Annotated in this window: 59 protein-coding genes (1 of these 59 only partly in view); 26 read left to right on the top strand and 33 right to left on the bottom strand. The window is 40.7% G+C overall.

Annotation, left to right across the window (positions count from 1 at the left end; genetic code table 11):
* Positions 1-889: the 5' portion of a cell division protein ZipA gene (gene zipA, locus C9J42_RS00585; protein ID WP_107301580.1), read on the bottom strand. 455 nt of this gene lie to the left of the window's left edge; only the first 889 of its 1,344 coding nucleotides appear in the window; its start codon is at positions 887-889; its stop codon lies off the left edge, out of view.
* A gap of 355 nt (positions 890-1,244) precedes the next feature.
* Between zipA and cysZ the strand changes: the two genes are divergently transcribed.
* The 5 genes from cysZ (at position 1,245) to crr (ending at position 6,170) form a co-directional block, all read left to right on the top strand.
* Positions 1,245-2,006 (top strand): sulfate transporter CysZ, encoded by a 762-nt coding sequence (gene cysZ / locus C9J42_RS00580; protein WP_107205465.1) that lies wholly within the window; start codon positions 1,245-1,247, stop codon positions 2,004-2,006.
* 270 nt (positions 2,007-2,276) lie between these two features.
* Positions 2,277-3,245, top strand: coding sequence for a cysteine synthase A (gene cysK, locus C9J42_RS00575; protein ID WP_107294158.1), 969 nt, complete (start codon positions 2,277-2,279; stop codon positions 3,243-3,245).
* 308 nt (positions 3,246-3,553) lie between these two features.
* Positions 3,554-3,841, top strand: a complete 288-nt coding sequence (locus tag C9J42_RS00570; protein WP_008986407.1) for an HPr family phosphocarrier protein — start codon at positions 3,554-3,556, stop codon at positions 3,839-3,841.
* Between the two features lie 54 nt (positions 3,842-3,895).
* The gene (ptsI, locus tag C9J42_RS00565) at positions 3,896-5,620 is read left to right on the top strand and encodes a phosphoenolpyruvate-protein phosphotransferase PtsI (protein ID WP_107205463.1); all 1,725 of its coding nucleotides are present in this window, start codon (positions 3,896-3,898) and stop codon (positions 5,618-5,620) included.
* Between the two features lie 40 nt (positions 5,621-5,660).
* Positions 5,661-6,170 carry a PTS glucose transporter subunit IIA gene (gene crr / locus C9J42_RS00560; protein ID WP_005370195.1) on the top strand — a complete coding sequence of 170 codons (510 nt, stop codon included), beginning with the start codon at positions 5,661-5,663 and terminating at the stop codon, positions 6,168-6,170.
* 122 nt (positions 6,171-6,292) lie between these two features.
* Here the strand turns inward: crr and C9J42_RS00555 are convergent, their stop codons facing one another.
* The 3 genes from C9J42_RS00555 to C9J42_RS00545 form a co-directional block, all read right to left on the bottom strand.
* Complete coding sequence (locus tag C9J42_RS00555) at positions 6,293-7,189, bottom strand: Dyp-type peroxidase (RefSeq protein ID WP_107205462.1); 897 nt, start codon at positions 7,187-7,189, stop codon at positions 6,293-6,295.
* A gap of 210 nt (positions 7,190-7,399) precedes the next feature.
* The gene (locus tag C9J42_RS00550; protein ID WP_107205461.1) at positions 7,400-7,813 is read right to left on the bottom strand and encodes a hypothetical protein; all 414 of its coding nucleotides are present in this window, start codon (positions 7,811-7,813) and stop codon (positions 7,400-7,402) included.
* Positions 7,814-7,832: 19 nt separating this feature from the next.
* Positions 7,833-8,279 carry a DUF2919 domain-containing protein gene (locus C9J42_RS00545; protein WP_107205460.1) on the bottom strand — a complete coding sequence of 149 codons (447 nt, stop codon included), beginning with the start codon at positions 8,277-8,279 and terminating at the stop codon, positions 7,833-7,835.
* 425 nt (positions 8,280-8,704) lie between these two features.
* On the opposite strand from C9J42_RS00545, the gene C9J42_RS00540 reads away from it, so the two are divergent.
* The 3 genes from C9J42_RS00540 to C9J42_RS00530 all read left to right on the top strand — a co-directional run bounded on the left by C9J42_RS00540 (position 8,705) and on the right by C9J42_RS00530 (position 9,806).
* The gene (locus C9J42_RS00540; RefSeq protein ID WP_107205459.1) at positions 8,705-9,052 is read left to right on the top strand and encodes a DUF2956 domain-containing protein; all 348 of its coding nucleotides are present in this window, start codon (positions 8,705-8,707) and stop codon (positions 9,050-9,052) included.
* Between the two features lie 14 nt (positions 9,053-9,066).
* Complete coding sequence (locus C9J42_RS00535) at positions 9,067-9,504, top strand: DUF1499 domain-containing protein (RefSeq protein WP_107205458.1); 438 nt, start codon at positions 9,067-9,069, stop codon at positions 9,502-9,504.
* Between the two features lie 68 nt (positions 9,505-9,572).
* The gene (locus tag C9J42_RS00530; RefSeq protein ID WP_107301579.1) at positions 9,573-9,806 is read left to right on the top strand and encodes a hypothetical protein; all 234 of its coding nucleotides are present in this window, start codon (positions 9,573-9,575) and stop codon (positions 9,804-9,806) included.
* Positions 9,807-9,851: 45 nt separating this feature from the next.
* Here C9J42_RS00530 and C9J42_RS00525 read toward each other — a convergent pair whose 3' ends face one another.
* The 6 genes from C9J42_RS00525 to napF all read right to left on the bottom strand — a co-directional run bounded on the left by C9J42_RS00525 (position 9,852) and on the right by napF (position 14,454).
* Positions 9,852-9,992 (bottom strand): TIGR02808 family protein, encoded by a 141-nt coding sequence (locus C9J42_RS00525; protein WP_107205456.1) that lies wholly within the window; start codon positions 9,990-9,992, stop codon positions 9,852-9,854.
* Positions 9,993-10,007: 15 nt separating this feature from the next.
* The gene (locus C9J42_RS00520) at positions 10,008-10,583 is read right to left on the bottom strand and encodes a NapC/NirT family cytochrome c (RefSeq protein ID WP_107205455.1); all 576 of its coding nucleotides are present in this window, start codon (positions 10,581-10,583) and stop codon (positions 10,008-10,010) included.
* A 19-nt stretch (positions 10,584-10,602) separates the two neighbouring features.
* Positions 10,603-11,112: a nitrate reductase cytochrome c-type subunit gene (locus tag C9J42_RS00515; RefSeq protein WP_107259310.1), complete on the bottom strand. Its 510-nt coding sequence runs from the start codon at positions 11,110-11,112 to the stop codon at positions 10,603-10,605.
* A 67-nt stretch (positions 11,113-11,179) separates the two neighbouring features.
* Positions 11,180-13,666 carry a periplasmic nitrate reductase subunit alpha gene (napA, locus tag C9J42_RS00510; protein WP_107287236.1) on the bottom strand — a complete coding sequence of 829 codons (2,487 nt, stop codon included), beginning with the start codon at positions 13,664-13,666 and terminating at the stop codon, positions 11,180-11,182.
* Positions 13,663-13,935 (bottom strand): chaperone NapD, encoded by a 273-nt coding sequence (locus C9J42_RS00505; protein ID WP_005370174.1) that lies wholly within the window; start codon positions 13,933-13,935, stop codon positions 13,663-13,665. Before C9J42_RS00505 ends, napA begins: the two co-directional genes overlap by 4 nt.
* A 21-nt stretch (positions 13,936-13,956) precedes the next feature.
* Entirely contained in the window at positions 13,957-14,454 is a 498-nt protein-coding gene (gene napF / locus C9J42_RS00500) for a ferredoxin-type protein NapF (RefSeq protein ID WP_199187032.1), read from the bottom strand.
* A 287-nt stretch (positions 14,455-14,741) separates the two neighbouring features.
* Here napF and narQ point away from each other — a divergent pair, with 287 nt between their 5' ends.
* Positions 14,742-16,427: a nitrate/nitrite two-component system sensor histidine kinase NarQ gene (narQ, locus tag C9J42_RS00495; protein WP_107259295.1), complete on the top strand. Its 1,686-nt coding sequence runs from the start codon at positions 14,742-14,744 to the stop codon at positions 16,425-16,427.
* Positions 16,428-16,431: 4 nt separating this feature from the next.
* Positions 16,432-17,058: a response regulator gene (locus C9J42_RS00490; protein ID WP_107205450.1), complete on the top strand. Its 627-nt coding sequence runs from the start codon at positions 16,432-16,434 to the stop codon at positions 17,056-17,058.
* A gap of 48 nt (positions 17,059-17,106) precedes the next feature.
* On the opposite strand, the gene C9J42_RS00485 is transcribed toward C9J42_RS00490, so the two are convergent.
* Positions 17,107-17,385, bottom strand: a complete 279-nt coding sequence (locus C9J42_RS00485; protein ID WP_107205449.1) for a helix-turn-helix domain-containing protein — start codon at positions 17,383-17,385, stop codon at positions 17,107-17,109.
* Positions 17,386-17,625: 240 nt separating this feature from the next.
* On the opposite strand from C9J42_RS00485, the gene C9J42_RS00480 reads away from it, so the two are divergent.
* The 3 genes from C9J42_RS00480 to C9J42_RS00470 all read left to right on the top strand — a co-directional run bounded on the left by C9J42_RS00480 (position 17,626) and on the right by C9J42_RS00470 (position 19,477).
* Positions 17,626-17,979 (top strand): ArsC family reductase, encoded by a 354-nt coding sequence (locus tag C9J42_RS00480; protein ID WP_005370164.1) that lies wholly within the window; start codon positions 17,626-17,628, stop codon positions 17,977-17,979.
* A gap of 13 nt (positions 17,980-17,992) precedes the next feature.
* Positions 17,993-19,123: a succinyl-diaminopimelate desuccinylase gene (gene dapE / locus C9J42_RS00475; protein ID WP_107205448.1), complete on the top strand. Its 1,131-nt coding sequence runs from the start codon at positions 17,993-17,995 to the stop codon at positions 19,121-19,123.
* A gap of 159 nt (positions 19,124-19,282) precedes the next feature.
* Positions 19,283-19,477 (top strand): DUF2897 family protein, encoded by a 195-nt coding sequence (locus C9J42_RS00470; protein ID WP_107205447.1) that lies wholly within the window; start codon positions 19,283-19,285, stop codon positions 19,475-19,477.
* A gap of 82 nt (positions 19,478-19,559) precedes the next feature.
* On the opposite strand, the gene C9J42_RS00465 is transcribed toward C9J42_RS00470, so the two are convergent.
* From C9J42_RS00465 to C9J42_RS00440, 6 genes are all read right to left on the bottom strand, one after another.
* Positions 19,560-20,801: a glutamate-5-semialdehyde dehydrogenase gene (locus C9J42_RS00465; RefSeq protein ID WP_107205446.1), complete on the bottom strand. Its 1,242-nt coding sequence runs from the start codon at positions 20,799-20,801 to the stop codon at positions 19,560-19,562.
* 82 nt (positions 20,802-20,883) lie between these two features.
* Positions 20,884-22,038, bottom strand: coding sequence for a glutamate 5-kinase (gene proB, locus C9J42_RS00460; protein ID WP_107205445.1), 1,155 nt, complete (start codon positions 22,036-22,038; stop codon positions 20,884-20,886).
* A 255-nt stretch (positions 22,039-22,293) separates the two neighbouring features.
* On the bottom strand, positions 22,294-22,698 hold the full coding sequence (crl, locus tag C9J42_RS00455; RefSeq protein WP_107259293.1) for a sigma factor-binding protein Crl: 405 nt from the start codon (positions 22,696-22,698) through the stop codon (positions 22,294-22,296).
* Between the two features lie 273 nt (positions 22,699-22,971).
* A complete protein-coding gene (gene frsA, locus C9J42_RS00450) occupies positions 22,972-24,231 on the bottom strand; it encodes an esterase FrsA (protein WP_107205443.1) in 1,260 nt (419 codons plus the stop codon).
* Positions 24,232-24,388: 157 nt separating this feature from the next.
* Positions 24,389-24,847, bottom strand: coding sequence for a xanthine phosphoribosyltransferase (gene gpt, locus C9J42_RS00445; RefSeq protein WP_107205442.1), 459 nt, complete (start codon positions 24,845-24,847; stop codon positions 24,389-24,391).
* A gap of 69 nt (positions 24,848-24,916) precedes the next feature.
* Entirely contained in the window at positions 24,917-26,206 is a 1,290-nt protein-coding gene (locus C9J42_RS00440; protein WP_107205441.1) for an NCS2 family permease, read from the bottom strand.
* Positions 26,207-27,299: 1,093 nt separating this feature from the next.
* Between C9J42_RS00440 and C9J42_RS00435 the strand changes: the two genes are divergently transcribed.
* Entirely contained in the window at positions 27,300-28,760 is a 1,461-nt protein-coding gene (locus tag C9J42_RS00435) for an aminoacyl-histidine dipeptidase (protein WP_107205440.1), read from the top strand.
* 104 nt (positions 28,761-28,864) lie between these two features.
* Here the strand turns inward: C9J42_RS00435 and dinB are convergent, their stop codons facing one another.
* Positions 28,865-29,944 (bottom strand): DNA polymerase IV, encoded by a 1,080-nt coding sequence (gene dinB / locus C9J42_RS00430; protein ID WP_255418596.1) that lies wholly within the window; start codon positions 29,942-29,944, stop codon positions 28,865-28,867.
* Between the two features lie 234 nt (positions 29,945-30,178).
* Between dinB and C9J42_RS00425 the strand changes: the two genes are divergently transcribed.
* On the top strand, positions 30,179-31,399 hold the full coding sequence (locus C9J42_RS00425) for a response regulator (protein ID WP_107205438.1): 1,221 nt from the start codon (positions 30,179-30,181) through the stop codon (positions 31,397-31,399).
* A gap of 61 nt (positions 31,400-31,460) precedes the next feature.
* Here C9J42_RS00425 and nqrM read toward each other — a convergent pair whose 3' ends face one another.
* From nqrM to bolA, 9 genes are all read right to left on the bottom strand, one after another.
* The gene (gene nqrM, locus C9J42_RS00420; RefSeq protein WP_105060759.1) at positions 31,461-31,682 is read right to left on the bottom strand and encodes a (Na+)-NQR maturation NqrM; all 222 of its coding nucleotides are present in this window, start codon (positions 31,680-31,682) and stop codon (positions 31,461-31,463) included.
* Positions 31,683-31,693: 11 nt separating this feature from the next.
* On the bottom strand, positions 31,694-32,719 hold the full coding sequence (locus tag C9J42_RS00415) for an FAD:protein FMN transferase (protein WP_199187029.1): 1,026 nt from the start codon (positions 32,717-32,719) through the stop codon (positions 31,694-31,696).
* 152 nt (positions 32,720-32,871) lie between these two features.
* Positions 32,872-34,098, bottom strand: coding sequence for an NADH:ubiquinone reductase (Na(+)-transporting) subunit F (gene nqrF / locus C9J42_RS00410; RefSeq protein ID WP_107205436.1), 1,227 nt, complete (start codon positions 34,096-34,098; stop codon positions 32,872-32,874).
* A 22-nt stretch (positions 34,099-34,120) separates the two neighbouring features.
* Positions 34,121-34,717 carry an NADH:ubiquinone reductase (Na(+)-transporting) subunit E gene (gene nqrE, locus C9J42_RS00405; protein WP_005370126.1) on the bottom strand — a complete coding sequence of 199 codons (597 nt, stop codon included), beginning with the start codon at positions 34,715-34,717 and terminating at the stop codon, positions 34,121-34,123.
* A 7-nt stretch (positions 34,718-34,724) separates the two neighbouring features.
* On the bottom strand, positions 34,725-35,357 hold the full coding sequence (locus tag C9J42_RS00400; protein WP_107205435.1) for an NADH:ubiquinone reductase (Na(+)-transporting) subunit D: 633 nt from the start codon (positions 35,355-35,357) through the stop codon (positions 34,725-34,727).
* Positions 35,350-36,141: a Na(+)-translocating NADH-quinone reductase subunit C gene (locus tag C9J42_RS00395; RefSeq protein WP_107245664.1), complete on the bottom strand. Its 792-nt coding sequence runs from the start codon at positions 36,139-36,141 to the stop codon at positions 35,350-35,352. Before C9J42_RS00395 ends, C9J42_RS00400 begins: the two co-directional genes overlap by 8 nt.
* Positions 36,131-37,375: an NADH:ubiquinone reductase (Na(+)-transporting) subunit B gene (locus C9J42_RS00390; protein WP_107205433.1), complete on the bottom strand. Its 1,245-nt coding sequence runs from the start codon at positions 37,373-37,375 to the stop codon at positions 36,131-36,133. The genes C9J42_RS00395 and C9J42_RS00390 overlap by 11 nt, the downstream gene beginning before the upstream one ends.
* Before the next feature lie 3 nt (positions 37,376-37,378).
* Positions 37,379-38,719: a Na(+)-translocating NADH-quinone reductase subunit A gene (locus C9J42_RS00385; RefSeq protein ID WP_107205919.1), complete on the bottom strand. Its 1,341-nt coding sequence runs from the start codon at positions 38,717-38,719 to the stop codon at positions 37,379-37,381.
* 572 nt (positions 38,720-39,291) lie between these two features.
* Complete coding sequence (bolA, locus tag C9J42_RS00380; RefSeq protein WP_107205432.1) at positions 39,292-39,603, bottom strand: transcriptional regulator BolA; 312 nt, start codon at positions 39,601-39,603, stop codon at positions 39,292-39,294.
* Positions 39,604-39,751: 148 nt separating this feature from the next.
* On the opposite strand from bolA, the gene C9J42_RS00375 reads away from it, so the two are divergent.
* From C9J42_RS00375 to C9J42_RS00340, 8 genes are all read left to right on the top strand, one after another.
* Positions 39,752-40,876 (top strand): methyltransferase, encoded by a 1,125-nt coding sequence (locus tag C9J42_RS00375; protein ID WP_107287234.1) that lies wholly within the window; start codon positions 39,752-39,754, stop codon positions 40,874-40,876.
* 98 nt (positions 40,877-40,974) lie between these two features.
* Positions 40,975-41,544 carry a YajG family lipoprotein gene (locus C9J42_RS00370; protein WP_107245666.1) on the top strand — a complete coding sequence of 190 codons (570 nt, stop codon included), beginning with the start codon at positions 40,975-40,977 and terminating at the stop codon, positions 41,542-41,544.
* Positions 41,544-42,095: a peptidylprolyl isomerase gene (locus C9J42_RS00365; RefSeq protein WP_107205429.1), complete on the top strand. Its 552-nt coding sequence runs from the start codon at positions 41,544-41,546 to the stop codon at positions 42,093-42,095. The genes C9J42_RS00370 and C9J42_RS00365 overlap by 1 nt, the downstream gene beginning before the upstream one ends.
* A 43-nt stretch (positions 42,096-42,138) precedes the next feature.
* The gene (locus C9J42_RS00360) at positions 42,139-42,507 is read left to right on the top strand and encodes a hypothetical protein (RefSeq protein WP_107205428.1); all 369 of its coding nucleotides are present in this window, start codon (positions 42,139-42,141) and stop codon (positions 42,505-42,507) included.
* A gap of 184 nt (positions 42,508-42,691) precedes the next feature.
* Positions 42,692-44,086, top strand: coding sequence for an MFS transporter (locus C9J42_RS00355; RefSeq protein ID WP_107245668.1), 1,395 nt, complete (start codon positions 42,692-42,694; stop codon positions 44,084-44,086).
* 321 nt (positions 44,087-44,407) lie between these two features.
* Positions 44,408-45,160, top strand: coding sequence for an outer membrane protein OmpK (locus tag C9J42_RS00350; protein ID WP_107205426.1), 753 nt, complete (start codon positions 44,408-44,410; stop codon positions 45,158-45,160).
* 116 nt (positions 45,161-45,276) lie between these two features.
* A complete protein-coding gene (gene panE / locus C9J42_RS00345; protein WP_233217679.1) occupies positions 45,277-46,173 on the top strand; it encodes a 2-dehydropantoate 2-reductase in 897 nt (298 codons plus the stop codon).
* Positions 46,166-46,783: a DJ-1 family glyoxalase III gene (locus tag C9J42_RS00340; protein ID WP_107205424.1), complete on the top strand. Its 618-nt coding sequence runs from the start codon at positions 46,166-46,168 to the stop codon at positions 46,781-46,783. Before panE ends, C9J42_RS00340 begins: the two co-directional genes overlap by 8 nt.
* 88 nt (positions 46,784-46,871) lie before the next feature.
* Here the strand turns inward: C9J42_RS00340 and thiI are convergent, their stop codons facing one another.
* The 3 genes from thiI to pomA form a co-directional block, all read right to left on the bottom strand.
* Positions 46,872-48,323, bottom strand: a complete 1,452-nt coding sequence (thiI, locus tag C9J42_RS00335; RefSeq protein ID WP_107205423.1) for a tRNA uracil 4-sulfurtransferase ThiI — start codon at positions 48,321-48,323, stop codon at positions 46,872-46,874.
* 364 nt (positions 48,324-48,687) lie between these two features.
* Complete coding sequence (locus tag C9J42_RS00330) at positions 48,688-49,611, bottom strand: flagellar motor protein MotB (RefSeq protein ID WP_107205422.1); 924 nt, start codon at positions 49,609-49,611, stop codon at positions 48,688-48,690.
* An 11-nt stretch (positions 49,612-49,622) separates the two neighbouring features.
* On the bottom strand, positions 49,623-50,384 hold the full coding sequence (gene pomA / locus C9J42_RS00325) for a flagellar motor protein PomA (protein WP_107205421.1): 762 nt from the start codon (positions 50,382-50,384) through the stop codon (positions 49,623-49,625).
* 347 nt (positions 50,385-50,731) lie between these two features.
* On the opposite strand from pomA, the gene xseB reads away from it, so the two are divergent.
* From xseB to dxs, 3 genes are read left to right on the top strand one after another with little or no spacing between them, the layout of a single operon-like run.
* Positions 50,732-50,977 (top strand): exodeoxyribonuclease VII small subunit, encoded by a 246-nt coding sequence (gene xseB, locus C9J42_RS00320; RefSeq protein ID WP_005370105.1) that lies wholly within the window; start codon positions 50,732-50,734, stop codon positions 50,975-50,977.
* Positions 50,967-51,869 carry a (2E,6E)-farnesyl diphosphate synthase gene (ispA, locus tag C9J42_RS00315; RefSeq protein ID WP_107245671.1) on the top strand — a complete coding sequence of 301 codons (903 nt, stop codon included), beginning with the start codon at positions 50,967-50,969 and terminating at the stop codon, positions 51,867-51,869. Before xseB ends, ispA begins: the two co-directional genes overlap by 11 nt.
* Positions 51,870-51,893: 24 nt before the next feature.
* The gene (dxs, locus tag C9J42_RS00310) at positions 51,894-53,759 is read left to right on the top strand and encodes a 1-deoxy-D-xylulose-5-phosphate synthase (RefSeq protein WP_107287233.1); all 1,866 of its coding nucleotides are present in this window, start codon (positions 51,894-51,896) and stop codon (positions 53,757-53,759) included.
* Between the two features lie 93 nt (positions 53,760-53,852).
* On the opposite strand, the gene C9J42_RS00305 is transcribed toward dxs, so the two are convergent.
* The 3 genes from C9J42_RS00305 to thiL form a co-directional block, all read right to left on the bottom strand.
* Positions 53,853-55,940: a hypothetical protein gene (locus C9J42_RS00305; RefSeq protein WP_107287232.1), complete on the bottom strand. Its 2,088-nt coding sequence runs from the start codon at positions 55,938-55,940 to the stop codon at positions 53,853-53,855.
* 187 nt (positions 55,941-56,127) lie between these two features.
* Complete coding sequence (gene pgpA / locus C9J42_RS00300; protein ID WP_107205417.1) at positions 56,128-56,616, bottom strand: phosphatidylglycerophosphatase A; 489 nt, start codon at positions 56,614-56,616, stop codon at positions 56,128-56,130.
* A gap of 9 nt (positions 56,617-56,625) precedes the next feature.
* Positions 56,626-57,609 (bottom strand): thiamine-phosphate kinase, encoded by a 984-nt coding sequence (gene thiL, locus C9J42_RS00295; RefSeq protein WP_107205416.1) that lies wholly within the window; start codon positions 57,607-57,609, stop codon positions 56,626-56,628.
* Positions 57,610-57,671: the final 62 nt, after the last annotated feature.

Genomic DNA, 57,671 nt, shown 5'->3' with positions numbered 1-57,671 from the left:
GCTCTGGCATGAAAGATACACTTGGCTCTTGCTTGGCTTGAATCGAAGGCTCGGCAACTTGCACAACGTTTTCTTCAACGACTGGCGTTGCTACTTCAACTTGTGCAGGCTCTTCAGCAGGAACAAATTGTGCTTGAGGCTCAACAGCAGATTTTTCAATCGGTTGTTCAATAATTTCAGGCTCAACCACAGGAATGTCGACGACCACCTGTTGTGCTTGCTGAAACACTGGCTCGGCCGCTACAGGTTGCTGAACAGTTTCTTGCACTGGAGTATACGTAGGCTGCTGTGGTTGCTGAATGATTTCAGGCTGTACTGGCGCTTGCGTTTCTACAACAGGAGCTGTAGTCGCTGAGTTAATAGTTGCCGCAACCTGAGGCTGTATAACAGGTTCAACAGGAGCGCTATTCGGTTGAGCAGCCGATTGTTGAACATTTACAGGTTGTACAGATTGCACAGATGTTTGTGGTGATACTTGCTGAGGTTGCTCAACTGTCGTAGCTTGTGGTTGAACGGTTGTCACTTTTGTAGGTACATCGTCATTATCTGTTGCTGACATTCTAGGGAGATCATCATCACCGTCATCAACCGTAACATTGCCTAATAATGGATCTTGCTGTGGACGCTCACCAAAACTAAAACCAGGCTCTTTGCGTTTTGTTGGCTTTGTCTTTTCAACCACTTCCTGTGGCTTACTTACAACACGTGCTTCACTGACACTCTCTTCAACGTCACCTTGAAGATCAAATGCCGTTTCATCGATTTTACCTACTGGCTTTTCACCAAACTTGGCCGGTTTTTCTTTTCGACTTGTCCATAGACCATGAAAAAGAAGCGCTGTAATCGCAAGCGCACCAACAATAATAAGAACTAGACGCAATTCCTGCATACGAATACTCTGAAATTAACTCGTTATCCCTAGACGGGGTTAATAATAGTAAAAAATCAACTAGGCAGACAAAATCTCTAGCTAGAATTTCTTGCCGATGACTTACTGTACCAAAACTCAAATGATAATGAGAAGTTGAATATCGCTATTCAGGCAAGATAGTCTTTACAACGTGAGTTTTGTACACTTTATACACCATTTTTCATTATGAATGATGAGATTTAATGGTTTGTCAAAACTGTGACAACCATATTTTCATTTGATTCCATCCTACATAGCCCGTTAACATACTCTATATAATCTCTCTATCATCCCTCATCAAAATAAATGTGAGAGATCCGATTAAGGAAATCGAATGTCGCAACAGCATGCCATAAAATCAACAACCAGCGGTGCTGGATACTTTTTTACAGGGTTACAACTGGTTACCCAACCAGGAACGCGTCGTTTTGTAATCATCCCATTGCTCATCAATATTCTTTTATTAGGTGGCGCATTTGCCACCTTACTTACTCAGTTGAATGGCTGGATTGATGGTTGGTTAAGTTACCTGCCTAGCTGGCTTGAGTGGCTATCTTATGTGTTATGGCCGTTACTTGCTATTGCTGCATTAGTGACGTTTTCTTATTTCTTCAGTACCATTGCCAACTGGATTGCTGCACCATTTAATGGGCTATTAGCTGAATATATAGAAGCTAAACTCACAGGTAATAATCCACCTGATGATAGTTTTAAAGCGTTAATAAAAGATCTACCTCGAACCATGGGCAGAGAGTGGACTAAATTAAAGTATTACTTACCCAAAGCAATTGGCTTATTGATCCTAATGTGGATCCCTGCCATCGGCCAAACGCTTGGTCCTATTTTATGGTTTTTATTTAGCGCTTGGATGATGACGATTCAATATGTTGATTATCCGTTTGATAACCACAAAGTGCCATTTATTGATATGCGAGATGCCCTCAAAGAACATCGTGGCCAAGCGTTAAGTTTTGGTGCCATCGTAATGTTTTTCACTATGACCCCAATTATTAACTTACTTGTCATGCCTGTGGCTGTTTGTGGTGCGACAGCAATGTGGGTTGATCATTACCGCGAGCAATTTAAACGCTATTAAGATCAACGATAAATATCTACCAAAGAGCACTTATTCTAGTGCTCTTTTCTTTTCTATTACCCTTGCTGCAAACACCATTGTTTATCGTTATTTGAGTAAAACATATTTGTAAATTAGTCACTTGACGCTTTTCATCCCACTATATATCTTTAGTTCAATATAATTCACACATTGATAACAATAAGATATAACCATTAATTACTTTTCAAATCACTTATCCAGTATATTCTTAATTTATATTACTTTTAACGTGTCACGAAGGAACGAAGCATGAGCAAGATTTATGAAGATAACTCACTAACTATTGGTAATACTCCGCTAGTGCGCCTTAACCGTGTAAGTAACGGTAAAGTGTTAGCTAAAGTAGAAGCTCGTAACCCAAGCTTTAGTGTTAAATGCCGTATTGGCGCTAACATGATTTGGGATGCTGAGAAAAAAGGTCTTTTAAAAGAAGGCGTTGAACTTGTAGAGCCAACTAGTGGTAATACTGGTGTTGCACTTGCTTTTGTTGCTGCTGCACGTGGTTACAAACTCACATTAACCATGCCTGAGAGCATGAGTCTTGAGCGTCGTAAACTATTAAAAGCGTTAGGTGCAAATCTTGTACTAACTGAAGCGCCTAAAGGCATGAAGGGCGCGATTGATAAAGCTGAAGAAATTGTAAATTCAGATCCAACTAAATACCTACTGCTACAGCAATTTAATAACCCAGCAAACCCAGAGATCCATGAAAAAACCACAGGTCCTGAAATTTGGGATGCAACAGATGGTGAAATCGATGTATTTGTCTCAGGTGTGGGTACAGGCGGTACACTTACAGGTGTTAGCCGTTTTATTAAACAGCAAAAAGGTAAAGCCATTACTACAATTGCAGTTGAGCCACTAGAGTCACCTGTTATAACCCAAACATTAAATGGCGACACTGTTCAACCAGCGCCGCACAAAATCCAAGGTATTGGTGCTGGTTTTATTCCTGGTAACTTAGATTTATCATTAATTGATGAAGTTCAAAAAGTAAGCTCAGATGACGCAATTGAAATGGCGCGTCGCCTAATGGATGAAGAAGGTATTCTTGCTGGTATTTCATCAGGAGCAGCGGTTGTTGCTGCAAATAACATTGCATCTCGCCCAGAATTTGCAGATAAAAATATTGTTGTAATACTGCCTAGTTCAGGTGAGCGTTACCTATCAACAGCACTATTTGCAGGCATTTTCACAGAAAAAGAAACACAACAGTGATCACACTTTATAATTTTTAATAGGTATATCACTATGAAAAAAGCCCCTCTGCGGGCTTTTTTGTTGCATTTTGGACTTAGCTTTAATATAAAACTCGCACGTTTTATTTTTCGCTCCGAAATAAAGGGGTGAAAATGCGCTTTAATTACTAACAAGTAAGTTTCTGATAAAACTTTGACTTGGATTAAAGCTAAGACAATATGATATTAGGTAGTTTATACTGCAGCAGCACAAGCAAATTATCTGTATTATGCTTGTCATAAATAATTTAATTATTAAATAAAATACTATATCTATCGGGGTGAATTATGTATCAGAAGCAAGTTGAAATCACAGCACCAAATGGTTTACACACTCGTCCAGCGGCTCAGTTCGTTAAAGAAGCTAAATCATTCGATGCAGATGTGACTGTAACTGCTAATGGCAAAAGCGCTAGTGCGAAAAGCCTATTCAAGCTTCAAACTCTTGGCCTAATTAAAGGCGCACAAATCACTATCTCTGGTGAAGGTGCTCAAGCTCAAGAAGCTGTTGATGCTCTAATTCAGCTAAAAGAAGATCACGACGGTTCTCCAGTTGCAATGTTCCGCGAAATCTAAGCTACGTTTATATACAAACGAGTTTTCAGTTTTTAGTTAATTTAAGGTAAGGCTATGATTTCAGGTATCTTGGCATCTCCAGGTATTGCTTTTGCTAAAGCACTACTGCTGCAAGAAGAAGAGGTTGTTCTAAATAAAACACCGATCTCTGCAGACCAAATCGATAACGAAATTCAACGTTTCTTCGACGCACGAAAGAAATCGTCTGAGCAGCTAGAAGTAATCAAAGAAAAAGCACGTGTCACCTTTGGTGAAGAGAAAGAAGCGATCTTTGAAGGTCACATCATGTTGCTTGAAGATGAGGAGCTTGAAGAAGAAATCATAGCCCTTATTAAAGATAAAATGTCTGCTGACTTTGCAATCTACTCTGTTATCGAAGAACAAGCACAAACACTTGAATCTTTAGATGATGAGTACTTAAAAGAACGTGCAAGTGATATCCGCGATATCGGTAGCCGTTTTGTTAAGAATGCATTAGGCATTAACGTAATCAACCTAAGTGCTATCAACGAAGAAGTTATCCTTGTTGCTAACGATCTTACACCGTCTGAAACAGCACAGATTAACCTTGATTATGTTCGTGGTTTTATCACTGATATCGGTGGTCGCACCTCACACACTTCAATCATGGCACGCTCGCTTGAGATCCCAGCGATTGTTGGTACAAACGATATCACATCAAAAGTTAAATCTGGCGATATGCTAGTACTTGATGCAATCAATAATCAGGTTGTAATCAATCCAACAGATGATGAATTAAACAAATTTAAAGCTATCAGCGACGCACATAAAGCAGAGCAAGAAGAACTAGCTAAGCTAAAAGATCTTCCAGCAATCACGCTTGATGGTAAGCAAGTAGAAGTTTGCGGTAACGTTGGTACAGTAAAAGACTGTGACGGCGTAAACCGTAATGGTGGTGAAGGTGTAGGTCTATACCGTACTGAATTCTTGTTCATGGATCGCGATTCTCTACCGACAGAAGAAGAGCAATACCAAGCGTACAAAGAAGTTGCAGAAGCAATGCACGGTGAGCCAGTGATTATCCGTACTATGGATATCGGTGGTGATAAAGATCTTCCATACCTAGATCTACCAAAAGAAATGAATCCATTCTTGGGTTGGCGTGCAATCCGTATCAGCCTTGACCGTCGTGAAATTTTACGTGATCAGTTCCGTGCTATTCTTCGTGCATCTGCACACGGTAAAATCCGTATCATGTTCCCGATGATTATTTCGGTTGAAGAAGTACGTACACTTAAAGCTGCAATTGAAGAGTTTAAAGTTGAATTAACAGCTGAAGGTTTAGCTTTTGATACTGACATCGAGATCGGTGTGATGGTTGAAACGCCAGCAGCTGCAGCAATTGCACACCATTTAGCGAAAGAAGTTTCTTTCTTTAGTATTGGTACCAACGACTTAACCCAGTATACTCTAGCAGTTGACCGTGGTAATGAGCTAATCTCTCACCTTTACAACCCACTATCGCCTGCTGTACTTACAGTGATCAAGCAAGTTATTGATGCTTCTCACGTTGAAGGTAAGTGGACAGGTATGTGTGGTGAGCTTGCCGGCGACGAACGTGCTACCCTACTTCTTTTAGGTATGGGTCTTGACGAATTCAGTATGAGTGCGATTTCTATCCCTCGCATCAAGAAAGTTATCCGTAACGCTAACTTTGCTGATGTAAAAGCAATGGCAGAGTATGCATTAACTCTACCAACGGCTGCTGAAATCGAAGAGCACGTAGAAAAATTCATCGCAGAAAAGACCATCTGCTAATATAGCTGCAGATAATATAACAACGCTTAGGAGCATCGATATGGGTCTGTTTGACAAATTGAAGAAACTGGTTTCTGACGACAGCAGTGAAGCTGGTGCAATTGAAATCATCGCACCACTTTCTGGCGAAATCGTTAACATCGAAGATGTGCCAGATGTCGTATTTGCTGAGAAAATTGTTGGTGATGGTATCGCTATCAAACCAGCTGGCAACAAAATGGTTGCACCAGTAAACGGTACTATTGGTAAGATCTTTGAAACGAACCACGCTTTCTCTATTGAGTCTGACGATGGCATCGAACTTTTCGTTCACTTCGGTATTGATACTGTTGAACTTAAAGGCGAAGGTTTTACTCGCATCGCTGAAGAAGGCCAAACTGTTAAAGTTGGCGACACTATCATCGAATTCGATCTTGCACTATTAGAAGAGAAAGCGAAGTCAACTCTGACTCCAGTTGTTATCTCTAACATGGACGAGATCAAAGAGCTAACTAAGCTTTCTGGCGCAGTAAACGTTGGTGAAACACCAGTACTACGCGTTAAGAAATAAGTTAAGTTCTATAACTGATAAAAAAGCGCTACTTCGGTAGCGCTTTTTGTTTATCTGAGCTTTAAAAAAGCATGCTAAAAACAGAGTTCATCGCATGCTTGTATCTATCGATTTTATAGTGATTAAAGGCTCTTTAGCATCGCCATCGATGGTGCAAAGAAGTATGCGCCAGTTACCGGTTTTGAGAAACGTAACATTTGGTCTGTTTTACCATCAGTTTCACCAAACATGCTTTCAAGCTGCGCATCAAAGTGATGCTGACGCTGACAGTAAGCAATGAATAGTAAGCCATGATCTGATGTTACAGAGCCATATGGCAAGCTGTGGCGCAGAATCTTTAAGCCTTTACCATCTTCCTTAATATCAACGCGGCCAACGTGTGACGCAGCTGGCACATCTTCGAGTTCAATAGAATCTGGTTTCGTTCTACCAATCACTTTTTCTTGTGCTTTTACGTTTAGACGATGCCATGCTGGTAGGTTATGAACATAACGCTGTACCATTACATAGCTACCACCCGCAAACTCACCTTCAGCAATAACACCCACATTAGCACGATCTTCTGCTGTTTGTGGATTCTCTGTGCCGTCAATGAAATCTGTCATGTCACGGTGGTCAAGGTATTGGAAACCATAGGTTTCATCTAACACTTCTACGTCTTGAGACAATTTTTCTAAGAAAACGCGAAACGCATAAAAGTTAAGATCATGGCGATTAGAATGGATATGCAGTAAGACATCACCCCCTGTTGCTGGCGCAATAGTCTCACCTTCACCTAACTGACGAAACTCTGTTAATTCAGCTGGGCTTTGTTGACCTAAAGACTCCCAAAATGCCTTACCGAAGGCAACACTTGCATGTAACTTTGCGTCTTGCTGCTCAGTATTGAGATCCGCAAGTAACTGATGAATTGACTGGCATTGAGCAATAACATTTTGCTTATTACCTACAACATTCATCACCACATAAAGGGCAAAGGCGCCACGATCTGGAACGATTGCTGGTTGGGCAATACTCATAGGTGTCTTCTCCTAACAGGATGTTTAGTCAAAAATGAAAAGTAATTATAACGATATAAAGACGTAAATCACTTGATCTTAATACATTAGTAGAAAGTTTTACTCTTATCCCAACGATATAGGACATTTTGATACCGACTTAATACTAAAACGCCTTCTAAAAAGAAGGCGTTATTAAGAAGAAAAAGATCAACTATCGATGTTAATACATTATGCCGTCATTATTTCAATTTGAAGTTTAACGCGCTCTTCTAAGTCGGTATTTTCACTTTCAAATAATACTGGCATATTAAGCCCAGTAGACAAAGTTTTGGCTAAAATAGTACGCCAACCACCATCATCTAATCGCTCTTGGATCTGAAAAGCAATTTTCACTTCATCTGGAGAAACATCAAGTAGTTGAGCACGACCAATCACTTCACGGCACAAGTTATGTTTACTTTGACTTAAGCCATTAAAAAATATCGTTTCTTCACCAGGCACTAATGATAATGAGGTATTCACTGTATGCTTCGAATGACAGTAACTGCTCAATTCAAAGCTAACATCAAGTAACCAATCAGCCATCGCTAACGGGCTCAGTAACGTGCTTAACAGCAATTGTCCTCGACTAAAATCATTCATTACAGCTCCCCTTTACAGGCTAGTCTGCAAATATATCTTTAACTCGAGAGCTTCTTAGAAGGTACAACCCAAGCCATGCTGTTAACAGTAATGTGGTTGCCCGTATCCAGCTAAACTCACCATGACTGATAACCAAATGATATATTTGCATTAAAAAATCAAAACTATATGCAGCAAGTAACACTCTTTTCCCTTGCCGCCACAGAAAATGTATTAATTTATTATTTTTATTTCGTTGACCTGATAACCACATCAATAATATTGCGGGACTACCTATTGCCATACCTATATATAAAACATCTCTTATTGGATAAATAAGCTCAAGTAATTCACCGCCTTGAGTACGGCTAACCCCCGCCATAACAAACACTAACCAAGCTTTGGCGTTAAATAGCAAGACGAACCACAACACGGTATTAATTTTTAATTGTCCATGCTGATCATAAGCATCTATCGGATATAACAAGCCATTTCCCTCAAATAGGTATCCAATGAAATTCAGATCAGAGCTTAATAAACTTCTCTATGGTTCACAAACGACTCTAATCTATTCATTTAGATTTTGAACAACAAGGATAAAGTTTTGTGCTGAACCGCACTTTTCCATTTTTTATATTGCCGTTATCGTCACACTTTTTGATCTAAAAAAAACAAAAACACTGTTTTTTAAACATAGATCACAGACAGTAAAAGGTATATACAAATACCTAAAAAACATAAAGTTACACATTAAAAACACCGTTAACAAACCTTTTACCCATTTCTGAAAATTTCCTACACAATCAGTAAGATAGTCCATTACCTTTTCCGTCTATTTTATTGCTATGACATCAACTCTGTTATTTATGGGATATAATCAACGCTTAAATGTTATTTTCAGGGATCTATACCATGGCGAGTAGAAAACAACCGGCCTCTTCACCAGAAACACAAGCTGAAGCTATACGTATAGCAAAGGCCACACAGAAGGTAGGGCAAACAAAAGAGCAAACTCGACTGATTGCACAAGGCATTCAAAAAGGTATAGAGCAATATAAAAAGCAGCAAAAAGCTAAAGCTCGTGAGCAAGACAAACTGAAAAAAAAGGTTTCACGTAATAAGGCCTCTAATGATGCTAACAACGCCTCAGAAGTCATAACTAATACAACTGTTATCCACCATCAGAGTAAACTCGCTTGGGGGCTTTTAATTGCCTCATGGTTAGGGTTTATCACTTACCTACTTCTTCCGCGATTATAAAAAGGATTTACATCGTGTTACTTCGCTTTACGCTATTGCTGTTACTCTTCCTCACTGGCTGTAGCGATACAAAGACAACCTCATGGACGCGTTCAATAAATCAGCTTTGTGAAAATAAGCCCAATTGTGTCTCAACGATTGAAAAGCGTGAACAGTTTAGCGTTAAGCCTTTTCTTTTAACGGCGAAAGGTGAGCATAGCTGGGAAGAAATAAAACGGGTAGCGCTTCAGTTACCAGGTGCAAAAATAGCAGAGCAATCAGATCACTATCTTCATATTGAAGCCACCAGCAAGATTTTTCGGTTCATTGATGACTTTGAAGTCGAAAAAAAAGCACAGCAGTTACAAGTACGCTCTGCATCACGAGTTGGTTATTCTGATTTTGGTGTGAATAGGAAGCGAGTTGAAACATTCCGTAGCCAATTAATAAAGCACGAACTGATTAAACAATAAAAAAAATTTGATAATAATTCTCATTTGCATGTATATTTGTAATATTATTCGAAACAGGATTAATTATCATGGATAAGACAACGTTTAAGCTCTTCACGCTATTAGGACTAAGCGTTATTCTTGGTTTACATTTTATTGAAGTCAGTACAAACGAAAGTCAGTCATTCTCTATCGCTTATTTTATGTTTGAATGGCTGCCACTTTACCTTGCTTGGGGGTGTTGTTTGCGATTGGGTATCGCCAGTGGCAGCGTAATCCCCTCGCGAAAAAACAACAAAAGCCGCCCTTCTGTAACGCACTAGCGCATTAAAAGGACGGCTTATTATTTCTTTATCTCGAATATTGGCTTATTCGCTAATTTTTTTATCTTTACCTAGCGAAAGTAGCCAAATACAAATAGCTGCGACTACAGCAAACCCAGATAGAACAATCACCGGCATGGCTGCGTAACCGAGTATATGCCAAATCACTGACTCTAATGTGCTCATCTTATCTCCTTAGGTTTATTGCCAACCTTCAATGTTTTTCATATCAGGCAGTTTATGTGCAATACCCTTGTGGCAATCAACGCACGTTTTATCTCCTGATGCTAATGCCGTCGAATGCAGTTTTGCACTACGAGGCGCTTGCTCTGAGAAATCCATATAATTGAATTCATGACAATTACGGCACTCTTGTGAGTTATTGTCCTTCATTCGCTTCCATTCCCGTTCTGCTAAATGCCCACGGCGATCAGCAAATTTTTCAGGAGTATCAATCGTTCCCATTAAATGGGCCACAATTTCTTTTGATGCCTGTACTTTACGCACGATCTTATCTGTCCAATTGTGAGGAACGTGACAATCCGAACAAATAGCACGGACACCAGAACGATTAGAAAAGTGGATCGTTTCTTGAATTTCTTCAACGATTGGTGCGTGACAACCAGCACAGAACTCTTCAGTGTTAGTCTTTTCCATCGCGGTATTAAATGCCCCCCAGAATAATAAGCCGCCAATAAACCCCATAAAGAGAACGAGACCTACTGCTACTTTGCTGGGTGTTTTTAAGCGTAACCAAAACGTTTTTAATAACTTCATATATCATCCCTTACTTTGGTTACTGCAATGCACTAACACGTTTGAAGTCATTCTCTACTAATGGCTTAGCATCCGCTTGTGGTACGTGACACTGCTGGCAGAAGTAACGACTTGGTGATACATCAGATAGCACCTGTCCTTCTTGCGGTGACACATAGTGCGTTACACTGATTTTGGTTGCGCCCATCTCTTTGGCATTTTTCCAGCTATGACAAGCAAGGCATTTGTTTGCGTTTAGCGACACTTCGTAATGACGGATCGTGTGTGGGATCAACGGTGGCTGATACACATAATCGTTATCAATTACACCTTGATCTTTCGGATAATGCTTCATTGGATCAGCAGGGCGTGTATCTTCTAATTCAGCAGAGCCACGTAATGATTCAAGGCCACCAATACCGCCCGGATTTAATATTTCTGTTTTCGCTACGGCTTCTGATACCGGTTTAGCTGGTGTTGATTCTTCGCTTTGCACAACCCCAGCCATTAATGCACTCACCGCTAATACAACCAATAAGATTCTTTTCATGATGTTCTCCGCCAACAGGCTAATTCTGAAATGAGGCGAGTGATTGATTCACTCGCCATAGGCAGGCTTATACCTTGCTGATTTTAACTGGACATTTTTTGAAGTCTGTTTGCTTCGATAGTGGATCGGTAGCATCAAGGATCAACTTGTTCACCAAAATTCGAGCATCAAAAAATGGCACAAAAACCAAACCTTGTGGCGGGCGATTACGGCCTCGTGTTTCTACTCGACAGCGTACTTCACCTCGGCGATTAGAGATTTCAACTTCATCACCACGACGTAAGCCACGTGTTTTAGCATCTTCTGGGTGGATATAACACAGCGCATCTGGCACTGCTTTATATAATTCAGGAACACGTCGAGTCATGGTACCTGTATGCCAATGTTCTAATACTCGACCTGTACAAAGCCACATATCAAATTCAGCATCAGGTACTTCAGGTGGCGCTTCAAAAGGCGCTGAAATAATCCATGCTTTACCATCAGGCTTACCATAAAAGTCCCAACCAGAACCTTTTTTTGCATAAGGATCTGAGCCTTCTTTAAAGCGCCATTGCGTTTCCTTGCCATCAACAACAGGCCAACGTAAACCGCGCACTTGGTGGTAAGTATCATACGGTGCTAAATCATGACCATGATCACGACCAAATGCCGCATATTCTTCAAACAAGCCTTTTTGAACATAGAAGCCTTGCGCTTTTGCATCATCATTTAACGGTTGGGTTTCCGTTAATGGGAATTTATCAACCTGTCCATTGCGGAATAAAATGTCATACATGGTTTTACCACGGTATGCTGGCATTTTATTAACCAACTCATTTCCCCACACTTCTTCAATAGTAAAGCGCTTCGAGAATTCCATGATCTGCCATAAGTCAGACTTAGCTTCACCTGGTGCTTCAACTTGTTGATACCAAGCCTGTGTACGGCGCTCTGCATTACCATATGCCCCTTCTTTTTCTACCCACATTGCGGTTGGTAAAATAAGATCGGATGCTTGTGCGGTAACGGTTGGGTATGGGTCGGAGCAAACAATGAAGTTTTCTGGGTTACGGTAACCCGGTAATCGCTCTTCATTAATATTAGGGCCAGCTTGCATGTTGTTATTACACATCACCCAATACGCATTTAACTTACCGTCTTTTAACATGCGATCTTGAACAACAGCATGATAACCAGGTTTAGGTGGAATAGTGCCTTCCGGTAACTTCCAGATTTTTTCAGCAATGGCTCGGTGTTTAGGATTCGCAACCACCATATCAGCAGGCAAACGGTGAGAGAACGTCCCCACTTCACGTGCTGTACCACAAGCAGATGGCTGACCCGTTAATGAAAATGGACTGTTTCCTGGGGTTGAAATTTTACCGGTTAATAAGTGCAGGTTATAAACCAAACTGTTCATCCACACACCACGGGTATGTTGGTTCATTCCCATGGTCCATAGTGACATCACCTTGGTTTTAGGATCAGCATAAAACTTCGCAAGCTCTATTAACTTTTCAGGTTTAACTCCTGACATTTCTGATGTTTTTTCAAGCGTATACTCAGCAACAGAAGCTTTGTATTCCTCAAAATTCATTGGGAAAATATCACCTGAATTCGGGTGAGCAGCTTGCTGTTGTAGTGGGTTATCGTCACGCAGACCATAACCAATATCTGTTTCAGCACGTTTAAAGTGGGTATGTTTGTTAACAAAGTCCCAATTAACCGCATCGTTTTCAATGATGTAATTAGCTATAAAGTTGGCGATGGCTAAATCGGTTTGAGGCTTAAAAATCATACCGTTATCAGCGAGTTCAAAAGAACGGTGATAATATGTAGACAGTACATTGACTTTAACATGAGGGTTACTTAAACGACGATCAGTAATGCGAGTCCATAGAATAGGGTGCATTTCTGCCATATTTGAGCCCCATAAGACGAATGCATCAGCATGTTCAAAATCATCGTAACAACCCATCGGCTCATCAATACCAAAGGTACGCATAAACGCACCAACAGCAGATGCCATACAGTGGCGTGCATTCGGATCGATATTGTTAGAACGGAAACCGGCTTTCATCATTTTTGATGCCGCATAACCTTCCATCACCGTCCATTGACCTGAACCAAACATACCTATGCCTGATGGACCATGTTTCTTTAAGGCTAATTTCCACTTTTCAGCCATGATATCGAAAGCTTGATCCCAAGAGATTGGAGTGAATTCGCCTTCTTTATCATATTTTCCATCTTTCATACGAAGCATTGGCGTTTGTAGACGATCTTTTCCGTACATGATCTTTGAAAGGAAATAACCTTTAATACAGTTAAGACCTTTATTTACTGGTGCTTTAGGATCACCTTGAGTAGCAACAACTCGACCATTTTGGGTACCCACCAAAACAGAACAACCTGTACCACAAAAACGACACGGCGCTTTATCCCATTTAATTTTTGTTTCATCAGAACTAACAATTAAATTAGTTGCTGACGCGGGTAAGGTAATACCTGCAACAGCCGCAGCTGAAGCGGCAGCATTTGCTTTAACAAATGCGCGTCTTGTCATTTTCATGAGTTGCCCTCTGGTTGCGTCTCAAAGTGCTCTATTTGGTGATACACCAAAAAAGTAATTAACACATTTTCTAAATTATTGATTTTATCTATGGTATCGGTCACGTAGCCTTGGTTTTCTGTCTCAAGTACTACAATGATTTTCCCTTCTTCACTGTCGCCCGGTATTTCGGTATTTGGCATTGCTAAGATCTGCTCTTTTATTTCTTGCAAGTGCTCAGGTTTTACATGAACCACGAGACTTGATATATGTACTTCTTGTAAAGACATACAGACCCTCTTTGATATGTACTATTGTGCGTTGTTCTCTACACAATCGATTGTTATTGCTGATACAGGACACCCAGATAAACAGGCACCACATCCAGTACAGTCTTTCTCTGTAATCGTTGGCATCGCGACTTTTCCAACCTGTAATTGAAATTTGATCGCTTGAGGTTCACACATATCACCACAGCTTCTGCATTCAATATTTTTAGATGCCATACAACTTTCATTAATCGTTGCAATGATGTCCCATGGCGATTCTAATTGCGGAAGGAACAACGGTTCAGGACACGCCTCTGCGCACTGATAACAAAAAGTGCATTCACCTTCACCTTGGCTGAAATCCACTTGAGGAAAGCCGCCATCACCTTTCACTATGATGTTTGTCTCACAATGTTCGATACAACGTTCACAACGCGAACAAAGATCGGTAAAAGTATCTGCATGATTTAGCCAAGGTAAGCGTGGAATGTTTGATGGTGTTTTGCGTGTGAATAATGAACGTCTTAAACGATCAACCATCATTACCTCTATCGTTGTACTATTTGTGTTACATGGCTGATAAAATACTCAGCAAATAACTCAAATAGCATGCATTAATAAGCTATTCATCTTTTTATACATTAATTCTAAATAATGAAATAATTGCTTAAATACCCCCTAAGGGGTAATTGGTAGGAGTTTTTGCTCTAGATCAATAAATCTAGCTGATAAAGCTCACATTAATAGCTTAATTTTCTGCATCAAAAATTAAGCTATTAATAATTTCTGGGTAAGTAACAGTAAGGATTGCTGTGAATAGGCAAAAAATGACACATTCTGTAACAACGACGATAGCGCGTTCTTTAGTGTTAATTTTGATCATTTCGATAATAACGACTGCACTTGCATTAATGACATTGGTTTCGAGTCAAAATGATGCTGAAGCTATAAATATTGCAGGTTCTTTACGCATGCAAAGCTATCGATTAGCTTTTGATGTTGAAACAGAGTCGCCTCTTTTATCTACACATATTGAACAATTTGAACACTCGCTTTATTCAGCGCCAATGAAAGAACTCTCTTACTGGTTTACCTCTTCAGAGCTCCAACAACACTACGATCACATCGTTCTGCGCTGGGCAGAGTTGCACCCGATCCTTGAAAAAGATAACAACACGGTATTTATTCAACATGTCGCCCCATTCGTCCATCGTATTAATACTTTTGTTTCTGAACTGCAAAAATCATCAGAACTTAAAATCCAACGACTCGCTATTATTGGCGCCATAGGCCTTAGTCTGATTTCTCTTATCATCTTCTACACTATTCGTTATACACGCCAACAAGTTGTCGCACCTTTAAATGATCTTGTTGATGCTTGTAAGCAAGTAAAGCGTAAAGATTTTCGATTGGATTTATTAAATAATAGCAATAATGAACTAGGTATTCTTGCCCATACCTTTAGTAGAATGTCATCAGATCTTGAACAGCTTTATCAAGGCTTAGAGCGCAGTGTCAATGAAAAAACCCACCGCTTACGTCATGCAAACGAATCACTCCAAGTGCTTTATAATTGCTCACAACAACTTTCTGTTAGCCATTTAACCCGAGAACAATTTACCAACATGCTTGAAACCATGATTGCTATAGATGGCTTAATTGGTACAAAACTGATCATTGCAGAGCCAAATGGCAGCACATCAGAAATTCAAGTGGGTCAACAAGCAGGTCAACATTGGCAATATAACGAATTGTATATCGATGGTGAATTAATGGGACAACTTTGGTGGCAGTACACTTTACCTTGTCCTGATAAGGCATTAATTAATAATATCTCTCAGATCCTTGCTCGCGCTATCTATTACAACCGCGCTCAAAAACAAGCGGAATATTTATTGATAATGGAAGAGCGCGCGACCATTGCCCGTGAACTCCATGATTCATTGGCACAATCGCTCTCCTATTTGAAAATTCAATTAGCCTTATTAAAAAGAAAACTCAATCAAAGCGATCAAAATGAAAGTACCCATCAAACTGTCCATGATATTGAAGAAGAGTTAAGTAACGCTTATACCCAACTGCGCGAATTACTCAGTACATTTCGGTTGATGATTAAAGATGCCAATTTTGGTGAAGCCTTAAATCAAATGTTAGAACCATTAGAAGAGCAAACCGATGCACTCTTAATTATAGATAATCAAATATCATCAATGGCGTTAGATGCCCATAACCAGGTTCACCTGTTACAAATTATTCGAGAAGCAGTATTAAATGCGATTAAACATGCAGACGCCGATGAGATTATCGTAAACTGCCAACAAACCGATCAACATATTGATGTCACGATCATCGATGACGGTAGAGGATTCGACCTTAACGAGAGTAAACGTGATCATTACGGTTTAAGTATTATGCAAGAGCGCGCATCACGGCTACAAGGTGAATTAAAAATACAATCGGGAATCAATCAAGGCTGCACTATCTGCCTTCTATTTCCATTACAAAAAGGATAACACGATGACATGCTGGAAAGTTATGATTGTAGATGATCACCCTCTCATGCGTCGAGGGATAAGCCAACTATTGAGTATTGAATCAGACTTCCAATTAGTAGGTGAAGCCAGCAATGGTAATGATGCTATCGCACTCGCCCATGAAAAATCACCAGATTTGATCTTACTCGATTTAAATATGAAGGGATTGTCCGGTCTTGATACGCTAATAGCGATGCGTGATGAAGGAATACTTGCCTGTATTGTTATATTAACTGTCTCTGATAGTCGAAGCGATATTAAAACAGTACTCAATGCTGGCGCTGACGGTTATTTACTCAAAGATACTGAGCCTGATGAATTAATCGAACAACTAAAATCAGCGTTATGTGGTGGTAAAGCCTATAGTGATATCGTAAAAGAGTGCCTTGATTCACCACATACCCCTACGAATATTTTGTCTCAATTAACAGACCGTGAGACGCAAATATTACAAGAAGTGGCAAAAGGTCAACGTAATCGCCAAATAGCCGAACAGCTTTTTATCTCAGAAGCGACGGTTAAAGTTCATATGAAAAGTTTACTCAAAAAGCTACAAGTAAAATCCCGTACAGCCGCCACTATTTTATACCTTGAAGCCCAAGGCCAGTAATATCCTATTAAAAACGCATAACACGTGACGTCTTATGCGTTTTAATTTTTAGGATAACGCCGCTAATAAGTAGGGTTCTTTTTCTTTGATCCATTCCAAATCAAATGGTCCCCAATCACTCAGCGTATAGTAACCATCATTATGACGGCGACCATCTTGAATGAAAGCAAGCTCAATACCGATGCTAGGTAGCGCTTTTAATACATCTTGAATAGTGCGACGCGGCCAGCCTGTTTGCTCAACCAAACGAGGGACATTAGGTCTCTCTGTATTTTCTACTAACAATGCTAAATAAAGTCGACGGGCAAAAACCGGATTCAGTTCCATTGAGGCCTCCATAAAATATTCCACATATTATTAAGCAGTGGAAAATATTTATGTTGAGTTTGATCAAGCCCGCTTTATCTTTACTTCTATTAAATAGAAAAATAAAAAAGCATTATTGTTTTTGTTAACAATACCGTTCTCAATCTCTTACAATCAGCTCACAAACAACAACACTTGCGGTCATTGTGTAATCTCGTTATAAAAGACTATCCATTAAAATATAATCAAGTCAGATCTTTTATGAGTACTACAGCCTACGGCATCAAAAACTGCGACACTATCAAGAAAATGAAAAAGTGGTTAGAAGCAGAAAATATCGAATACACTTTCCATGATTACCGTGTTGATGGCTTAGATCGCGCTCAACTCGAAACGTTTGAAACAGCACTTGGTTGGGAAGCCATGCTTAATAAGCGTGGAACGACTTACCGTCAACTGACTGATGAGCAAAAAAATAGCTTAAACCGCGACAATGCCTTAGCCCTAATGTTAGAGCAACCAGCAATGATCAAACGTCCGCTATTAGTACACAATGATGCGTACTACTTAGGTTTTAAACCTGCTCAATACCAAGAAATTTTCCATCAACAATAACAAGGATACAAGGATGTCTGATAGCCCAGTTATTGCGCTTGCTAAAGATTTAATGAGTCGCCCATCTGTTACTCCTGAAGATGCAGGCTGCCAAGATGTAATGATCGCTCGTCTTGAGCAATTAGGCTTTATTATCGAAACCATGGTATTTGAAGATACCACCAACCTTTGGGCTCGCCGTGGTACCCAAGCTCCACTGTTTGTTTTCGCTGGTCACACCGATGTGGTACCGTCAGGTCCAGTAGAGCAATGGCACACGCCACCGTTTGAACCAACGATTATCGATGGCTACCTTCACGGCCGTGGCGCCGCTGATATGAAAGGCTCTCTAGCATGTATGATTGTTGCCATTGAGCGTTTCATCGCAGAAAACCCAGATCACAAAGGCTCAATTGCCCTGCTCATCACCTCTGATGAAGAAGGGCCGTTTATCAATGGTACAACCCGTGTAGTTGATACCCTTGAAGCCCGTAATGAAAAAATCGATATGTGTATTGTCGGTGAGCCTTCAAGTACTCACCACGTTGGAGACGTTGTTAAAAACGGACGTCGTGGCTCAATTACCGGTGATTTAACCGTAAAAGGTATTCAGGGGCACGTTGCCTATCCACACCTTGCCAATAATCCCATTCACAAAGCATTACCAGCCCTCGCTGAGCTTGCTGCCACCACATGGGATAACGGCAATGCATATTTCCCACCGACCAGTTTCCAGATCCCAAATGTTGCCGCAGGCACGGGCGCATCGAATGTGATCCCTGGAGAATTTGAAGTGCAATTTAACTTCCGCTTTAGTACTGAATTAACGGATGAAGAAATAAAGCGTCGTGTACATTCAGTATTAGATGCCCATGGTTTAGATTACGACTTAAAATGGACATTAAGCGGTCATCCATTCCTTACCGATAAAGGTACGCTAGTCGAAGCGGTTGTTGCAGCGATTGAAGAAGTAAACCACCAGCAACCTGAACTTCTTACTACCGGTGGTACATCAGATGGTCGATTTATCGCTCGTACCGGTGCGCAAGTGGTTGAGTTAGGCCCTGTAAATGCCACTATTCACAAAGTGAATGAGTGTGTAAAAGTCGCAGATCTTGAAAAGCTAACCGACATGTACCAAAAAGTATTAGAAAAAGCACTGTAATAACAAACGCATTCAATACTCAAAGCAGCTAACGTATTGCACCTAAGAAGTGAAATATGTGGCTGCTTTTTTATTGCCATTAATGACTAATATATAAGCTAAATGATCGATAAAAGTGTTATCCTGAAAATACTCTATCACTAAATTAGTGAGGCTAATATGGAATGGCTTTTTAACCCTTGGGTGATCTCTTTTATTATTGTTGCCGTCATCGCTAGCAACATTGCAGCGCTAAAATATACCGCTTATATGAAGATTGAGATGCAGAAAAAACACAAACTGTTTGACGACAAACACCCTCTCAGTAAGCAAGAAAATCCTGTATCTCAAGATAAAAAAGACGACAAAGAATAAGAAAAAATCAAAAATTACTGGCATAAAAAAAGCTGCCAATTAGTGATTACTAGCAGGCAGCTTTTTACATTTTATTTAACGATTAGGCACGGCTTAAGTAATCAGCAACACCCACCCACTTATAACTCGTCAGCTCTTCTAAACCCATTGGGCCACGAGCATGCAGTTTCTGGGTTGATACCGCAACTTCCGCACCTAAACCAAATTGCGCACCGTCAGTAAAACGTGTAGACGCATTCACATAAACAGCCGCCGAGCCTGCCGCATTAACAAAACGTTCTGCCGACTGCAGGTTATTAGTTAAGATTGAATCGGAATGGCTCGCATTGTGCTTACGCATATGGAAAATGGCTTCATCCACATCGTTTACCACCTTAATACCTAAGGTGTAGCTTAACCATTCAGTATCAAAGTCACCTTCTGCTATCTTGCGCAGAGAAGACGCTTTACCTTCAAGTAGATTATAGGCTGCTTCATCAGCAACCAGTGCTACCTTGGCTTTGTTCATACGCTCAACTAAACGTGATAAGAAGGCTTCTGCTACTTTCTCATTTACAAGTAAGGTATCTAACGCATTACAGGCCGATGGACGCTGTACTTTGGCATTTTCAACCACATCTAAAGAACGAGTAAGATCGGCACTTTCATCAACATAAATATGGCTAATACCAAAACCGCCGATAATCACAGGAATAGTGCTGTTTTCTTTACACATTTTATGTAAACCCGCACCACCACGAGGAATGATCATATCTACGTATTGATCAAGCTTAAGCAGTTGTGAAACAAGTTCGCGATCGGGTTGCTCTATGTACTGTACAGAAGCGGCTGGTAGTCCTGCTTTTTCCAATGCCACTTGAATCACTTTTACCAGTGCCATATTGGAGTGGAATGTCTCGCGACCACCACGAAGGATGCTAGCGTTACCTGTTTTTAGGCATAATGCCGCAATATCAATCGTAACATTCGGACGCGCTTCATAGATCACACCAACAACCCCTAATGGAACGCGACGACGGCTTAAACGCATACCATTTTCAAGTACGCGGCTATCAAGCTCTGCACCAACAGGATCATTAAGATTAATCACATTACGCACATCATTTGCAATACCCGCTAATCGTGATTCATTTAGTAATAAGCGATCGACTAATGCATCAGACATACCTGATTCAAGTGCGGCATCAATATCTTGTTTGTTCGCTGCTAAGATAATGTCTTTATTACTTTCTAATTCATCAGCAATAATCGCTAAAGCATTATTTTTAACTGCAGTTGCCGTTGTTGCTAACTCGAAAGCAGCCTGTTGTGCCGCTTGTCCCATTAATTCAAGATTCACAATAATTCCTCTATTAATCCTTGTCGTGATGCCAATACTTCTCTGTATTTATACATACATGTCGTTTTTAAATAACTACCATATCATCACGATGGATAGCCACGTGACCATGTTCGTAACCCAACACAAGGTGGATTTCTTGGCTATGCTTTCCTGCAATTTTTGCCATATCTACACTCGAGTAGCGGCAAATACCACGTGCTAATAGGTTATTTTGTTTATCAAAGATACGCACCACTTCACCGCGTTCAAAATCACCTTTTACCATGGTGATCCCTTTCGCAAGTAAACTACTCCCACGTTGTTGCACAGCAATGACAGCGCCATCATCAATAACAATGTCACCGGCTGGAGGAGGCCCAGCTAAAATCCAACGCTTACGGCTTTCTAATGGGGATTCCAGCGGTAAGAAACGCGTACCAACAGATTTACCTTCCGCTAAATCAATAATGACATCAGGACGACGACCAGCAGCGATGATCACTTCAATACCAGCTCGACGAGCTACATCTGCTGCCTGTAGTTTTGTTGCCATGCCGCCTGTACCTAAACCACCGACAGTGCCACCCGCTAATTTACGCAGTGTTTCATCAATAGTATGTACTTCACGGATAAGCTCTGCATCAGGATTACTACGAGGATCGGCGGTAAATAGACCTGGTTGATCTGTCATTAATAACAGTTTATCTGCGCCACCTAAAATACCGACAAGTGCGGATAAGTTATCGTTATCACCCACTTTAATTTCTGTTGTCGCTACCGCATCATTTTCATTCACAACAGGAACAATACCGTTATCCAGCAAGGCAACTAACATATCACGCGCATTTAAATAACGTTCCCGATCGTTTAAATCTGCACGCGTTAATAGCATTTGACCGATATTGATCCCATAGATACCAAATAAGATTTCCCACTCTTGAATTAAGCGACCTTGACCAACCGCTGCCAGTAATTGCTTACTTGCCATTGTTTTGGGCAGTTCGGGGTAACCTAAATGCTCACGTCCTGCTGCAATTGCACCAGATGTGACAATAATAATTTTATGTCCTTGACGACGAAGCATCGCACATTGACGGACAAGCTCAACCATATGGGCGCGATCTAACTTCAGCGTACCGCCAGTAAGAACACTGGTGCCCAACTTAACAACAATTGTTTGTGATGCAGCAGATGCTGCAAGGTCTTGCTCTCGAGCATTAGTATTTTTGGTATCTGCCATGGGGATCAAACAAAATAGAAAGAAATAATATGTACTTTGTTTTATCAATACTGCTAATAAAGCACAAGAGAAAAACAATGACTAAATACATATAAGTGCGCAAATATTTAGTTAAACAACTGAAACGCTTACAAATCACACAAAATTATATTTAAGCCGCTAAATTCGGTTATCTTAGGCAACAAGATGTAAAAAAAAGATACAAAAAAACCCATCACTTCATTGGATGGGTTTTATAAATTGAGAGCAAATTATTTATGCTAGCTCAGTAAGCGGTGTTTGTGTGAGTTCTGAAGATGGAGATAAGGTTAATTGGCATTCATCAACAATAAATGGCGTCAACTTACGGTGAAAATCTAATAATGTTTTCATCACCGCATCTTTATGCTTTGCGGGTAACTTTCCATTACTCCACTCACCATTTAAATCAAAACGGCCAAAATCATAGCAATATTCATAACCATTATCGGTTACTGTTAAAATTAACCACCAGCCCCAAAATTCACGTTGTTCGGGCTCTTTATCAGCATTAACACAACTGGATAAACAATCAAAAAAGAACTGACCTTCTTTTGATTTTTTCTCACGTAAGTAAGGACCCAGCGCAGTTAATTTTGTTATTAAACGCCCATGAGGCGGAAAAAGAGTTGTCGAAGTCATTGCAAATCCATCCATAGTCAACTGCAGTGATGAGTATGCTAATACTCAAAATAATATACGTTTACTAACGTTTTTTAATCACGTTGTTTATGTGCAACATGATAGCTATCAGTATTTATATATTATGGTTGAATATGGATAAAATGCCAGTGAAGATACGAAATTTTATTAACAATATCATAGTGGTATAAAATAAAGTTCGATATCCTCACTGCATACCGTCAAGGCTTTGTCTCCACCTTAACCATTAGAGCCAAATAATTGTCTACTTTATTACCTTAACTGCTCATTTAACCATTCAACGACAGTCGTTAATGAACGGTGGTAGCCATCATGAATAGGCTTTTCTGGTAACGTTATCGCTTTACCACCATAACTGGACAGCGCAATTAACTGATTATCACTTTCAGGGCATACAGGATCATTTTTTAAACTTATTCCCAGCATTGGCATATCAATACGTCGGCGCCCCAAAATCCCTTGGTGCTTTAACGACCATGCCGGAAGATGAGAAATGATGCTCGTTTCTGATTGACCATTTTTACCCATTCGAGATGCTAACACATCAAGATACATCCGAGGGATCTGCTCAATCATCTTAGGTTGGGTCAACACGCTATGAATCGCGCCGCCCAAGCTAATACAGGTTTTTAAACGTGTTGGCTCCATAAAACCTAAACGAATAGCTGCATTACCGCCCATTCGTAACCCTAGCATTGCAACTTTATGGTGATCGACCCAAGGGACATCACGTATCTGCTGTAATAACGCTTGATGAAGTCGACTGGTATCTTCCGTTAAGTTCCAACGATCACAGTGACCGACAGATGGCATATCCAGTGTGACCATCGCATAACCTGCCGGCCCTAAATAATCTTCATATAAGCGCCATAAATCGCATTGCAATGTATCTAATCCACCGCTAACGATCACTGTCGGTAATAGTTTATCGGTACGAGGCAAATGAATGAAGGCTTCAAAGGTTTTACCTTCATACTTGACACTAATCGTTCGCATATCATGCGGGCGTAATTCTATCGCTTCACGATAACTTTGATTGGCTTGCAATTCTGCTTGATCAGCCAATTGATCGCCTTTGATATACGGATACGCGGCAATACTGTAATGCGTGCTGGCTTTTAATAACAACTCAGAAGCTTTAAGTTTCTCACCTTCATTTAATAGAAGACGTGCTTGCTTTTGATAGCTTGCGCCCAATTGCGCCCATTCATATGTCCAGTTACCTGGCTTATAGCCAATCACCGTATCCAGTAAATGTTCACTCGTACGTGGAGATTTAGCACCCGCAATACGAGCAAGTACCGCTTCAAGCTCTATCGGATCGACGCCCTGCCAAATCCATTGTGGGCGACGTAAAACACGGTACCAGCTAGCCTTACTCTCACCATCCAGCGCATTGTTCACTCGCCCACTACGCACATGAGCAATTTTAACCAAATTCGATGTCTCTTTAGAGGTTGGTCTTGGGGCAAATAACTTTTCGGACAAATTTTCAGGGGATGGCTCAGACACGGCACTCTCCACGTGGTCTTGATGATGTGTAGTGATGATATACCCAAAATCACTTACGTATGTCGATTTAAAACAAAAAAAGACGCCTTATCGGCGTCTTATTAATCAATCTTAGTTTACAGCAGCAAAGCTATAAACCTTGATAAAGGGAGAATGCTTATCGCTTAGCGATTGGATCGACAAACGTTACTGCCATATCCCACGGTTGTTCAATCCACGTTTCTTGTGGGATATCAACAACGTAATCATCAACTAAATGTTGACCTGCAGGTTTTGCGCATACTGTTACAAATTTACCACGTGGGTACAGTTCACGAATTTTTTCAGCAGTACCGCCCGTGTCGACTAAATCATCAACAATAATAAAGCCTTCACCATCACCTTCTGCTTTCTTGATCACACGCATATCACGTTGGTGATCATGATCGTAGCTTGAGATACATACGGTATCTACATGACGGATACCCAGTTCACGCGCCAAAATAGCAGCAGGAACAAGACCGCCACGGCTAACAGCAATAATACCTGTCCACTGCTCAGCAGGTAGCAACTTTTCAGCTAGCTGACGAGTGTAAGTTTGCATGTTATCCCAAGTGATGATGAATTTATTACTCATAGATAAAGAACCTCTGGATCAACGATGTTAAATCGCCCTAAATAGATAAAGCTTTATGAAATCTAAAACTTAAAGAAAAATTATTTTTGCAAGGAACAATGCTGAAATAACCCAAACACTGATATTTACATCACGCCCCTTACCACTCATTGCTTTAACCGCAGCATAAGTGATAAAACCAAGGCCAATACCTTCAGCGATAGAATAAGTTAAAGGCATCAACAAACAAACCACAACAACCGGTGCAGCTTCTGTTAGATCACGCCAATCAATTGCCACTAACCCCGACATCATCAAAATCGCGACGTAGAATAATGCACCAGCCGTTGCGTAGGCAGGTACCATGCCAGCTAATGGAGCAAAAAATAGAGCGAGTAAGAATAATACACCAACCGTTACCGCAGTAAGACCGGTACGACCTCCGACTGCGACACCGGACACACTCTCGACAAAAGAAGTGGTATTCGATGTACCCAATAAGGCACCAACAGAGGTTGCTGTACTATCTGCAAGTAACGCGCGATTTAAGCGTGGCAACTTGCCATCTTCACCGATTAAGTTTGCTTTTGTCGCAACACCGACAAGCGTACCTGCGGTATCAAATAAATCGACAAACAAGAAAGCAAACACAATTGAAATCAGGCCAACTTCCATTGCCCCCGAAAAATCTAATTGCATAAAGGTTGGTGCAATGCTTGGTGGCATTGACATAATGCCGCCATAAGTCACTTCACCAAATGCAATACTCAACCCAGTAACAATTAAGATTGCAATCAAGACTGCAGCTTTAAAGCCACGATGAACAAGCGCTATGGTTAGAAAAAAACCAAGTGCTGCCATCACAACAGGAAAACTGGTTAGATCGCCTACTTGTACTAACGTCGCAGGGTTATCTACGACAATGCCTGAACTCTGTAATGCAATGAAGGCAAGGAATAAACCTATACCTGCAGAAATTCCGGTTCGCAGCGCCATTGGTATGGAGTTAATGATCCATTCCCGTACTTTTAATAAACTTAACGCAATAAAACACAAACCTGATAAGAAAACAGCGGCTAACGCAACTTGCCATGTATACCCCATGCCTAGCACAACGGTATAAGTAAAGAAGGCATTTAAGCCCATGCCTGGTGCTTGTGCGACAGGATAGTTAGCAAAAAATCCCATCACAAAACAACCGATCATCGCTGCTAAACAGGTTGCAACAAATACTGCACCTTTATCCATTCCCGTACTGGATAGCATAGTAGGGTTTACAAAAATGATGTAAGCCATGGTCAGGAATGTTGTTAAGCCAGCAAGCAACTCCGTTCGCACAGTTGTGCCGTGTTCCTTTAGTTTAAATAACTTCTCAAGCATGTTTCTCTGTTCCTTGGAGATTGACACGTTAGTATTAAGCAAAAGAAAACGTTTGCGTTCTCAATTCGAGCGCGATTATAAACATCAGATCTATCAATTTCCAGAAAATATCGAGTAAATGCACAAAACTAAGACTAATAAATTTAATTTTGTTTTTTTGGCTTTTAAGAACAGATAATTAGCAATATAAAATCAATGCATTAGCTAAAATATTCCAAATTAATATATTTCATCTATTTTATATTTATGAGATCTACAGCAATAAAACGTACTAAGGATCACATCGCGATGTGTGACTAACTTGTTATGACGATTTAAAGGTAAAAAAACGCCGCTTCAAAGCGAAGCGGCGGCGAATGTTGCAAATAATCGCTTACGATTATTTAGTATTCTCAAGTTAGGGGGTGAACAAGCTGTTCGGCTAACTAGTCAGCAACTAGATAACAAAATTCTTAGTAACCAAAGTAATTAGGGTAAGTAAAGTTACCTGTATATACAGAGCGGTTATTCCAAAAGTGTGTAATTGAATCAAAAATTTTCATTTTAAATCACCTTATAAATAAGTAATCCAAATTAACCACATAAATATTTATGCGCTTAATCCTTGGAGGGGAAAGACCATCGTGGTCGCACTTATCTCGGTTCCATGGAGGCGATATCTCGGGTTCATCCTGAACGTGTACAGTGTTTTCTCATACCTTTATGAGACTGTCTAAATCATAACCATTACGTAATTTACTTTCAAGCATTTCCTTTAACCTCGTCACACTTTTTACAAAAAAACATTGTTAAACCAATTTTGATGTAATTTTTTTTCAATTTTGATCGGTTAAATCTTGCTTTATGATCAAGAAAATAAATATAAGAAATAATTACGTAATCATCAGCTCAATGTATACAAGTCAAGCGCCGTTAATACTTATTCATTATCGTATTCGTGGTTTAAGATTTTACTTTTTTCTCTACCTCCACCGAAGTCTGAATGATATGCTAAAAAAAATGCGATGGAGTAAATCGCTACTTATATATGTCATTTGACGGCTAATAGCCTGACAAGTGTCACTGGACCAAAATTCTATAAAGGTAGGCTTCCGTGTCTGAAATCAGTCAACTATCTCCTCAAGCTGTATGGCAATTTTTCGATCAAATTTGTTCGATCCCTCATCCTTCTAAATATGAAGAACAATTAGCACAATTCATCATTGAGTTTGCTAAAAAAGAAGGCTTAGATGTTCGCCGTGATGAAACAGGTAACGTCATTATTAAAAAGCCAGCAACAGCAGGCATGGAAAACCGTAAAGGTGTGGTACTTCAAGCGCACATCGACATGGTTCCACAGAAAAATGAAGAAACCGTTCACGACTTCACAACAGATCCTATCCAACCTTTCATTGACGGTGAATGGGTAACGGCAAAAGGTACAACATTAGGTGCTGATAACGGTATGGGTATGGCAAGCTGTCTTGCGGTACTGGCTGCTAAAGATATCGAACATGGCCCATTAGAAGTACTACTTACTATTGATGAAGAAGCTGGCATGACCGGTGCTTTTGGTCTTAAAGAAGGTTGGTTAGAAGGTGACATTCTACTAAACACTGACTCTGAGCAAGAAGGCGAAGTCTACATGGGTTGTGCTGGCGGTGTAGACGGCGCAATCACACTTGATATAAAGCGTGAAGCAACACCAGCAGATCACCAAGCAATTAAATTAGTCCTAAAGGGCTTAAAAGGCGGTCACTCTGGTTGTGATATTCATACTGGCCGTGGCAACGCAAACAAATTACTGGCTCGCTTTTTAGTCTCTCATGCAGACGATCTTGGCTTACGTATTAACAACTTCACAGGCGGTAGCCTACGTAACGCAATTCCTCGTGAAGCGTCGGCGATTGTTACCCTACCAGCTAAACATGTTGATCAACTAAATACATTATTCGCTCATTACCAAACGCTACTAAGTGCTGAGCTTGGTCATGTAGAAACAGATATCAACCTATTTACTGAATCTGCTGAACTACCAACAGATGTAATGGTAATGGCAGATCAAACACGTCTAATCAATGTATTAAACGTCTGCCCTAACGGTGTTATCCGTATGAGCGATGACATTGAGGGCGTTGTTGAAACATCGCTAAATATGGGTGTTATCACGACAGAAAGCGATAAAGTGATCGTACTTTGCTTAGTCCGTTCTTTAACTGACTCTGGTCGTAGCTATGTAGAAAGCATGTTGCAATCATTAGCAACCTTAGCAGGCGCACAATGTGAGTTTTCTGGTACATATCCAGGTTGGAAGCCAGACGCTGATTCTGAAATCATGCACGTATTCCGTGACATGTACCAAGAGATGTATGGTAATAAACCCAACATCATGGTGATCCACGCAGGTCTTGAGTGTGGCTTATTTAAAGAACCGTACCCTGAAATGGACATGTTATCATTTGGTCCTACCATCAAGTTCCCACACTCACCTGATGAGAAAGTGAAAATTGATACCGTTCAAATGTTCTGGGATCAAATGATTGCAGTACTTAAAAATATTCCTGTTAAAAAATAAACTTACGGAATAACAAAAACGGGCTTAACGTGATCTAATGTTAAGCCCGTTTTTATATGCACTGTAATAAATGTGTCAACAGAGAAGGTTCTGTTTTCATCTAATCAAAAACCAAAAGAAAGCTGTTGCGCTTTTAAACCAACCTCTAACCCAACACTTAAGCCTATTAAGCGTATCTCACGAGAATTTTGTCGGGTCATCGCTTCTTTTAATAAATCGATAAATTGCGCTTTATCTAATTTAGGATAAATATGCTCAACCGTAGTTTGTTGAAAGTCTGCAAATTTTAACTTTATACCTTGCTTGGCAATATCTAACTCAGGCCGTACTTTACGTAATCGTTGCTCAAGCTCAGGATATAACTGATCAACCACTTGCCAACACTGATCAAAACTTGAAATATTTTGACTAAAGGTACGCTCTACCCCAACCGACTTTCGTTGTCGTTCAACAATCACTTCACGCTCGTCAATACCGTGTGCTCGAGACCATAATGATTGCCCAAATTTGCCAAATTGCTGTAGCAGTAAATGACGGTCATAATTTTGTACATCACGACCAATATACAAGCCTTTCTCATGGAGTTTTTGAATAGTTACCTTTCCTACCCCAGGTATTTTTTCTAGTTTTAGTTCAGCAACAAAACTATTCACATCTTCAGGTGTAACCACATATTGACCATTAGGCTTATTCAGATCTGAAGCAACTTTGGCAATAAACTTCACCGGAGCCACACCCGCAGAAGCGGTGAGCTGTAACTCCTCTTCAATTGCACGGCGAATATCCTGAGCAATTAAGGTCGCAGAGCCATGAAGCATTTCGCAATCAGATACATCTAAATATGCTTCATCTAAGGATAATGGCTCGATTTTATCCGTGTACCTTAAGAAAATAGCCCGTATCTGTTGGGATATTTCACGATAAACCTGCATTCTGCCTGGCACTAAGGTTAAGTGTGGGCATAATTTTAAAGCATGAGCCGTTGGCATTGCTGAATGAATACCATATTTACGGGCTAAGTAATTACAAGTACTGACGACGCCTCGCGTCGAGCGGCCACTAATTGCTATCGGAATATCACGTAAAGCTGGATTATCACGAGCTTCAACGGCAGCATAGAAACAATCCATATCGACATGAATAATTTTCCTTTGGCCTGCTATTTGTTTCGTTATATTCGCCACCAAAGACACTCGTAGTTACTGTTTATACATACAGCTATTATAACTATGAATTACGATAGTTGGAAAACTAAAAATATTCATCTAAAAAGGAATACAAATTAAGTTTGATATTTCACCAACAAGATCACAAAAATAAAACCTAATAAAATATTTGATAATCAACCCATTACATCTAATGTTATAAATATCAATATACACCGAATTTATTATGCGTATTGCTAAAAGGAGTTAACTTTGCAACATCAAGTACTTGTTGTCGAAGATAGCCGCGCATTTCGTCACTATCTTGATGACCAATTGAAACAAGCTGGCTTCAAGGCTATTTTTGCCGAAAACCTATCACAAGCTAAAAAATTATTAGCCGACCCAGAACGTTATCTTTGTGCTGTACTCGATTATTGCCTTCCGGATGGTCAAGATGGTGAAATCATCGATCTCGTATTAGACCACAAGGTCAAATCGATCGTTTTAACTGCCCAATTTAATGAAACTATCCGCGAAAAAGTTCTTGCCAAAGGCGTTTTAGATTATTTACTTAAAGATAGTGCAGCTTCCGTTGCCTACCTTGTACCACTATTACTTCGTCTAGAAGCTAACTTAGAGCATAAAGCACTCGTTGTTGATGATTCTGACATGGTACGAAATCATGTCAGTCATTTATTAGAAAAACAGAACCTCACGGTATATGAAGCCTCTGACGGTAATGAAGCGCTACAAATCATTGATGATAATCCAGATATAAGCTTAGTTATTACTGATAACGATATGCCAGAAAAAGACGGCATTACTATGACCCGTGAAATCAGACGTGAGTACAGTCGAAATAAAATGGCGGTATTGGGTCTATCTGGTAGTGACGACAGCACGATGACGGCGCAGTTTCTAAAAGCAGGTGCCAACGATTTTCTCTATAAGCCCTTTAATCAAGAAGAGTTTAACTGTCGTATTCATCATATTCTAAATATGAAAGATACCTCTGATAAGCTGTATCGGATGGCAAACCAAGATGCTTTAACAGGGCTTTGGAATCGTCGTTACTTCTTCACTCATAGCTGTTGTCAAACTGAAAATGAGTCGTTGAATATAGCGATGATTGATATCGACTTTTTTAAAAAAGTTAACGATACGTATGGCCATGATGGTGGTGATGCCGTACTCATCAGCATCAGTAAAATCATTGATGCCCACTTTCCAGAATCGATTGTTGCCCGCTTTGGCGGAGAAGAGTTCTGCATTCAGCATTGTGGTCACTTCCCTAGCTTTTTATCAACCTTAGAACTTGTTCGACAACGCATTGAATCAATTACTATTCCCTACCTTGATCAGCAGATAAAAATCACTATAAGTATTGGTGCAGCAACAAATTTAAAAACACTGGATAGCCTAATTAAACAAGCTGACGATAACCTTTACACCGCAAAGAAAAACGGTAGAAATCAGTTAGTGAGCAATTAAATGGCATAAAAAAGCCTGAGTTAGCTCAGGCTTTTCTTTTATCTTTATTGCTCAAAGGCAGTTAGATAATTTGATTCTTTTTCCATTCAGCTGCACGAGCAGCGCGGGCTTCACGCTTTTTACGCGCATCACACGGCTCAGGGCAATCACATTCTTTTGCAATACCAATACCGTCTAATCCCCCACAGCTGCCACTTACGGTTTTACGTTGGAAAATATAGCCTACTGCCATTGCGACAATCACTAATAAGAAAACAGAAAATGTGACTAAGTAAATAACCATGACTACCTCATTTATTTTTTAACAACGTATTGCTCAAACGTATCTGACTTATATTCAACGAAGCCATCTTTGGTCTTTACAATCAACATTACAGGTAACTTCTCTTTATTGGCTAATGCTATAGACTCTTCTTCCCCCATAACAGAAAAAGTCGTCGCGTATGCATCTGCCGTCATACAAGATGGCGCAATAACTGTAACCGACACAACATGGTTAGCAATTGGCTTACCGGTTTGAGGATTGATCAAGTGAGAATAACGCACTCCATCTTCTTCAAAGTAATTACGATAATCACCCGATGTCGCTATTGCCATATCGCCAGCTTGAATTATATCTTGTACCGCCCTCTCACTTGCAACAGGTTTTTCAATCGCAATACGCCATGGCACATCAGAACGGTTCTTTCCTTGTAAGCGAACTTCACCGCCGACATCAACCATGAAATCTTTAACATGCAGATCATCTTTTAAATAATCAGCAACGACATCAACGCCATACCCTTTTGCGATAGATGAAAGGTCAACATACAGGTTAGGCAGATCTTTCACTAATTTATTACCCGATAATACCGCTAAATGTTGATAACCAATTTCGGTTTTTCGAGTCGCAATCTCTTTATCTGTAGGGGTAGATTCTGGGCGAGCTTCAGGACCAAAACTCCACAAGTTTACCAATGGACCCACCGTCACATCATAAGCCCCATTACTTAGCTTAGAAATACGTAATGCTTCAGAAATTACTTTTGCCGTTGCCGCAGAAACCTCAAAAGGTTGAGAAGATTGTTGCTGGTTAAATTGGCTTAATTCAGAATCAGGACGATAAGTCGACATTTGATCATTAACAAGCTCTAAACGCTTATCAATTTCTTTTTGGATAACTTCTGGGCTTGGTAATCCCTCTTGCTTGATGAGTTTTACTGAATAGTAAGTCCCCATTGTTTGCCCATTAATATCAATCTGTTGACGACTATCACCACAGCCTGTCAACAACATTAACGTTGATAACACCAACGTACTACACAGCAGGAAACGCTTCACTTCATACTCCATCGTTCATGTTGTTTTTTAGTCTGATCACTTCTCACTATTGATAAATAACCACAATAAAAAACAGGTTTAAAAGAGTTAGTAAGAAAAAAGGCTGACCATTCACTGGTCAGCCAATTTAATTGTGAGCGAAGGGCTATGTATTAGCCACCGAAATCATCAAGTAGGATGTTTTCATCTTCTACACCAAGATCTTTAAGCATGCTGATAACAGCCGCGTTCATCATTGGTGGACCACACATGTAGTATTCACAGTCTTCAGGTGCTTCATGATCACGTAAGTAGTTTTCGTAAAGCACGTTATGAATGAAGCCAGTGTAACCATCCCAGTTATCTTCTGGTTGTGGATCAGACAGTGCACAGTGCCATACGAAGTTATCGTTTTCAGCAGCAAGCATATCGAAATCTTCAACGTAGAACATTTCACGCTTAGAACGCGCACCGTACCAGTAAGACATCTTACGCTTAGAGTGCAGACGCTTAAGTTGGTCAAAGATGTGAGAACGCATTGGTGCCATACCAGCACCACCACCCACAAATACCATCTCATTGTCAGTATCTTTTGCGAAGAACTCACCAAATGGACCTGAAATCGTACACTTGTCACCTTCTTTAAGTGACCAAATGAATGATGACATTTGACCTGGTGGTACGTCTGGATTATTAGGCGGCGGCGTAGCAATACGCACGTTTAGCATAATAATACCGAACTCTTCAGGGTAGTTCGCCATTGAGTAAGCACGGATGATATCTTCATCAACCTTAGACTCGTAACGGAATAGGTTAAACTTATCCCAGTCTTCACGGTACTCTTCTGGAACATCAAAGTCAGAGTACTTAATATGGTGAGCAGGTGCTTCAATCTGGATGTAACCACCAGCACGGAAAGGTACTGATTCGCCATCTGGAATTTGTAGCTTAAGCTCTTTGATGAAGGTCGCTTTGTTATCGTTAGAGATAACAGAACATTCCCACTTCTTCACACCAAAAATTTCTTCAGGTAATTCGATGTCCATATCAGACTTCACGTTAACCTGACACGCAAGACGCTCGCCTTCACGTGCTTCACCTTTGGTGATGTGATCTAATTCTGTTGGCAGAATATCACCGCCGCCAGATTTAATTTTTACACGACACTGACCACAAGAACCACCGCCACCACATGCTGATGATACGAAGATACCGTTACCCGCTAGAGCACTTAGTAGCTTGCCACCTGCACCTGTGGTGATCGCTTTTTCTGGATCGCCGTTTACTGAAATAGTGATGTCACCTGTTGGTACTAGCTTAGATTTAGCAAATAGAATTACTAAAACTAGAGCCAGGATAATCAAGGTGAACATGACTACGCCAAGAAGAATAATATCCATTGATATTCCTTACTTATCCTGATTACAGCTGTACGCCAGAGAAAGACATGAAGCCTAACGCCATCAAACCTACGGTGATAAAGGTAATACCTAAACCACGAAGACCTGCCGGTACATCTGAATATTTCATCTTTTCACGAATACCCGCAAGTGCAACAATTGCAAGCATCCAACCCGTACCTGAGCCGAAGCCGTATACGATAGATTCTACAAAGTTGTAATCACGCTGTACCATGAACGATACACCACCGAAGATTGCACAGTTAACTGTGATCAACGGAAGGAAAATACCTAGTGCGTTATATAGCGGCGGGAAGAAGCGATCTAGAATCATTTCTAGGATCTGTACTAACGCTGCGATAACACCGATGAAAGTAATAAAGTTCAGGAAGCTAAGGTCAACACCTTGAACTAATGCACCATCTTTCAATAAGTAAGTGTAAACAAGGTTGTTTACAGGTACTGCAATCGTAAGTACTACGATTACGGCAACACCCAGACCAAACGAGGTCTTAACTTTCTTAGATACCGCAAGGAATGTACACATACCTAAGAAGAAAGATAATGCCATGTTCTCGATAAAAATCGAACGAACTAATAGGCTAAGATAATGTTCCATGTTCCCCTTACTCCTTCGCTTCTACTTGTTCTGGACGGAAAGTACGAATCACCCAGATCATGAAACCAATTAGGAAGAAAGCAGACGGAGCTAACAGCATTAGACCGTTAGGCTGGTACCAACCACCATCAGACGTTAGTGGTAATACTTGCATACCGAATAGCTTGCCAGAACCTAGTAGTTCACGGAAGAAAGCAACTGTAATCAGAACAAAACCATAGCCTAAACCGTTACCAATACCATCTAAGAAAGACGGAAGCGGTGGTGATTTCATTGCGTATGCTTCTGCACGACCCATTACGATACAGTTAGTAATGATAAGACCAACGAATACAGATAGCTGCTTAGAGATATCGTATAGGTACGCTTTTAGTACCTGATCTACCACGATTACTAGTGATGCGATAATTGCCATCTGAGCAATGATACGCACGCTGTTCGGGATTTGATTACGTACAAGTGAAACAAATAAGTTAGAGAATGCAGTTACTACTGTTACTGCGATTGTCATAACAAATGCTGTTTCTAGCTTAGTGGTTACCGCTAGCGCCGAACATACACCAAGGATTTGAAGGGCGATTGGGTTATTACTAATAAAAGGTCCAAATAGGATCTTTTTCATTTCTTTAGCATCAGCCATTATTCAGATCTCCTGCACGTAGCTTAGCAAGGTAAGGACCGAAGCCTTGAGCACCAAACCAGAAGTCGAAGGTGTGCTGTACACCATTACTTGTTAATGTTGCACCAGAAAGACCATCAACATCGTGTTCGCTACCTGCTGGTGCGCCACCTTTAACAATCTTAATTGCAGGCTTGAAGTTCATATCGTACAACTTCTTGCCAACGAACTGCTCACGCCAAGTTGGGTTTTCAACTTCACCACCCAGTCCCGGAGTTTCAGCTTGATCGTAGTAAGTAATACCATCAACAGTGTTACCGTCCATACCAACAGCAACAAATGCGTACATCATTGACCATAGACCGTTACCGTGGATAGGTAAGATAACTTTGGTTGTTTGACCTGCAGCATCTTTAACAAGATATACAGTCGCAACGTTAGCACGACGAATGATCTTCGCTAAATCTTCGTTCGCTGGAAGCTTAGTAGATTCAGCTGGATCTTTCGCTGCTGCACGCTGATCATATTGTGCCGCAGTTTGACCATCAACCTCAGAAACGTATTCACCGGTTTTAATGTTAACAAGCTTAGGCTCGATGAACTTACCGTATGTTTCTTTAACGTTCGTTGTTGGTGTTAGCAAACCTGCAACAGAAAGAATATTACGCTGTACGTCAAGTACCGCATTTTCTTCTTGCTTAGGGCGTAATGAAACAGCTGCTACTGATACGATGATTGAACACACTAGGCTCAATACAACAACAAAAAGCAGCGTTCTTTTCATGCTATCTTTATTACTTGCCATGGCGAGCCAGTCTCCGTTTGATATTGCCTTGAACAACTAGGTTGTCAAATAGAGGTGCAAATAAGTTAGCGAATAGAATCGCTAGCATCATGCCTTCTGGGTATGCAGGGTTAACTACACGAATCATTACAGCCATTGCACCGATCAATGCGCCATACCACCATTTTGCTTTGTTGGTAAACGCTGCAGAAACAGGATCCGTTGCCATGAACATCATACCGAATGCAAAACCACCTAATACAAGGTGCCACTGCCAAGGCATGCTGAACATTGGGTTCGTATCAGAACCAATGATATTAAATAGCGTTGCTGCTGCAATCATACCGATCATCGTACCGGCAATAATACGCCATGAAGCAATACCCATAACAACGATGAATGCACCACCGATCAGGATAGCTAATGTTGATACTTCACCAATAGAACCTGGGATATGACCGATGAACGCGTCCATCCAAGTAATTGTTTGACCCGTGATAGTGTTAACAACACCTGCTTCACCACCTTGAGCCCACTGACTTAGCGGAGTCGCGCCAGAGAAACCATCCGCCGCAGTCCAAACTAGATCACCAGAGATCTGAGCTGGGTATGCGAAGAATAGGAACGCACGACCTGCAAGTGCAGGGTTAAGGAAGTTACGACCAGTACCACCAAAAATTTCTTTTGCGACGACAACACCAAAGGTAATACCTAGTGCTGCTTGCCAAAGCGGTAATGTAGGTGGAACGATCAAGGCGAAAAGAATAGAAGTTACAAAGAAACCTTCGTTAACTTCATGCTTACGCACTATACAGAACAACACTTCCCAGAAACCACCCACAGCAAATACTACTGCGTAGATAGGTAGGAAATATGTTGCACCAAGCAACATCTTACTGCCCCAACCTGCGTCAACGGATAATGTTCCGCCTAGCATTTGAGTAAACCAGTAATGCCAATCTGCAGCAATAATGGCTGTTAGCTTGTCAGCTGTGTATAGGTGGTTAAGACCAGCAATAGCTTGATCACCCACGTTGTACATCCCCCAGAACATTGCTGGGAAGACCGCAAGCCAAACCATGATCATCAGACGCTTAAGGTCGATGCTGTCACGAACGTGCGCAGAAGTACGCGTTACTTGACCTGGTGTGTACATGATAGTTGCAAACGCTTCATATAGCGCAAACCAACGTTCATGCTTACCACCAGGTTCAAAGTGATGTTCAATATCTTCGAGGAAATTCTTGAGACCCATGAATTACCCTTCCTTCTCAATTTTGTCCAAGCACTCACGTAGCAATGGACCAAACTCATACTTACCAGGGCAAACAAATGTACATAGTGCTAGATCTTCTTCATCTAGTTCTAATGCACCAAGTTGTTGCGCGCTGTCTGAATCACCAGCACATAGATCACGAAGCAGTAATGTCGGCTCGATATCTAGTGGCATTACTTTTTCGTAATTACCGATAGGTACCATTGAACGCTCAGAACCATTCGTTGTTGTTGTCATATTAAACAACTGACCAGGGAAGAACTGGCTTAAGAATGTGCGAGTTACAGAAAATTTGTTTTTACCAGGTACAATCCAGCCCATGAATTCTTTTTCATAGCCTTCACGCAACGCCGACACTTGTAAGTGATAACGACCTAGATATGCATGTGGACCTTCAGCTTTTACACCGTTAAGCACAGAGCCAGAAAGAACACGCAGTTGACCAGGCATCATTTCTGAATCAGTCAGTTGCTCAAGAGAAGCACCAATGCGAGTACGCACTAGACGCGGCTTATTAACAACAGGGCCTGCAAGAGAAACAACGCGATCTGTATATAGCTCACCTGTTAGGAATAACTTACCGAACGCAATAACGTCTTGGTAATTAATACCCCAAGCAATGTGATTTGCATCTGCACCATAGAGCATGTGAATGTGCGTACCAACAAGACCCGCTGGGTGCGGACCGTTAAATACGTGTTCTTCAACATTTGCTTCTGATGAACGCGGAAGACTAGCACCAGACTTACAAACGTAAACTTTACCGCTAGTTAGACGAGAAAGAACCGTCAAACCTGCAATGAAAGCATCACTTTGTTCATTGATGATAACTTCTGGATTCGCAGCCAATGGATTGGTATCCATAGCCGTCACAAAAATAGCTTGAGACTCAGATCCAACAGCTGGAACCTTGCTAAATGGACGCGTACGAAGCGCAGTCCACATACCTGACTCAACCAATTGATCGACAACAACAGCACGATCTAGTTGAGCAAGTTGAGCTGACTCATACTTGTTAAATGTGATTTGCTCATCGCCTTCGACATCAATTACTACAGATTGAAGAACGCGCTTAGCACCACGGTTAATTTCCGCTACCTTGCCACTAGCTGGAGCAGTGAACTTAACGCCAGGATTCTTTTTATCTTCAAAAAGAACCTGACCTTTTTTCACTACATCCCCTACGCGAGCATGCATTGTAGGACGCATACCAACATATTCTTCGCCAAGCAAGGCGACTTTAGAGATGGCATTACCATCATGTATCGCCTGGGTAGGAGTCCCTGAAATTGGGATATCCAAACCCTTTTTTATTGTAATCATACGCACTTGCACTACATTAAAGGGAAAAAAGAATTTTCTATTGCGCAATTAAGACACGACTTTTCACAGTTCGAAATCGGTCTACAAGTGAATTTCACTTGCCAAGTACCAATACCGCAACATCTAGTTAACTACCTCACCACATCCATTAGCGGCAAGTAGTTTTTCAAGGCGGCGATTCTACCACTAACCGCGTTGTTTTTTCTATGCCAATACGCGCGATTCCGACTGAAAACCAAGCAACAATTGAAGCGCAATAGTTTAATAACTCAATAAGTTTGATGAAGCGCACATTTATTAAAAATAACGCCATTCGACCTTGCATTTATTTTCAGGTCTGTTTTTAACATAAATGTCATCATCACTTTTATTGAGATAATCAAATTAATACATACCGTTAACAAGTGAGTGTTATTTGAATCATCACCTAAAATTAGATTAAATATTGACCGCGATGATAATTTTTAACAAATTTAGATGCTAGTTATAGATTCGCACTCAGTTTTATATTACCGACAAATAATAAAAAAGGCCGTTATAACAACGACCTTTTATTTAATATATTTCACTAATTATCCAATTTGTGAACCACCACGACAAGATGGTGATGCAGGTGCTGCCATTAGCTCAGACCACTCCGCTTCAGTGTAAGTGTGAATAGCTAGAGCATGAATATCATTTGCCAATTCATCGGCCAACACACTATTAATAGCACGATGCCTTGCGATTAAACGCTGGCCATTAAATTGAGCACTCACAACGACAACTTTAAAATGACTCTCAGAGCCAGGGGGAACATTATGCATGTAACTTTCATTAAGCACTTCTAAATGCTTAGGTGCAAACGCATCATGAAGTTTATGCTCGATACGTTGTTGGATCATATTTACTTTACCTCCGCTCGCAATATCGCACTATTGCCAAATCTTTCTCTACTTTATTCTTGTTCTGATGTCGTATTTCCTTTGCACTCGCGTGGTGTTCTGCGAAAATAGCCGACTATTTTGTAAACATACCTGAAAGTTATCCGCAATGAAACCAGAGCTAACCTTACACCAACGCACTCTATCGCTAACTCGTTTTCCAGTAAGGAAAAATGAAACTCTGCAAGCATGGGATGCTGGCGATGAGTACCTGATCAATTATTGCAACGATCTGGAACTCGACCCTGAACGTCCAATTCTTATCATGAACGATAGCTTTGGCGCATTAAGTTGCTGGTTTTCAAATCAAGCACCTGTCACAAGTGTGACGGATTCTTTTGTCTCTAAACAGGCATTTATTGCTAACTTAGAAAACAACCAATTACCAATGATTAATATTGTTGATTGTCTTTCAAAATTGCCTAACAACCCTCAGTTAATTTTGTTAAAGCAGCCTAAAAACAATCGGTTATTAAGCTGGCAATTACAACAATTATGTCACTTACTTCCTGCTGATTGCACTATTATTGCGGCAGGTAAAGTAAAAGAGATTCACTCTTCAACCTTAAAGCTATTTGAAAAGTTTTTAGGTGAGACCAAAACATCACTAGCCGTTAAAAAAGCGCGATTAATATTTTGTAAAACCAATCCTAACTTAGCAAAGCCCCTACCCCGCCCTACGCAATGGGAGGTGCCTGAGCATAAGTTAACAATCACTAACCATGCCAACGTATTTTCTAGTGATAGCTTAGATATTGGTGGTCGTTTACTGCTAGATTTCATTCCACAAGATGCAAAGTATAAAGATATTATCGATCTTGGTTGTGGTAATGGAGTGATCGGTATTAAAGCTGCACAATTAAACCCACAAGCTAACGTTGTTTGTGTCGATGAAAGTTTTATGGCGACTGCATCATGCCGTGAAAATGCAGATTTAAACTTAGACAATCCTAACCAATTACAAGTAGTAACAGCTAACTGCTTAGATAACTTCCCACTTGATAGCGCTGACTTAGTCTTATGTAATCCTCCTTTCCACCAGCAAAATACCGTTACTGATCATATTGCTTGGCAAATGTTCTGCGATGCACAACGAGTATTACGTCAAGGTGGCGATCTGATCGTGATCGGGAATAGGCAATTGGGTTACCATGAAAAGCTAAAACGTGTCTTTGGTAATGTAAAACTTATCGGCCAAAGTAATAAATTTGTGGTTTTACAATCGTCAAAATAATCTAACGTGTTTATGACGTTAATTTATTGCTTGTGATATTTAATACGACATTGATTTTTCGTTTATATTTAAACAACGAATACAAGGAAATGGAGAGCATGAAAAAATATATTGTGATTGCCGCAGCATTATTACTAAGCGCATGTGCAAGCCGTCCTGCGCAACCACCACTCGCTTTAACATTAACGCCAGTTTTAGCACAGCAAGCCACATCACAGCTTGCAGTACAACTATCAAGCAAAGATGATCGTAATCATAACTATATCGCCATTGTTGATAGTGGTGCGACCAATGTTGAAGAGTTTCAACCGGAAAGTAATATTGCATCAACCTTTCAAGCTGCATTAAAAAAACAATTTGCCAGCGAAGGAATTACTGTAAACACTGCTTCAACGTCAAATATTGCTATCAATATTCAGCAAGCCTTAGTCAAGGTAACCCAAGGCTTAGTTAAACATGATATTGATAGCCAACTTCAAATTGAACTTGTTGTAACTACACCAAAAGGTACTTTTAGTAAAAAATATTCTGCTCGCTCTACCAAGCAAGAACCTTTTAAAGTGACACGCGAAGAAATCGCACAAAGTTTAGAGAAAATGATGAATTCAGTGCTTAAAGAGATCGCCAAAGATGGCGAATTGCATCAATACTTAACGGAGAATGTTTAATGTCACGTTTTTTACTTGCGCTATGTTTACTTATCGCTTTACCTGTCAGTGCTGCAACACAGGTCTTAGTAACAACAAATTTAGGGGATTTTACGATCCAACTAAATGAAGAAAAAGCCCCGATTAGTAGTAAAAACTTCTTACGCTATGTTGAAGAAGGTAATTACAACGGGACGATTTTCCATCGTGTTATCCCTGGCTTTATGGCTCAAGGCGGTGGTTTTGATAAAGACATGGTTAAACGTCCAACGCATGCTCCGATCAAAAATGAAGCAAGTAATGGATTGAAAAACGACACCGCAACTGTTGCTATGGCACGTACGCAAAATCCAAACTCTGCGACTAACCAATTCTTTATTAACTATAAAGACAATGCATTTTTAAATGCTGCAGGTAATAATCCAGGTTATGCGGTATTCGGTAAAGTGGTTAAAGGTTTTTCTGTTGTACAAGATATGGCTAAAATCCCAACGGGTTCTAATCGTGCAACAGGTATGCAAGATGTACCACAGCAGCCTATAATCATTGAATCAATGAAAGTTATTAAATAAATTGATTACGTCACCTGTGCGCAATCAAGTACAGGTGACGTATATGATCACACCTCTCTACCAACCGTCTGTTTTTCATCGTCAAAATAAACGAATTCAGCAGTTTATTTTTGAGCAAGCCCCTTCTTTTGCGCTGTCTACTATTGCAACTATTGAGGGCGACGTTCCTTTTTATCATCTAAAAAATGATGCCCATGAATGTCTTGCTCAGTGGTGGGACATGAATATCGCTGATAAAGATCCAATCGATGATTATGAAGCTACTTTTTGGCTATTACTTCAATACGTTATAAAGCTCGAAGATTACCAATTGCTAGGCAACATTTATATTCAACAAAAAATCACCAATCACGCTTATTACTTACTCAATCTTGCCCCTTGCCCTGAACTAACACAGATCCAGCGTCCTTAAATATTTACCCTTAAATATCAACCTACTTTTACGGTTTATGAATTAAAAGCACAAGTTGTTGTCGAACTGATAATGAAGCAATGCACACTAGGCTTATTGCTGCTAAGATCTGATTTATAAAGAAAAATAACAGTTTTATACTTTGCTAAGTATCAATGGTCGATACTTGTGTTACGAGGAAAATATGGACAAAGCCATACAACAAAATAATACCACCGGTTGGCGTGTGTATTTAAACCCCAAAGCATTGATCATGTTCGCGCTAGGGTTCTCTTCCGGCTTACCTATTTTATTAGTCTTTGGCACCCTTTCATTTTGGTTACGAGAAGCTGATGTTAGCCGAACCAGTATCGGTTTTTTCAGTTGGGTAGCCCTTGCTTATGGCTTTAAATGGGCATGGTCACCACTTGTGGACCGTTTTCCTTTGCCCATTTTTTCTCGATTATTTGGTCGACGTCGTGGCTGGATGTTATTTTCGCAGCTGATCATTATTTTATCGCTATGTGGTATGGCGACCAGCAACCCACAAACTGATCTTCTTCAATTTGCCTTATTTGCGATTGTTGTCGCCTTTGCTTCTGCGACACAAGATATCGTCATTGATGCATTTCGTATTGAACTTGCTACCGTACGTTTACAAGCCGCATTATCTGCAACCTATATGGCAGGCTATCGATTAGCGATGATCATGGCAGGAGCTGGCGCACTGGCTTTTGCTGCATGGTTCGGCTCTGATAGTGGTTATGATCCTGCAGGCTGGAAAGCCGCTTACTTTATCATGGCGGGTATGATGTCAATTGGCGTGATCACCACCCTCTTTGTTAAAGAACCAAAGATCGACAGCTCATCAATTCAAAAAATCGAACATAACTACCAACAAAAATTACAGCAAAAAGGGATAGGTAAAAAACAAGCAAGACTCGCTGCGTGGTTTTATACCGCTGTCGTCATGCCTTTCCAAGACTTCTTTCAGCGCTATGGTAAAAACGCACTACTGATCTTATTGCTCATTAGTTGTTATCGCATTTCTGATGTGGTGATGGGCGTAATGTCTAATGCGTTTTATGTTGACATGGGCTTTACTAAAAATGAAGTGGCGTCTATTTCAAAAGTCTTTGGGGTGATCATGACCTTAGTGGGCGCTGGTTTAGGCGGTATTCTTGTCAGTAAATTTGGCACCTTACGTATTCTTGCCTTAGGCGCTTTATTATCCGCAATGACCAATCTATTGTTTATGGTATTTACCTATGTTGGTAATAACCTCGAGATGTTAACTTTAGTTATTTCAGCAGATAATTTAGGTGCAGGTATTGCAACCGCAGCTTTCATCACCTTTATGTCTAGCCTAACCAATGTGGCTTTCTCTGCAACCCAGTACGCATTATTTAGCTCTATTATGCTACTTTTCCCGAAATTTATTGCGGGATTCTCTGGCGTTTATGTCGACCATTTCGGCTATAACATCTTTTTCCTCACCACCGCATTGATAGGTATTCCAGTATTATTTTTAATCAAACTCGTTGCTAAGAATGATGCTTTAACCCTTCCTGAAACAACTGATACGTTGGAAGAAAAATAACCTCACCTATGATAAGTAAGGTTTCTGTTGAAAACGGAAGCCTTAACTTACCTTTCTCATGTAAATTGCGAATTTTTGCTACCAAAAAAATTAGCACAGAGTATTAAAGTCAAAAAAAGTTCATTTAAATCGCAATATAAATTCAGATTCATCACATTTTTAATGTAAATGTAATCGATTTCAGCCGATCACGATCACAAAAAGCAAAGGTTTGCGCAAACGTTACATTCCCAAACGAGATATAAAACACTAGAATCAGCGCCAGAAAAACGGGGCGGCCAAAAATCCCTATATTTAGACCATATTGAGTGAGATAAAAACATGCGCAAGTCACTAGTAGCTTTAGGCGTTTTAACAGCAGCATCAACATTCCCAGCACAAGCAGAGTACTTGTATGGTTTTGGTGATATGAGCGTTAACTACTTAGATTGGTCTAACGGTACAGAAGAGCGTGCTGGTCACCAAAAAGACTTCTGGTACTTAGAACTTGAAGGTGGTGCTGGTTTTAGCTGGGGTGAATTATACGGTTTCGCTGACTTAGAAAATGCAGATCAAGGTTCTGATAAAGCACGTACATCGGTTAAAGGTACAATCGCTTACAAAACTGGTATTGCAGAGCTTCGTCTATACGGACAAGTTTACAACACGAACAGCGATGGCTTCACTGCACAAAATAACGTGCTAGGTCTATCTTACGCATTCAACGGTGATGGCTGGTTCTTCAACCCATTTATCGGTTTCCACCACACAATGACATCTGCTGATTGGAAAAATCCTTCATCTTTTTCTGGTATGAATGGCGGTATGTTTGGTTGGGTTGCAGGCTACAACTTTAATGCATTCGGCGAAAAATTCATGATCAGTAACTGGCACGAGTCTGAGTTTGGTCGTAATGACAACTACATGATCGTTGCAGGTGAAGGCGATGATGTAAGCGCAAACGGTGCACTAGCACTATGGTGGAACGCAACGGATCACGTAACAACAGGCATTCAGTACCGTTACGCTTACAACAAGCTAGGTACTAAAGGCAACCAAAATGCTGTAATTTACTCAGTTAAATATAACTTCTAATCAATAAGTTATTGAGTAATTAATGAGAAAAGGCGCTATATCAGCGCCTTTTTTGATCCTGCACTATTTGAACAATGTTACTATCTACATCAATATAGTTAACAATGGATTGCAGTGTGAAAATCACAATATTGGGTGCAGGCGCAATCGGCTCATTATGGGCTATCGCTTTGCAACCGCAACATGATGTTCAAGTTTGGACCCGTTCATCCATAACCCGCTATCCACTCACGTTTCAATCTTTGAGTGGTAAAGTAAGAACTTACTGTTTCGATGCTAATCACATAGATCATTTACAACAAAGTGATTTACTCCTTGTGACAGTAAAATCGTTCCAAGTCATCACCGCCTTACATCCCCTTATTAACGATCTTTCAGCGCGATGCAAGATAGTGATCATGCACAATGGGATTGGAAGCCATGACGCTGTTAAGCAACTCTTTCCTAAACATACTATTTATTATGCCACCACATCCCATGCTGCTTTAAAAACAGCTGAAAGTACGCTACGCCATACAGGGCTTGGACAAACGTTTATTGGCCCATTGTCCTCTGTCATCTCCACTGATAACTCCATCGCTGACATGTTCAATCAAGCATTATCACCGTGCTATTGGCAAGATGACATCATGGAGCCATTATGGAAGAAACTCGCCATTAATTGTGCAATTAATCCATTAACAGCCATTCATCAATGTACTAATGGTGAGCTTGCTAATGAAGGCTATCAAGCCCAATTAATCCAAATTTGTAATGAAGTCACGCTCGTTATGCGAGCAGAAGGCTACAGGATAAAAAATGGTGAGCTTTATCAACAGGCACTCACGGTAATAAAAGCGACCGCTGATAATTATTCTTCAATGAATAGAGATGTTTTTTATCAGCGCCCAACAGAAATCGACTATATTACTGGCTATCTTATTCACCAAGCGAAAATATTCGATATTGCTGTGCCTGTGAATACCCAGTTATGGCAAACCATCACATCAATGGAGTCCTCATATCATGCTTGAACCAATAACAACTGCTCCTCGCGTTGCTGTTTGTCTTGCTCCTGGCAGTGAAGAAATGGAAGCAATTAATACAATTGCGATTTTAAAGCGGGCTGGATTTGAAGTAACGATTGCAAGTACCGCAGAAGATGGCGCACTAATTTTAGAAGGATCTCGCGGGATCAAGCTCGTAGCAGACGTGCCTTTGATCAATGTTGCCGATGAGCCATTTGATTGCGTGGTGTTACCCGGCGGTTTAAAAGGCGCGGAACATTTTCGTGATAGCCCACTGGTAGTTGAATTTGTAAAGCAGCATCATTACGACGGTAAACTGATCGCCGCGATCTGTGCAACGCCTGCGGTGATGTTTATTCCACATCAAGTGTTCACACATTCAATCATGACATGTCATCCTGCTTTTCAACATCATATACCAACACATCAATTACGCGTTAAACGTGTGGTGTATGATAAAAATACACGTCTATTAACCAGTCAAGGCCCCGGAACTGCACAAGAGTTTGCGCTAGAGATAGTGACGCAACTGGAAAATAAAGCTAAAGCGGCTGAAGTTGCAGAGCCTATGGTTGTATGGCCGAATATGCATTACGACGTATTACCACGTACTTAATCTGTTGAGACTAAGTAATAGAAACTCGCCCGATAACAAAAAGCCTCGCAATTGCGAGGCTTCTTTTATTTAGACAAAGCGATAGCTATTATAAAGGACGGTAAACTTTTACGTTCTCGAAACCATTCTCTTTTAGGTACAGCGCCTGAAGGCGGCTCATCACACCACGATCACAGTACAGAAGGTACGTCTTATCTTGCGGTAAGTCACCGAACTGCGTTGCTAGCTTATAGAAAGGTAAGTGCTTAACTTCGATGCCTTCAAGCTCTAATGGGCTTTCATCTTCTTCATCTGGGCTACGAATATCAAGTACAATGGCATCACCAGCGACCTGCTCAACTAATTCAACTTCAGGAGCTTGTTCTTGGCTTTGCTTTTCGATGTCACGAATATCCATCACACGCGCCTCATCAACAACACGATCAAGAATAGAGAAATCAAATTTGTCTTCTTCAATTTCAAGCTTCGCTTTGACCGCTTTTACTGTTGGGCTCTTAGAAATCACGCCACAGAACTCAGGCATGGTTTTCGCAAAGTCTTCAGTGCCGATTTCACGTGCAACATTGATGATATCTTCTTTATCCCAGTTGATCAGTGGACGAAGAATTAGGCTATCTGTTACGCCGTCAATATGACGAAGGTTAGTTAATGTTTGGCTTGAAACCTGACCTAGCGCTTCACCCGTTACCAATGCTTCGATACCGAATTTATCAGCAACTTTACCCGCAGCACGCATAAACATACGCTTAAGGATAACGCCCATTTGACCATCGTCGACTTTCTCTAAAATCTCACCAACAACAGGTTCAAAATCAATCGCGATAAATTTAACTTTTGCTGAAGAACCAAACTTGTTCCAAATATAATGCGCAACCTGCTTAACACCGATCTCGTGTGCAGGACCACCTAAATTAAAGAAACAGTAATGGACTTTACTACCACGTTTGATATGCAAGTAGCTTGAAACACCAGAATCAAAACCACCAGAAATTAAACTTAATACATCTTCTTGTGTACCTAGCGGGAAACCGCCTAAACCTTTATGGCGGAATAATACAAGGTTCAATAGATTATGTTCAATTTCAATGTTAACTGTCACATCAGGCTTTTTCAGTCTTACTTTTGCAGACTCGATAGCTTGATTAAGACCACCACCGACATAACGCTCAGCTTCAATCGAAGTAAAATCATGCTTACCAACACGCTTAGCACGAACACAGAATGTTTTACCTTCCAGCTCAGGGCCAACAAGCGCTAATGTTTGCTCAAAAACATTATGAAGATCAGTAAATTCCGTTTGCTGTACTTCAAGGGTATGGTGAATACCAGGTGTCTGCGTCAGAATCGCTAAAATCATATCGCGCTTTGATTCATCAGATTCATTAATTTCCAATGAAAAACGGCGGTTATAAACGCTAACAGACTCTGACTGGCGCTTTAAGATGATGCGTAAATTAGACTCAAGAATTTTGATAAAACGCTTACGCACTGAATCACTTTTAACAAAAATCTCTGGGTGTGGCTTAACAATAAATTTCATAACACGCTTCGCTTCACAGGGCTTACAGTACAGAATCAATTCATTAACGGATGATTTTTAACAGATCATATCGTGAAAATTGACAGAGAGTACCAAACGGAATTAAAGGCGCGAATTATACAGCAAGCTACCGACCACTGAAACAAAGATATGAAAACTCACGACGTTATCTTCGATTAGACTTACCGCATGTTATTGGCTTTCAATTATATTTACCTTAGTCATGATCATCTCTGCCAGCAACTCTCATCGACGAAATTCAGCGTAAATATCTTAAGCTCTTGATAAACAGCCACTCTATTTGCCCCAATAAAAATGGCAGCACTAGCGCTGCCATTATGGTAATAACCTTAAGTACTACAATCTATTGAGCACTAAAGTTACTGCTGATCTCATCACTAAAATGCGGTTTACCTTGCATGATAGATATTTCCACTCGACGGTTTTTAGCTTGCCCTTCTCGAGTTTTGTTATCAGCAATTGGCTGAGTATCTGCCAATCCAACCACCCGCATTTTTGTATGATCAAACCCTTCTACTTTTTCCATTTCTTGCGCTACTGACACTGCCCGCTGCGCTGATAAATCCCAATTAGAACGGTATAACTCTGAATCCAATTTATCACTCGCGGTATGTCCCGTAACTCGAATAATGCCCGGCACATCTTTAACGAGCATCGCAACTTGGCGTACTAATGGCTTAAATTTAGGTTGTAAAAACGCCGAACCTTCTGGGAACGAACCTTTTTCACGAATACGAATTACCAACTGCTGGCCAAGATTCTCAATTTCTATAATTTTGTCACTGATCTCACGTTCTAATGCTTTAGTCAGTATCTCTTTTAGTTTCTCTTGTATTTGATCGGCTTCAGATTCGTCATTTTCATTATTTTGTGTCGCCGTTTTTTTACTTTGTCCACCTGTTAGTTTACCCGCATCACGTTGTGTGCCCCCAGCTCGATCAGACTCGCCTTCGTGAAAATCTAATGAACGCTGCGTCATATCAATCGTTTGTTGCATAATCACTTCGATTGGCGTTGGCTCAGGCCGGCCTGGCCTAAACTCTTGCGCAATAACACTCGTACCTTTAGGGATATCATTAACTTCAAGCATATTTTGCACCCCGAAAGCGTATTTCATTGAACCTGCAATTTGCTTAAATTTCAGTACATCCATTTCAGAAAAAGAAAGTAGTAACACAAAGAAACACATTAATAGTGTGGCAAGATCAGCAAAGGTCGCCATCCATGGAGGCGCACCTTTTTTACATTTACAAGATTGCTCTTCCATAAAACTGTCTCTTACTCGTCAAGGATCACACTACGTTTCTTCTCATGAAGGTAGTTTTTCAAATAACCATCAATCACTCGTGGATTCTGCCCATCCTGAATTGCCAGCACGCCATCTAAGATTAAACGCTTATTTAAACGCTCTTGCTCTTTACGCAAGGTTAATTTATCCGCGATAGGTATCGCTACCATGTTTGCCAACATCGAGCCATATAGCGTCGTTAATAAGGCAACGGCCATTGCAGGACCAATAGCTTTCGGATCATCCATGTTAGAAAGCATGGCAACCAAGCCAATAAGCGTACCTATCATTCCCATAGCAGGCGCAACATCACCAAAGGAGGAGAAGATCCCTACCCCTTGTTCATGGCGTTCATTGGTTAATGAAATATCTTTTTGTAGCGTGACGCGAACCACATCAGCATCATGGCCATCCACCAGCATATCAATGCCTTTACGCATAAAAGGATTCGTAATTTCCATCTCTTCTAATGCTAAAAATCCACCTTTACGCGCCGCATCAGCCATTTCTACAATTTTGGCAATTAACTCTTCTGGATTATCAGTCTTAAACATAAAGGCTTTAATGGCGATTTTTGCAGCACCAAAAAATTGCCCAATGTTGTATTTCATTAACACAACAAAAGTACTGCCGCCTAATACAATCAAAATCGATGATGTATCGTAAAACATAACCAGATCGCCGCCGAGCAGCATAGCCATAACAATGAATGCGAATGCACCAAGCAATCCTATAAGCGTCGCCAAATCCAAAGCATGATCCTCTTTTGCTAGGTAAAAATAATGGCTTGCGTTTATTGAACATCAATCAACACATCTGAATCTATCACTGAGATAATACGCTCTAAAGACAGCCAAAACTTTAAAGCCACCGCCATATTCACTATTTCGCTAAGGCACTTCTTAGCATTAAATGATGAATGTCATCAGCAAAGTAACTCTTTATCGACCAATTCAGCTTTTCATTTAGCTTTTTATTAACCAATTAATGAAGACTATTTATTAAAATTACTGTCAGCGACACAGATTCCTGTGACATAATTTGACCCCAGTAATTCTCTACGTTATTTTTCGTGCACTTAGATAAGAGTGAAAATGATATGGCAGCAAAAAAACCAGAAAATATGGCATTCGAAGCCGCCCTTGATGAGCTAGATGCCATTGTCAATGAACTAGAATCTGGCGATATCCCACTGGAAGATGCGCTAAAAAAATTCGAACGAGGTATTTCTCTTGCTCGCAGCAGCCAACAAAAGCTGACACAAGCTGAGCAACGTGTAGAAATTTTGCTTCAGGCAGATGATGAAGCTCCACTGACTGATTTTGAACCAAGCCATGACCAATAGTTCTTCTTTATCGCTATCCCTTAAGTGCTATCAACAACGTAGTAATGACGTATTAGCAAACTGGTTATCAACTCAACCATTTGCAGATAAAGCCCTACTTAAAGCCATGCAATACGGAACACTGCTGGGTGGCAAACGTGCGCGTCCTTTTCTAACCTATGTAACCGGTGAAATGTTAGGGGTAACTCAGGACTATCTTGACACGCCAGCCGCTGCGGTTGAGTGTATTCATGCGTACTCATTAATCCATGATGATTTACCTGCGATGGATGATGACGCATTACGTCGTGGTCAACCCACTTGTCATATTGCGTTTGATGAAGCCATTGCCATTCTTGCGGGTGACGCACTACAAACACTGGCTTTTGATATTTTGGCGAATGGACAATTGAGCCAAGATGGCAACACCCAACGTATTGCTATGGTAAGTGAGCTTGCAAAAGCATCAGGCGCTGCCGGAATGTGTCTAGGGCAAGCCTTAGATCTTGATGCTGAAGGTAAACATGTTGGATTAGAACAACTAGAATTAATCCACCGACACAAAACAGGGGCTTTGATTCGCTGTGCCGTCCGCTTAGGAGCATTAGCTGCTGGTGATAAAGGCGTAGCAATTTTGCCGCAACTTGATCAGTATGCAGAAGCTATTGGCCTTGCATTCCAAGTGCAAGATGACATTTTAGATGTGATCAGTGATACCGAAACCTTAGGTAAACCACAAGGTTCTGATCTTGCCTTGGATAAAAGTACCTATCCAGCCTTGCTTGGCTTAGATGGTGCACAAGAAAAAGCACAACTACTTTATCAAGAAGCACTACAAGCATTAGCGGCTATACCCTACAATACATCCCAATTAGAAGTTTTTGCCCGATATATTATCGAACGCAAAAGCTAAATCAGTATAAGCGCCGACACTGTTATGACTTTGGATATCTCAAAATACCCTCATCTGGCCCTCGCAAACACGCCTGATGAATTACGATTATTGCCAGCTGAAAGCCTTCCACAAGTATGCGATGAACTTCGTACCTATTTGTTGAAATCTGTGAGTCAGACCAGCGGCCACTTTGCCTCCGGACTCGGTACAGTCGAGCTTACCGTTGCGCTTCACTACGTCTACAATACGCCTTTTGATAAAGTTATATGGGATGTTGGTCATCAAGCCTACCCACATAAAATTTTAACAGGACGTCGTGATGATATGGCAACCATTCGCCAAAAAGGCGGTTTGCACCCATTCCCATGGCGCGGTGAAAGTGAGTACGACACACTTTCGGTTGGTCACTCATCAACTTCCATTAGTGCAGGTCTAGGTCTCGCGATTGCAGCAGAAAAAGAAGGCCTAAATCGCAAAGTTGTTAGCATTATTGGCGATGGCGCTATCACCGCAGGCATGGCGTTTGAAGCGATGAACCATGCTGGTGATGTTCACAGCGATATGCTAGTTATCTTAAATGACAATGAAATGTCGATTTCTGAAAATGTCGGCGCGTTAAATAATCATTTAGCCCATTTACTATCGGGTAATTTCTATACCTCTATTCGTGAAGGTGGTAAGAAAGTTCTATCCAATGCGCCTCCTATCAAAGAAATGGTAAAACGCGCAGAAGAGCATATCAAAGGCATGGTTGTGCCAAGCACTATGTTTGAAGAGTTAGGCTTTAATTACATTGGCCCTGTTGATGGCCACGATGTGCATGAGCTTGTTAAGACACTGAAAAACATGCGTAACCTAAAAGGCCCACAATTTCTTCATATTATGACGAAAAAAGGCAAAGGTTATGCGCCAGCTGAAGCGGATCCAATTAATTACCATGCCGTTCCTAAATTTGATTTAAGCCAGAAACCATTACCCAAAGCGAAGGATGCAAGTCCGACGTTTTCTAATATTTTCGGTGATTGGCTATGTGATATGGCCGCTATTGATGACAAATTGATGGCTATCACACCGGCTATGCGTGAAGGCTCAGGTATGGTGCGCTTTTCTAAAGAGTTCCCAGATCAATACTTTGATGTGGCGATTGCTGAACAACACGCGGTGACACTGGCAACGGGCATGGCAATTGGTGGTTATCATCCTATTGTCGCTATCTACTCAACTTTCCTTCAACGTGGATATGATCAATTAATTCATGATGTTGCTATCATGGATCTTCCTGTGATGTTTGCCATTGATCGTGCAGGCTTAGTCGGTGCTGATGGTCAAACCCACCAAGGTGCATTTGATATTAGCTTTATGCGCTGTATTCCTAACATGGTGATTATGGCACCGAGTGACGAAAATGAATGTCGTCAAATGCTCTATACTGGTCACCAATACCAAGGACCAAGTGCGGTCCGTTACCCTCGTGGTTGCGGTATGGAGGTCGATGTCGATCCTACAATGACAGAGCTTGAAATCGGTAAAGGTATCATTCGCCGTGAAGGTGAAAAAATCGCAATTTTAAACTTTGGCAGCATGCTCGGCTATGCATTAGAAGCAGCAGAAAATTTAAATGCGACTGTTGCTGACATGCGCTTTGTGAAACCGCTTGATGAAGCCTTAGTACTTGAATTAGCAAAAACTCATGATGTTCTTGTAACTGTTGAAGAAAATGCGATTGCTGGCGGTGCGGGTAGCGGCGTTATTGAATTTTTAATGAAAGAGAAGACACTGAAACCAGTACTGAATATTGGTTTGCCTGATCGATTCATTGAACAAGGAACACAAGCTGAACTGCATGAAATGTTAGAAATTGATGGTGCGGGTATCGAAAAGCAAATTCGCACTTATTTAGCTAAGTAATTTCACCGTTCAAATAAGCACTATGAAAAAGGTTTTCTCTGTTATTAAGCAGGAAAACCTTTTTCTTTATTAGCCTTACGTTTATTGTTCATCTCAGCCCTTCTCAACTTTCTTTAAAATCACACCCTCATAGCCATTGACTTCAACATACTGTGTCGGCTCACCGAGTGAACCATCGTAATTTACTTTTTGATACAGGCCAGATAATGGTACACGTATCGAATCAACTTGATAAAATTCAGCGTGATTACGGTATTTAGAACCGCGATATAGCACTAACCCTTGCGTATATTGCCGCGCGATAACCCCATCTTTAGGAACATCGTCAAACCACCCTGTTCGATATAACCAAAACCAATTCGCAGGCTCTAATGCAATATCTCCAAACTTTGTCTCATCCGTTGCTACTTTTCCTGTTTTAGATAGCCATTTAACCGCTTCAAAGCCGTTAGGTATGGTCGTTGGTTTACCAATATCAACCGATAATAACTTTTGGGGCTGATACGCCCAATTCTTAGGCTCTCCAGTGCGATACCAAATGGTTTTATTTAGCTGTTTCGGATCGGCATGGGTGTTATTACTGCCATAAATAAAGGTTTGATTCCAGCTGTGGTAGTAGGTTTTATTGGGAATATTAAACAGATAGTACAGGGCTAATCCGGTATAGATATCGTCTTCCCATGCTTGCTGAATTAATGGTGTTTGTTGACTTTTGCCACCGCGAGTTGTGGTCATTATTAAGCTTTTATCGCCGAGTGCTGCTAACGCATAGCTGTCCCAATAGGATTGTAATCGCTCTAAGCCAATTGCAGGGCTTAAATAATGCTCTCGTAACCAAACATCCACCACCCCCCTTAATTGCTTTGGCCAATCAGGGTATTCCCACAAATTAAGCTCAGAAATATTAGCAGATAGCCACTGACTGTCCGTAGTCGATTTAACTAAATCAAGAAAATCAGACATTTTCGCTGCATAATATCCCGCCGCTTTTGAGGTGCCAGCTCGAATCGGCGCTTCTAATATTTGTCCGCCAAATTGAACATTAAATTGGTTAGTACTGAACAATTTGGCCATATCATCATTGTAAGCACCGGTTAAACCTTGACGTTTCCAATCATATTTATACCAATTAGCATGATTTTGATTAAAAGAGTCATCATTAAAATTAGTCCGATACCAGCAACTGCCCGCCCACATTTTTCCAGTAGGGATCACTCTAGCTTGATGTTTAAATCTCGCACTTGCCGCTTGATTAGCTCTTACTAAAAACTCATCATCATCAACATAACCATCACCATTAGGATCGTTTTTAGGATCCCAACCAGGAAACAACATCGTCGCTGTGGATTGCTGACCAGATGTATTCACAACGGATAACCAAGGCTCAATATTAACGCCTTTCACTTCCGCCTTGCTCTTCCAGTTTAAAACGACTACCCAACTACGATACCCCGCCTTTAATGCCTTATTTCCAGTATTCAGCTCACGTCCTTGGAACCTAGCGTTTGTCGGTAACCAGCGCTGGTTAATATGACCAAACCATTTACCTTCTCGTTGAATCCAATGTACATCTGCTTTTTCTAAACCACCAATATCACCATCATCATTTACTCTCGTGATCCGTAATTCAGGATGCTGATTACTATCAATGACGATATTTTCAAACGGGTAAGCAGCATGAAAAATAATTTGTTCATTATCATTAACGGTTAAAGGAAAACGCGCAGTCAAGAAGTCATTATTTCGAATAAGAATACTTAACATCGATTCGCCATTTAATAGGTAATCTAACCCTTGGCTTTGATCAGGAACGGTAAGTTGAGTATCATTTTTATAATGCATGTAGCCCTTTTCAGGATCGTGCCCATTCAGGTAAGCATGGCGGTGAAGCCACCCTTGCTGTTCATCTGGGCGACAATCAAGTTTGTGTACGTAGATATAACCCATCGCAATGGTCTTTTGATTTAAATCGACATCTTGTAAGCTACCAAATACAACATCAGCATGATCCGCTTCCCAGCGCCTAACTTCTTTAATCGTATTTAATTCCGATATTGCGGTTGGCTGTTGCCAGTTTCCCGTTAACACCCAAGCCGTTTCCGTTGATGGATAAACTTGTCCATCAGCCATCGAAGCAACGGTTAATAAACCAACACTGATTATTTTCAGATAGGTACTCATAGAGCAATCCCTTCTCTCTATCTACATAATTTGAGACTAGTTAAACCGTCAGATTTATGATGAAAAATAAATGATTTTATTAGGAATGCGACACATTATATTTTGTAAAAATTGAGGAGATAAAAACAAAAAAAGCTGCACGAATGCAGCTTCTAAATCAATTTTATAATGTGATCGTTAGGTTTAACTAAAAACCAAGCCAGTAGCCAACCACCCATAACGCAATCATTGCCATGAAACCGGCAAGAATATCGTCAACCATAATGCCAAAGCCACCTTTAACATGTTTGTCTAGCCAGCTAATTGGCCATGGTTTTACCATGTCGAAGAAACGGAATAAAATAAAGCCCGTTAATACCCACTGCCATGTGGCTTCTGGGGCGATTGCCATTGTGATCCAAAAACCAACAAATTCATCCCACACAATACTGCCATGATCATGTACCTGCATATCGTTAGAGGTGATGGTACAAATTTTTATACCAATCAACGCAGCAATAAACACGACAACTAAGTACCAGCTAAAAGGTAACTGTGCTAACAGTAAATAGAGTGGAACAGCAGCTAATGTACCCATCGTGCCAGGCACGTACTTCGCTAAACCACTACCAAACCCTGTTGCTAATAAATGCCAAGGGTTACTCATTTTCAATAAATCTTTAGGATTTGTAGACACGCTGATACCTTACTTATTTGAACTCATAAAATGATCCCACCCTGACACTTGCCAATCAATAGGCTCACCTTGTTGTAATAAAACAATACCACTAGATTGAGTTAACTGACCAATACGAGACACTTGAATACCTTTTGCCATCATTAAAGATTCAACTTCAAGACATTGATGCTTCGGTACAGTAAAACACAATTGGTATTCTTCACCGCTGCTTAATGCCAATTGCTGCGCTTGCTCTGGTGTCGAACAATAGGCGATTAGCTCAGAAGATAAAGGAAGCTGCTCGATATAAATTTCAGCTCCGACACCTGATCGTTTAACTATATGATCTAAATCTGCAATTAAACCATCGGAAATATCTAACGCAGCAGATGCAATACCACGCAATGCAATTCCTGCTTCTACCTGCGGTGTCATCATAAAATGACGTTCTTTTAAGGCATAAGACAGAGCAAGATCATGATATGGTTTGTCCGTTAATAATAACGCTAAACCTGCTGCGCTATCACCCAATTGACCGGTCACATATATTGAATCACCTACCTTAGCACCACTACGTGTCAATGCTTGCCCGTTAGGAACAAACCCTTGAACCGTTAGAGTAATACTGAGAGGACCTTTGGTGGTATCCCCACCAATAAGTTGAACATTATACTGCTCAGCTAATTGGAAGAACCCCTCACAAAACTGATTTAGCCAATGCTCATCAAACGTCGGTAGTGTTAACGCCAAAGAAACCCAAGCAGGCGTTGCTCCCATGGCGGCTAGATCACTTAAATTTGAGGCTAATGCTTTATGTGCGACTAATTTAGGATCAGCATCTTGCAGAAAATGCGTGCCGGCAACTAACGAATCGGTACTGATCGCTAATTGACACCCTTCTGGAACACGAACTAATGCGCAATCATCACCAATCGCAAGATCAACATCTTCTCGCTTAACATTCTGGTGTTCAAAGTACCGCCCAATTAAATCAAATTCACCTTGTGCCATAATCGTTCAACTCATCCATTATCAGCCACCATTATAATGCCCTTATCTTTACGATTGCTTCA

Origin of the sequence: Photobacterium sp. GB-56 (assembly GCF_003026105.1) — a bacterium.
Lineage (GTDB): Bacteria > Pseudomonadota > Gammaproteobacteria > Enterobacterales > Vibrionaceae > Photobacterium.
Note: the sequence above shows the minus strand (reverse complement) of the source record. Positions and strands in the feature narration are given on the sequence as shown.

Coding starts and splice junctions, on each gene's coding strand:
- cysZ (WP_107205465.1), top strand. CDS start 1,245: ATGTCGCAACAGCATGCCATAAAATCAACAACCAGCGGTGCTGGATAC.
- cysK (WP_107294158.1), top strand. CDS start 2,277: ATGAGCAAGATTTATGAAGATAACTCACTAACTATTGGTAATACTCCG.
- C9J42_RS00570 (WP_008986407.1), top strand. CDS start 3,554: ATGTATCAGAAGCAAGTTGAAATCACAGCACCAAATGGTTTACACACT.
- ptsI (WP_107205463.1), top strand. CDS start 3,896: ATGATTTCAGGTATCTTGGCATCTCCAGGTATTGCTTTTGCTAAAGCA.
- crr (WP_005370195.1), top strand. CDS start 5,661: ATGGGTCTGTTTGACAAATTGAAGAAACTGGTTTCTGACGACAGCAGT.
- C9J42_RS00555 (WP_107205462.1), bottom strand. CDS start 7,189: ATGAGTATTGCCCAACCAGCAATCGTTCCAGATCGTGGCGCCTTTGCC.
- C9J42_RS00550 (WP_107205461.1), bottom strand. CDS start 7,813: ATGAATGATTTTAGTCGAGGACAATTGCTGTTAAGCACGTTACTGAGC.
- C9J42_RS00540 (WP_107205459.1), top strand. CDS start 8,705: ATGGCGAGTAGAAAACAACCGGCCTCTTCACCAGAAACACAAGCTGAA.
- C9J42_RS00530 (WP_107301579.1), top strand. CDS start 9,573: ATGGATAAGACAACGTTTAAGCTCTTCACGCTATTAGGACTAAGCGTT.
- C9J42_RS00525 (WP_107205456.1), bottom strand. CDS start 9,992: ATGAGCACATTAGAGTCAGTGATTTGGCATATACTCGGTTACGCAGCC.
- C9J42_RS00520 (WP_107205455.1), bottom strand. CDS start 10,583: ATGAAGTTATTAAAAACGTTTTGGTTACGCTTAAAAACACCCAGCAAA.
- C9J42_RS00515 (WP_107259310.1), bottom strand. CDS start 11,112: ATGAAAAGAATCTTATTGGTTGTATTAGCGGTGAGTGCATTAATGGCT.
- napA (WP_107287236.1), bottom strand. CDS start 13,666: ATGAAAATGACAAGACGCGCATTTGTTAAAGCAAATGCTGCCGCTTCA.
- C9J42_RS00505 (WP_005370174.1), bottom strand. CDS start 13,935: ATGTCTTTACAAGAAGTACATATATCAAGTCTCGTGGTTCATGTAAAA.
- napF (WP_199187032.1), bottom strand. CDS start 14,454: ATGGTTGATCGTTTAAGACGTTCATTATTCACACGCAAAACACCATCA.
- narQ (WP_107259295.1), top strand. CDS start 14,742: ATGACACATTCTGTAACAACGACGATAGCGCGTTCTTTAGTGTTAATT.
- C9J42_RS00490 (WP_107205450.1), top strand. CDS start 16,432: ATGACATGCTGGAAAGTTATGATTGTAGATGATCACCCTCTCATGCGT.
- C9J42_RS00485 (WP_107205449.1), bottom strand. CDS start 17,385: ATGGAACTGAATCCGGTTTTTGCCCGTCGACTTTATTTAGCATTGTTA.
- C9J42_RS00480 (WP_005370164.1), top strand. CDS start 17,626: ATGAGTACTACAGCCTACGGCATCAAAAACTGCGACACTATCAAGAAA.
- dapE (WP_107205448.1), top strand. CDS start 17,993: ATGTCTGATAGCCCAGTTATTGCGCTTGCTAAAGATTTAATGAGTCGC.
- C9J42_RS00470 (WP_107205447.1), top strand. CDS start 19,283: ATGGAATGGCTTTTTAACCCTTGGGTGATCTCTTTTATTATTGTTGCC.
- C9J42_RS00465 (WP_107205446.1), bottom strand. CDS start 20,801: ATGGGACAAGCGGCACAACAGGCTGCTTTCGAGTTAGCAACAACGGCA.
- proB (WP_107205445.1), bottom strand. CDS start 22,038: ATGGCAGATACCAAAAATACTAATGCTCGAGAGCAAGACCTTGCAGCA.
- crl (WP_107259293.1), bottom strand. CDS start 22,698: ATGACTTCGACAACTCTTTTTCCGCCTCATGGGCGTTTAATAACAAAA.
- gpt (WP_107205442.1), bottom strand. CDS start 24,847: ATGAGTAATAAATTCATCATCACTTGGGATAACATGCAAACTTACACT.
- C9J42_RS00440 (WP_107205441.1), bottom strand. CDS start 26,206: ATGCTTGAGAAGTTATTTAAACTAAAGGAACACGGCACAACTGTGCGA.
- nqrM (WP_105060759.1), bottom strand. CDS start 31,682: ATGGTTATTTACTTAGTCACATTTTCTGTTTTCTTATTAGTGATTGTC.
- nqrF (WP_107205436.1), bottom strand. CDS start 34,098: ATGGATATTATTCTTCTTGGCGTAGTCATGTTCACCTTGATTATCCTG.
- nqrE (WP_005370126.1), bottom strand. CDS start 34,717: ATGGAACATTATCTTAGCCTATTAGTTCGTTCGATTTTTATCGAGAAC.
- C9J42_RS00400 (WP_107205435.1), bottom strand. CDS start 35,357: ATGGCTGATGCTAAAGAAATGAAAAAGATCCTATTTGGACCTTTTATT.
- C9J42_RS00395 (WP_107245664.1), bottom strand. CDS start 36,141: ATGGCAAGTAATAAAGATAGCATGAAAAGAACGCTGCTTTTTGTTGTT.
- C9J42_RS00390 (WP_107205433.1), bottom strand. CDS start 37,375: ATGGGTCTCAAGAATTTCCTCGAAGATATTGAACATCACTTTGAACCT.
- C9J42_RS00385 (WP_107205919.1), bottom strand. CDS start 38,719: ATGATTACAATAAAAAAGGGTTTGGATATCCCAATTTCAGGGACTCCT.
- bolA (WP_107205432.1), bottom strand. CDS start 39,603: ATGATCCAACAACGTATCGAGCATAAACTTCATGATGCGTTTGCACCT.
- C9J42_RS00375 (WP_107287234.1), top strand. CDS start 39,752: ATGAAACCAGAGCTAACCTTACACCAACGCACTCTATCGCTAACTCGT.
- C9J42_RS00370 (WP_107245666.1), top strand. CDS start 40,975: ATGAAAAAATATATTGTGATTGCCGCAGCATTATTACTAAGCGCATGT.
- C9J42_RS00365 (WP_107205429.1), top strand. CDS start 41,544: ATGTCACGTTTTTTACTTGCGCTATGTTTACTTATCGCTTTACCTGTC.
- C9J42_RS00360 (WP_107205428.1), top strand. CDS start 42,139: ATGATCACACCTCTCTACCAACCGTCTGTTTTTCATCGTCAAAATAAA.
- C9J42_RS00355 (WP_107245668.1), top strand. CDS start 42,692: ATGGACAAAGCCATACAACAAAATAATACCACCGGTTGGCGTGTGTAT.
- C9J42_RS00350 (WP_107205426.1), top strand. CDS start 44,408: ATGCGCAAGTCACTAGTAGCTTTAGGCGTTTTAACAGCAGCATCAACA.
- C9J42_RS00340 (WP_107205424.1), top strand. CDS start 46,166: ATGCTTGAACCAATAACAACTGCTCCTCGCGTTGCTGTTTGTCTTGCT.
- thiI (WP_107205423.1), bottom strand. CDS start 48,323: ATGAAATTTATTGTTAAGCCACACCCAGAGATTTTTGTTAAAAGTGAT.
- C9J42_RS00330 (WP_107205422.1), bottom strand. CDS start 49,611: ATGGAAGAGCAATCTTGTAAATGTAAAAAAGGTGCGCCTCCATGGATG.
- xseB (WP_005370105.1), top strand. CDS start 50,732: ATGGCAGCAAAAAAACCAGAAAATATGGCATTCGAAGCCGCCCTTGAT.
- ispA (WP_107245671.1), top strand. CDS start 50,967: ATGACCAATAGTTCTTCTTTATCGCTATCCCTTAAGTGCTATCAACAA.
- dxs (WP_107287233.1), top strand. CDS start 51,894: ATGACTTTGGATATCTCAAAATACCCTCATCTGGCCCTCGCAAACACG.
- C9J42_RS00305 (WP_107287232.1), bottom strand. CDS start 55,940: ATGAGTACCTATCTGAAAATAATCAGTGTTGGTTTATTAACCGTTGCT.
- thiL (WP_107205416.1), bottom strand. CDS start 57,609: ATGGCACAAGGTGAATTTGATTTAATTGGGCGGTACTTTGAACACCAG.